We start from the raw sequence: 57,671 nt of genomic DNA, 5'->3' as shown, positions 1-57,671 counted from the left end.
TGCGATTACAGCTGCCGATACCGATGCAAAAGATAATAAAGTGATCCCTATTAAAGTGGCAAACAAGCCCAGAATCAGTACATTATTTAATGAAATGCTGCCTGTTACGGTAGGCCGCTTTTTAGTACGTGCCATAACAGGATCTATATCGGCATCATACCAATTATTCATGATGCAGCCACCTGCGATTACCAATGCGCTTCCAATCATGGTAAATAAAAATATATCCCAATTAACAGCGAAAGACGCACCTGTAAAATACAAAGCAAGCCAAAATCCGGCAAATGTCGTTATCAGATTTGAATTTACAATACCCACTTTGATGAGCGATTTGATATCCGAAATTAACGACGAGCCTGAATCATTTGTTACAGTTGCACTACCTATTAAATGTGAAGAATCAGCCTCCACTTTATTCATTACATAAATCCCCCCTTCAGTGCCCGGTTTAATTGCATGAAAAAATCCAAGGCATTTATATCTTGCCTATGTCACCCAAAAATATCCACTGTAAATCAGCCTAATTGTATCACGGAATATGAATACAATCTATTCAACTACACAGTCATGTCTATTCTACAATTTATTTACCCTGCTAAATGTGACAAATTTGTGAAAAAAGCTATGTAAAATAAATGAAAGGCTTCACCAGCCTTTACCGAATTCAAACAATTTATGTAGTTTTCCCATGATAGCAGGCACAATGGCATGAAGGTCAGCAAATATTCCCTACTTTATTTCTAGCAAACAACTGTAAACAATGCAAGGGTTTTTTGCTTTTTTAATGAAAATAGTGTGAAATCGTATCTATATTTCACGAATTCCTTCCAGCATATGTTATAGTAACATTTGATTGCGGTTATATCGCTTAAAATATCTTGATTTGATTATTAATTCGACAAAAAGCGAGGAAGACATATGATTAGAATATTAAAGTGGCTTTCAGTAGTATCAACATTGGGAATGGTATTTGTACTCCTCGGGGGAGCCCTTGTCACCAAAACAGGTTCAGGAATGGGGTGTGGTGCCAGCTGGCCGCTTTGTCACGGGCAATTTTTGCCGGGAACCATTACACCGGAACTTGTCATAGAGCTTAGTCACCGACTTGTTTCAGGAATCATGGGGGTTGTAGTGCTGGCCCTTTCCATCTTATCCTGGAAATATCTTGGACATGTGCGTGAAGTGAAATTTCTGTCCTTTTTATCCTCTTTCTTTTTAATAATGCAGGCATTAATCGGCGCTGCAGCGGTTGTCTGGAATCAGTCTAATTTTGTGCTAGCTACACATTTTGGCATTTCACTCGTTTCATTTGCAGCTATTTTTCTGCTGATGTTATTGATTTTTGAGATCGACAAAAAATTTGACGCCGACGCACTGTTTATCCAGAAAAAACACCGAATGGAAATATATTGCATTATTATTTATACATTGGCAGTTGTTTATACCGGAGCTTTGGTGCGGCATGCCCACTCCAGTCTGATTTGTCCCGACTGGCCTTTCTGTTCGAACAGCGATCCGCTGGCGCTGTCAGGATTTAACCTGCAGGAGTGGATTCAAATGGGACACCGGCTGGCTGCCGGCATCCTGTTTATCTGGACAATAATACTGTTTATTAAAATGATAAGGAACTACCGGAATAACCGTGTTATGTACTGGGGATGGATTGTAACAGTTTCTTTCATTTCACTGCAGGTGTTCCTTGGAGCAATGATTATATTCACAATGCTCAACTTATGGATAGCCTTATTGCACGCGTTTATAATTTCATGTTATTTTGCGATGCTGAGCTATTTTGTACTACTTTCCAAAAGAAGCGGAAAAAACAGAACGAAATAAAATTGTATACAAAAGGACTACAAAAGGACAGGGAAATGGATCTAATCCATTTCCCTGTCTTTTTTAGCAGTTAACTATGGCCTTCTAACACTTACTATTCAAACTCAATCAGCAGGTCATTCACTGCGATGGCTTCACCATTTTTAACATGAATATCTTTGATGACCCCTGAAAACGGTGCCTGTACCGTTGTTTCCATTTTCATTGCTTCTGTAATAAGTAAATGATCACCTTTTTTAACTTTTTCTCCTTTATTGGTTATTACTTCTACAACTGTTCCAGGCATGGTTGCTCCAATATGCTTCTCATTTCCGCTATCAACTTTTGGTCGTGTTTTAATTTGCGGTTTAACACTTTCATCTTTTACGACTACTTCACGGGATTGACCATTTAACTCAAAATAAATAACCCGGGTGCCATCAGGCTGTGGTTCAGAAACAGAAACCAGCTTCACAATCAGCGTTTTACCCTGCTCAATTTCAACCTCGATTTCTTCTCCAAGACGCATACCATAAAAGAAAGTAAGCGTATCGAGTACGGAAAGATCACCATATTTTTCAGTGAAACGGTGATGATCCATAAACACCTTCGGATAGAGTGCATATGAAATCAGATCAAAGCTGGTCACCTGACGATCCAACGTTTTAAATAAAGATTCTTTCATTTGTGTAAAATCAATTGAGTCGAGTAATTCACCAGGGCGGACTTTAATTGGTTCCTTCCCTTTCAGAATGATGCGCTGCAACTCTTGCGGGAAGCCCTGATATGGCTGACCGAGATACCCTTGGGCAAACTCAATTACTGAGGCAGGGAAATCAATCGATTCACCGCGCTCATAAATGTCATCTTCCGTAAAATCATTTTGTACCATAAATAAGGTCATATCTCCAACCACTTTGGATGACGGAGTTACCTTTACAATATCACCAAACATTTCATTTACCTGTCTGTATGTCTCCTTCACTTCATTCCAGCGATGACCAAGACCAACTGCCTTCGCCTGCTGTTGAAGGTTACTGTATTGCCCGCCAGGCATCTCATGAAAATAAATCTCGGTATGTGGTGCTTTCATGCCGCTTTCAAAATCCTGATAATAATTACGGATACCTTCCCAATAATGAGCAAGTTTTTCATAGGATCCCACATTTATTTTCGGCTGACGGCTTGTCCCTTCCAGCGCATGATACAGAGTTTGAGCACTTGGCTGGGAAGTCATACCTGCCATTGGACCGCATGCTACATCGACTGCATCCACGCCGGCATCAACTGCCCTGGAATACATATGAATACCATTACCGCTTGTATCATGGGAATGAAGGTGTACCGGCAAATCGACCGTGTCTTTTAATGTGCTTATCAGTTGATAAGCTGCTTCAGGTTTTAACAGGCCGGCCATGTCTTTAATGCCAAGAATGTGTGCACCCGATGCTTCAAGCTCTTTGGCAAGGTTTTTATAGTAATCAAGATCATATTTTGTTTTGCCAGTATCAAGAATATCCCCTGTATAACACATGGCAGCTTCGGCAATTTTATTATTTTCACGGACGAAATTAATTGCAGGTTTCATACCTTCCAGCCAATTGAGGCTGTCAAAAATACGAAATACATCAATGCCTGCTGTTGCGCTTTTTTCAACAAATTCCTTAATCAGATTATCAGGATAATTTTTATACCCGACAGCATTGCTGGAACGAAGCAACATCTGGAATAGCACATTCGGCATTTTTTCCCTGAGTTTTAGCAGACGCTGCCACGGATCCTCTTTCAGGAACCGGTATGAGGTATCAAAGGTAGCGCCACCCCACATTTCAACCGAAAAAAGCTGTGGTACAAGGCGTGCAGTCGGTTCAGCTATCTGCAGCAGATCCTTCGTACGTACTCTTGTTGCAAGTAATGACTGGTGTGCATCACGGAACGTTGTGTCTGTCAGCATAACTTCATTCTGTTCCTTCAGCCAATCTGCCAAATATTCCGGTCCATGCTCATCCAGAATTTGCTTCGTACCGGATGGAAAATCTTCCAGCTGATCAATTTTTGGTACCGGGGGTTTCTGCAAGGACGGTTTTTTCTTATTTTCAATTCCTTCAAATCCGTTTACTGTTGTATTACCAATATATGTGAGCATTTTGGTTCCACGGTCTTTACGTTTTGGAAAGACAAACAGTTCAGGTGTCTGATCAATGAATGTTGTACTGAACTGACCTGATAAAAAGTTACTGTGCTGAATGACATTTTCCAAAAATGGAATGTTGGTCTTGATTCCACGAATCCGAAATTCTTTTAAGTTTCTGACCATTTTTTGTGCAGCTTGATCAAAAGTCAATGCCCATGTAGAAACCTTCACCAGCAATGAATCATAATGCGGTGATATTACTGATCCTTGGAAACCGTTCCCTGCATCCAGCCGCACACCAAAACCACCGCCGGTTCGGTACGCCATGATTTTTCCTGAATCCGGCATAAAGTTATTCAATGGATCTTCTGTTGTAACACGGGACTGGATGGCAAAACCATTAGTACTGATATCACTTTGCTCAGGAATTCCAATGGACGATTCATGGATATTCATTCCTTGCGCAATTTTCAGCTGTGTCTGAACAATATCAACACCAGTAATCATTTCCGTAATTGTATGCTCGACCTGTACCCGCGGATTAACTTCGATAAAATAAAATTCATCATCAGTAACCAGAAATTCCACAGTACCTGCATTCAAGTAGTCAACATTTTTTGCCAGCTTTACCGCAGCTTCACAAATTTCCTTCCGTAATGACTCAGGAAGTGAAACGCTTGGGGCGATTTCGACAACCTTTTGGTGACGTCGTTGGACGGAACAATCCCGTTCAAATAGATGAACGATGTTTCCATGACTGTCTCCAATCACCTGAACTTCTATGTGTTTTGGATTTTCGATTAATTTTTCAACGTATACTTCATCACTGCCGAACGCAGCACGAGCCTCAGATCTTGCACGATCATATGCTTCGGACAACCCGCTTTTATTGCGGACAATCCGCATGCCTCGGCCACCACCGCCAAGAGATGCCTTAATAATGATTGGATAACCGTGCTGGTCGCCAAATGCTTCTATTTCATTTAATGATGCTACAGGACCATCGCTCCCCGGAATCACCGGAATGTCAGCCTTAATGGCCTGCTCTCTTGCTTTTACTTTATCTCCAAACATATTTAAATGATTGCTCGTTGGTCCGATAAAGATGATTCCTTCTTCTTCACAGCGGCGGGCAAAATCAATGTTTTCGGATAAAAAACCGTATCCCGGATGGATTGCATCTACACCTACGTTTTTGGCTGTTTCAATCACGCCTTCAATATCCAGGTAGGCATCAATTGGTTTTTTGCCTTCTCCTATTAAGTATGCTTCATCAGCCTTATAACGATGATATGACCCACTGTCTTCCTTGGAATAAACGGCAACTGTCCGTATGTTCAGTTCCGTGCAAGCCCGAAAAACACGTATAGCTATTTCACCTCGGTTTGCCACCAGTACTTTTTTTATCTCTTTTACTTCACCCATGTTTTTCCTCCTCTATTTTTAAATACATTGCTCTCATTAGTTATTTGTCTGTTTTCCGGTTCCGTTTCTTGTTCCTTCTTTTTAACCGATTTAGCAATATTGTTCAGTATCCCCATGGAAATCATCATGACAAGCAATGATGAACCTCCATAACTGACAAATGGCAGCGGCACCCCTGTTATCGGGAGCAGCCCGGTAATTGCACCAAGATTAATAAAGGCTTGAACTCCAACCATTGATGAAATACCAATCGCTAACAATGCACCAAAGCTTTCTCTGCTTTTTCTTGAGATGAAAAACCCGCGTAATACAATAATACTTAACATTCCCAAAACTACTGCAACACCTATGAAACCAAGTTCTTCGGCAATCACCGCCATAATAAAATCAGTATGTGGTTCAGGCAGATAACCTAATTTCTGTACACTATGGCCAAGCCCTTCTCCATCAAGTCCGCCCACGCCAATGGCAAGATATGACTGGATCAGGTGATAACCATCCGTATCGGGGGTTTCAAAAGGCTGATATGCACCTGTGAATCTGGAAATCCTTTCGTCTGTCACCATGCTCGGAATTGCCAGAGCCACCAGCGACAATCCAATTAACACAAGGATTGAGAGGTGTTTGAAACGAATTCCCGAGCTAAAAATCACGGAACAGGCTATTAAAAATATGATGGCAGCTGTTCCAACATCCGGCTGCATTAAAATAAGACCAAGCATCAAAGCTGTTAATACTAACGGCGGCAGTACACCTTTGTTAAATTCCTGAATATACTCCTGTTTTTTGGAATAAACAGAAGCTAAATACATAATTAAACCCAGCTTGGCAAATTCAGAAGGCTGCATGCTGACCGGACCCAAATCAAACCAGGATTTTGCTCCATTTACAACTGATCCAAAAATAAGTACGCCGATAAGAAGAATCACAATCGACAAAACGATTACCTTCATCAACTTCTGGTAATACTTGTAAGGGAAAAAGCTGGTAAAAGCAAAAGCTCCCATCGAAATAATAAACCACTGAATTTGCTTCACCAAAAAATGTGTGCTTTCAAAGCCTTGTACCACTGCAAATACCATGCTGGCACTGTAGATCATGACGATACCGAATCCTGTAAGAAGAACAGGTGTAATCATAAGTGTAAAATCGTAGTTCCCTAATTTCTTTATCATCTTTGTTCTCCCCGATATATGTATTTCATAATAACAGATGAAATAGAAATTTCAAATAGTATAACACATTTTATCGAATATTGTAACATACTTCTATTTCATCCGTTTTAAAACAAAAAAACCTTGCCACTATGAAATTCGGCAAAGTTTTTGGTAAAGTTGTAACATGACATTACACGGACTTCTGTGCGGTTTCATGTAAAATATTGAGCTGCCTTTCCAAATTCTCCAGAAGTGCTTTACCTTCATTTTCGCTGATTAAATTTAAACGAACAGCAAAATCAATTTCCCTGGAAAGCCCAAACATCTGCGTATCAAGAACTTCCTCATAGAGAGGACATTGCGGCATCGTTAAATTTTCTATTTGTACTTCTATTAGTCTTAGTATTTTATCAGCATCAGCCTTCAGAAGGGCATAGGCTTTTTCACGATGAGTTTCTGTCACCTCAGGAATCATTAATATCCCCTCCATTGAAAAGACTTTCTTCTTTACTATATTATCGTTAGCAAGAAAAAAATGCAAATAAAATCAGGAAAATACCACTGTTATTTTTTTAGAAACTCATATGTTGGCCGAATAGAACAAATGTCGTTAAAAGAAAAATTCAAGTCCTGTTTCCTATACCGTGAAAATTTCCCGTGTGTCTGCTATCCTAGAAAAAGATTGAATTAGAAAGGTGGTAAAATATGATTGTACCAATCCTGGGTAATGTTACATATAAGATTACGTTAGACCCTACTGTTTGGATCTTTGATGACAGGAAAGTGCTGCTTGACGAAGCATTTCAGGATAATAAAAATGAAGAGGATCAGACCAACGATGAAATAAAGCAGGCATCCGAACGATGGGACCGTGCAGTATATCAGCAAAAAATCAATCCACCAGTCAACCGCAGCATTTCCCGATTTGAACGGGAAAAGATTTTAGTTAATTCATACGTCATGCCGATACGGGATTTCCTCGAAAATGCCGGAATCAGCAATGACGCAACGGGAGTAACACTTGCTACGAAAAACGGTGACGTTGAGCTTTCAATTGACGAATTGCTTGATAGTTATTTTCTTTTCGCAATCGAGGGAAAGCCGCTGAAAACCGATGGTCCGGTCCATTTGTATTTTAAGGATGGTTCCAATAAAGACAATCCGATAACCGGTGTCGAAAAAATTATTATAAACTAATCTGATACAGCTGTTTACAACAATGTGAACGGCTGTTTTTTCATGTATATTTTAAATAATTCCATGCAAACTATGAAGACAGTAATTCCGTCACAATTTTAAAGGAGGAGCAAATATGCTGTTACGTCTAGGGATACTGTCTATTGCATCCATCATGTTAGTAACCGGTTGTCAGCAAAACCAGGAAGAACAATCATTGCCGTCAGAGGATGCAAATAACAACAATCGCATTGAACAAATAGATGATTCAGATCCGATGGAGAAACAAAATTTGAGCAACAGTGAGATAGCTGCACATCTGTCAAATGTAGCAAGTGAAGTGCCGCAGGTAAATGATGCAGCTTCAGTGGTTGCCGGTTCCTATGCTGTTGTCGGCATTGACGTAGATAAGGATCTTGACCGGTCCCGGGTAGGTTCAATCAAATATTCAGTACTCGAAGCTTTGAGAGAGGATCCATACGGTAAAACTGCAGTTGTAGTTGCCGATGGTGATGTCGTGCAGCGGTTGCGGAATATGGGGGATAAAATCAGTCAGGGATACCCTGTTCAAGGCGTAGTTGATGAACTGTCGGCAATCGTAGGAAGATATATGCCGGATTTTCAGATAAATGAAAACAGACCGGATGAACCGGATCAAAATAAGAAAATTACACCAAAGGAAAAAGAAAAACAGCTGGATAAGGCGGAAGAGAACCAGTCAAACCAGTATAATCAGGAATGATTGAAAACTAGGATGTCTTCATTCTTTCGGATTCATGCCATGCATGGAAGAAATCGTGGATATTACAGCTATTTTCGTGGATATCTCACCCCAAACCGTGGATATTGACTTCATTTTCGTGGATATCCTCACCGAAAACGTGGATATATAATTTCTCCTTGCAAAATCCATTAAAAAAGGTGCTTTCTGAAATCAGTCAGAAAGCACCTTTTTTTACTTTAAATCTTTCTTCTCTTCCTTTGCTTCATTGTAATATTGCACACCGAATTGTGACCCTTCTGACACCATTTTGGAATTTTCCTCTTGTGACGGCACGTCGGATTCCAGCTGGTCCGGTTTCCCGGCCTCATCTAATGTCGAATCCTCCTGATTGTCCATCAGCTTATCCTTTACAGCATCTACCTTACCTTTTAATTTGTTTCGGTTTTCTTCATTCTTCAGTAAATATCCTGCAACTCCAGCACCAATTGCTCCTACTGCCGATGCAATATACCTTTTTCTCATCAAATCACCTTTCCTGTATTTTGCTATCTGGTCTACCTATTCCCATCCTATTTTCTTGTAAAACCTTTTCTTTTATGCAAAGACAAGTCATGTTATAGTTAAAAAAGAAGCCTAATTTTTTGAGGTGAGTAAAAATGAAGGTGAAATGTGTTCTATGTGATACTATTCAAGATATAGATAGTCAGTCGTTAAAGGCAAAACGGTTAAGGAATCGCAGAATTCATATGTATTTGTGCCGTGAGTGTGATCAACGAATCAGTGTAAAAACAAAACAACGACATGCAACTGGTAAATTTCACTTATATGAAGAAAAAAAGAAAAGCGACAGTCTAATCTAAAAAAAGCTCCCGTATCAGGGAGCTTTTTTTAGATCTTTTCTTTTGTTTCATATTTCCTTTTCCGCTCCTTATGCAAACGAAACCGGTAAATGCCCAGAATTAGAGACATGATAATCAGACTCTCGGTAATCGGATATCCCACCACACTGAAAAAAGTAATAATAATTGATCCAAACGCAAGCAATATGTATACCAGAACAGATTTTAATAATGGCAATTGACGGGCAAACCCCAGTTTATAGGCAATTGCTGCAAAAATTAAATTTGCAAAATAAAATATAGCTAACTCATGACCATGAAAATGTTCAACAACAAAGTCAAAAAGCGGACTGAAATTTGTATTCATTTAGATCCTCCATTACCTGCTTTCATTAAAACTCCTCTACTATCATACTAAATCTTGCTCTTGCATGCTAGTTAAAAAAAAGTCGATTTTGTGATATTCTTAAGTGAATAGAATATTACTGCTTACGATTGAAGAGGTGTCATCATTGAAAAATATCAACATACCGATGCTGTTATTGGCAACTTTAGTAATTCTTATGTTTGTTTTAGTCGGAATTGCGATTGCCTTTCGCAACATCTGGTTCGTACTTTTATTTATCTTATTAGGCTTCGGTTTTATGGGATTTGGACTATCACTCAAACGCAAAAGAAAGTGACCCGATACATCGGTGTCACTTTCTCCCTTTTTGCAAATAATCATCAATAATCCGTCGCTGGATCGCGGGATTACATGCAACGATTGTATTTTTGCCGAGAAAATTAATATCTTCACCCCATGCATTTGTCGAAATGCCCCCCACTTCATTGACAATTACGCACCCGGCAGCAATGTCCCAAGGGGCCAGACTCATGGAGATATACCCGTCAATAATTCCTTCCGCTACATAAGCGAACTCCAATGCGGCAGATCCATAAAGACGTGTGCCTCGAATCGTCCTGACGAAATGCTCCATTACTTTTTCATCAACCAGCCTGTTTTCACATAACCAATAATGGTTCATTCCGATGATAGATTCAGTTATTTTCCTGTCAGCAGGAAGCATTGGCAAATTAAAGTCATTTTTATACGCCCCCTCCCCTCGCTTGGCACTGTACAAAATATCATCCATCACATTATAAACAAGGCCAATTTCACCAATTCCATCATGATAAATACCTACGGAGATAGCAAAATTTCTTTTCTGGTGGACGAAATTCATCGTTCCATCTATCGGATCAATAATCCAAACCGTTCCTTTTAAATTCTTTAAATCATCACCGTATCCTTCCTCACTGATAATCAGATGATCCGGAAAGGCACGTTTTATACGGCTGACAAAAAAATATTCTGTATTCTTATCCATCGTTGTTACAAGGTCGTTCGGGTTTGATTTCGTGTTAATTTCAAGAGGAGCACCAATTTGATCTCTTATAATCGATCCAGCTTCCATAACCCATTCTTTAGCTTGATTGTATAATGTATTGCGTGTTTCCAATTCCATATATTATCCCCCATTGTGTTGCCTGTCTATTTTAAATCATACCAGATTAGAGGGTATAATTCACGAAATCGTGCCGCAATTAAATGACCCCAGCCTGTTCATTAACACATGAACATATGTAACATGGGGTCATTGAACCATTTATTCAGTTTCCGCTTCCAAAAGCTGTTGGTGCAATTTTTTCAAACGCTCTTTAGATTTTATAATTTCAACCTGATCATGTGCCTGCAGTGCATCATGCAATGTTACCAGTTCATAATCTATTTCCATTCGAATAACGGGCAATTTTTCCTGCGCTTCTTTTTTACGCAATGCTTCCATTACATATTTCAATACACCCACACCCTTTCAGATGGCTTTTATTATATATATGATACTTCAATGTAAAAGGTTCACCCATTATCAATTGCTTATATTACAATCCCCTTTTTTGCAATATTTTAAACATCAAAAACGGTAACACTTGACTGTTAGTGCCACTTAGCTAATAATAATAATTATAATTTGTAATAAGACAGCATGGAAAGGATGTAACAAAATGGGTTTCAGAGGATTTTCAAAAAACGACTTTAACGCGTTTCAGATTAATGGCTTAGATAGCCGAATGGAAGCAATTCAGGAACGCATTCAGCCAAAATTCAAAGCAATCGGTGAAAAACTGTCGGACAATCTTGAAGACATGACAGGTCATGATATGTACGTTCATATAGCCCAGCATGCCAGAAGAACGGTGAACCCGCCAAATGACACCTGGATGGCATTCTGTCATAATAAGCGCGGCTACAAAAAACATCCGCATTTTCAAATTGGGTTATTTGATGACCACTTGTTTATGTGGCTTGCCTACATTTATGAACTGCCGGACAAGCAGCATTTTGCAGAGACATTCCTGGAACATATAGATGATATAAAAGAAACCATCCCAGGTGATTTTGTTATTTCGCAGGATCATATGAAAAAAGATGCAACGGCTTTATCTGATATTGATTTGGAGAAAGCACTCACCCGTTTTAAAAATGTAAAAAAAGCTGAATTCCTGATTGGAAAACATATCACTCCAACTGACCCTGTATTGAAATCCGGAAAAGCATTTATTAACGAGGCAGAAGAAACATTCCAAAAACTTGCGCCACTCTATAGAATTTCTATGGAGTAAAGGAAATTAATCAATAAGATGACAAAGAGGCTGGGACAAAACAAGTATGTGTATAAGAAAAGACGAACGATACTCTATTTTAGCGGAGGAAATATACGTAGACTCCTGCGGGAGGACAGGCCTAGGTGAGACTCTGAAGTGCGTAGCACGAAGAGGCTCAACAGCCGCCCGCGGAAAGCGAAGTATATTTCCGGAGCGGTTGAGTCCACCTTTTAATTCGTTTTTTCTTTGTGATAAATCACCTTTTGTCCCAGCCTCTTTCTTACTTCATCTTTATAAACTTTCCCTCAGTATTTCGAGCTTGTTTCACAACTGGATAGCATTTATAGCCGGACGCCTTTTCAAACGTTGCGAAGTATGTTTTTTCTTCACTCTTTGCAGGGACAATCGACTTAAACCTGTTATATGCAGCCAATACATCGTCCCGTCTCACCTGCTTTTCATAGGCATTTTCAATCAAGTTGAAAAACTGAACCACATCAATAATTTCCTGTTTACTCCAAGACTCGTCAAACGGATAATGATAACTCACTTTTTCACCACCTCACTCTGACCATCGTCTGGCGACCGATTCAGCTTCTTCAACCATCGAAGTTATTAATTCATTGACTGTCGGGACATTATTAATTCTCGCTGTACTCTGTCCTGCCCAGCCGAATCCTTCATCAGCATCCCCATCGTAAATATACCGCTTATTGGCTTGACCGCTTATGTATGCTTTTAATGAATCATAATCCCCATGTGATTCCTCAATATCTAATATCTTGTCCGTCCAGGCATTTTTTAATGCTCGTGCAGGTGTACCGAGAGAGCGCTTAATGACTACGGTCGCATTTTCGTCTGCATCCAATATTGCCTGTTTATATGACTGGTGTGCATGAACACATTCCTTTGTTGCAATAAACCTTGTTCCCATTTCAATTCCTTCCGCTCCAAGTGTTAGTGCAGCAAGCATCCCCCTTCCATCAGCTATTCCGCCTGACACAATTACCGGAATGGATACTGAATCCACCACTTGCGGTGTCAGTACAAACGTTCCAATATCACCTCGTCCAAGATGACCACCGCCTTCCTGTCCAACTACCATAACAGCATCGGCACCCAGTTCTTCCGCTTTTTCCGCCTGTCTTCGTGCAGCAGTCAGCACCAATTTTTTGATGGGATGGCCTTTCACCATATCAAGAACACCTTTTGGATTTCCACCAGTAACGGAAATGGCAGAAACTTTTTCTTCGATAGCAACTTCAACCATGTGTTCATAGGCTCTGCCATGCTGACCAATTGCAAAGTTTACACCAAATGGCTTGCCGGTCATTGTCCGTACTTTTCTGATTTCTTCCCGTAATTCATCCGGTGTGGAAAGACTCATTGCTGTTATTTGCCCCAGCCCGCCCGCATTGGACACTGCAGCAGCCAAATCCGCATAAGCCAGATAAGCAAGCCCCCCTTGGATGATCGGATAATCAATATTGAATAATTCCGTAACCTTTGTATTCCAGTTCATATAAGCATCTCCTTTTTTCTCATCTTACCATGCAGTCTACTTAAAAAACTACCTTTAGAATTTAACTAAAATCGCGCACAAAAAAACTGCATGGACGCCATGCAGTTTCTCTATTTCGCGTTAATTTTCATCGCAAGTCGGACATGTTCCATAAAGAGTAGTAACTTTTTCATCATCAAAATGCTCAATTACCTGCTGACAATCCTGACAAACAATCGTACCCATATGGCACACCTCCTTTTTCAAAAAATTCATTATAACATTGTAAGATGATTATAATATGACACAATAAAAGAATCAACCCTTAATTAGTATAACATATTAAAGTTATTATGTTTTTGTTCATTGAAGAACAGAAAACTTAAATTCTTTCTATGAAAAAGGGGCTGAGACAAAACAAATATATGTATAAGAAAAAACGAACAATACTCTATTTTAGCGGAGAAATATGCGTAGACTCCTGCGGGAGGAAAGGCCTAGATGAGACTCTGAGTGCGTAGCACGAAGAGGCTCAACAGCCGCCCGCGGAAAGCGAAGTATATTTCCGGAGCGGCTAAATTCCTCAATTAAGTTAATTCGTATTTTCTTTTGATAAAATACTTTTGTCCCAGCCTCCACAATTACTGTATGGTTTTAATCTGTTCAGGCTCGACCATTTCATATCCTTTATCCCTGAGCCCTTTAACAATGGCTGGCAGCGCCTTGGCCGTCCATTTTCGATCGTGCATCAACAAATTGGCACCCGGTTTCAGCAAACTGTATGGAACATCAACTGCCGGCCCCTTACCGGTAACCATCGCCTTAGTTAATTTTTCGGCATCCATGTACGGCTTAAAATAGTCGTAGCCATATGTCCAATTCATCACGATCATTCCTTCATCAGCTGCTACTTTCCTGGAATAATTCGTGTTTTCACCATGCGGTGCTCGGAAAAACTTCGGCTTCTCACCGATAATTTTTTCTATAAGATTGTTTAAGCGAATGATTTCTTCCTTTTGTTCTGCTTTGGACAAATCCGGAAGAAAAGCATGACTATATGTATGATTTCCAATTGCAAATCCCATGGAATGGATTTTGCGAAGGACTTTCTTTTCCTTATCAGTGTTCAAAAAATGACCATTTACGAAAAAGATAGCTCCCGCGTTCATTTCCTTAAGTGTCTTGGCCATTTTTAGTGCGTATCTATCCGGCGCATCGTCAATGGTGAGTAAAACCACTTTTTCATCGACATTTTTTTGTAATGGTATGACAGACGATGTATCTTCATCTATTTTATATGTTGGTTTTGGCACCTCGTCACTTGTCTGCTTAGCTTGATTCATCTCTTTTTCTTGCTTATTATTTTTGTCCTTTTCAAAATCATTGTTTTTTTCTTCTTCTTGCTCATTTGACAGCTCTTGCTCGACTGGTTGATCAGCATCATTTTCTTCATCAGCTGTCCCTGTGTTACTGCAAGCTGTTGTCAAAAACAATAACACCATTAAAAACCATACAGTTTTCTTCATCGGAAATTCCCTCCTTGCTATTTTCAATTGTTTTCACCATTATATCGTATTGAGGATAAGCCAGGCTATAGATCAAAAATAAATTGTTTATTATATCCAGGAATAGGTTATATATTAAAGAATCTGCAGGAATGGAATCACCGTAATCGGTAAAGATAAGGACAGCATATTTTTGTTGAAGAATTTAGCCTCATATGTTTAAATACAACAATGTGTTCTTTTAGACAACCCTACAATAAACTACATAGAAAGGAATGGAATAATGCAGAAAGTTACAAGAGTATTTTGGATTTCGGCTATCGTAGCAATACTTTTCGTCATTTGGGGTATAATCCCAAAAAGCGTGCTGCCGAATGCCAATTTGAATAATGTTACATCGATTATTCAAGCATTTATCGTAAACAAATTTGGTTGGTTTTATTTACTCAGTGCCACTACCTTTGTCGTGTTCTCTATCTATCTTATCTTTTCCAAGTACGGTAAAATTAGGCTTGGTAAACCTGGAGAAAGACCAGAGTATTCCTATATAACATGGTTCGCGATGCTGTTTAGTGCCGGTATGGGGATTGGACTTGTGTTTTGGGGTGCTGCAGAACCTCTCAGCCATTATTACACACCTCCATATGGTGACCCAGGTACAGGAGAAGCTGCTAAAACAGCAATGCAGTTCAGTTTTTTCCACTGGGGATTACATCCATGGGCAGTCTATGCAACACTTGCTTTGGCTTTGGCCTATTTCAAATTCAGGAGACAGTCACAAGGACTTGTCAGTTCCATACTTGAACCGCTATTTGGCGATCGGATAAAAGGTGCCTGGGGAACAGTGGTCGACTTTATTGTTGTATTTGCAACTATTTTCGGTGTTGCAACATCACTCGGATTCGGTGCCATTCAAATCAGCGGGGGGTTCTCTTTTGCGCTTGGAGTGCCTAACACATTCACTGTGCAGTTAATCATTATTGCAATCGTTACAGTTCTCTATATGATTTCAGCTATGACCGGTTTAAATAGAGGTATTAAATATTTAAGTAATGCAAATATTATCCTGGCAATATCATTAATGTTGTTTCTGCTGATTGCCGGACCGACTAATTTCATTATGAATTTATTTACAACAACGTTTGGAAGTTATATTCAAAACCTTCCAAGTATGAGTTTTCGTATGACGCCATTTAATCCGGAGAATACATGGATTAAAGATTGGACCATTTTCTATTGGGCTTGGTGGATTGCATGGGCCCCATTTGTTGGTACATTTATTGCCCGTGTTTCACGGGGACGTACAATTCGGGAATTCGTTTCCGGAGTTCTGCTTGTACCTACCATATTCGGTGCAATCTGGTTCTCTGTATTTGGCGGATCTGCCATAAACCTGGAGCATTTCCAAGATGTCAATATTATGCAGTATGTAAATGAAATCGGAACAGAAGCAGCATTGTTCGCAGTATTGGAGCAATTTCCACTTGGAACTGCTATGTCTCTGATTGCTATCCTACTCATCAGTACATTCTTCATCACTTCTGCAGACTCGGCAACGTTCGTACTGGGAATGCAAACAACCGGTGGAAGTCTTTATCCGCCAAACCAGGTGAAATTTGTCTGGGGTATTATACAATCTGCTGCTGCCACTGTACTATTATGGCAGGGCGGTCTTCAGGCATTACAAACTGCTTCCATCATTGCAGCTCTTCCGTTCGCGGTTATAATGCTGCTGATTGTAGTCTCACTGATGAAAGCATTTAGGCAAGAAGCTAAAGAAATGGAAATGAAACGCAAAAAGAATTAAAAAAACGGGTCCGGTAATTTTATCCGGATCCGTTTTTTTAGCAGCGTTTAAGAGAAACTTTTTTATGTGAGATAGAAGACTCACACAGTCTACCAGGAATAGCGGTAAATATGCTTTCCTTAAGCGAAAGTTCCACCTATACGTCCCAGTTGCATAAAAGCTTAACAAGCCATATCAAACGTACTACTTACTTAAAAGTAAAAAAGAACTGTCCCAATTTGAGAGACAGTTCTTTTTTTACTTTATTTACATTGTATGAATCGGCATGCCCAATGCAACATCAGCAGCTTCCATTACGGTCTCACCCAAGCTTGGATGTGCATGAATGGTAAGTGCGATATCTTCTGCTGTCATACCTGCTTCAATTGCAAGGCCGACTTCAGCGATTACGTCACTGGCATTAGGACCGGCAACTTGAGCACCAATTACAAGACCGTCTTCTTTTCTTGTAATCAGCTTCATGAAGCCATCCGTGTCATTAAGTGACAATGCACGGCCATTAGCTGCAAATGGGAACTTGGATGCTTTCACTTCATAACCAGCATCTTTTGCGCCTTTTTCAGTATACCCGACAGTTGCAAGCTCCGGATCAGAGAATACAACGGCAGGAATACCCAGATAATCAATTTGTGATTTTTCCCCGCCGATTACCTCTGCTGCAATTTTACCTTCATATGATGCTTTATGTGCGAGTGGAGGGCCTTCCACAATATCACCAATCGCATAAATGTTATCTACATTTGTGCGGCATTGCTTATCAATTTTAATAAGTCCTTTATCATCCACTTCGATTCCAACTTGTTCAAGACCAAGTTCTTCGGTGTTAGGACGACGTCCGACAGTTACAAGTACATAGTCAGCCTCAACAGTTTCTTCTTTTCCATTGGCTTCGTATTTTACTTTGACACCATCTTTTGATTCTTCAACTCCTTGTGCCATTGCTTCCGTAATAACATTAACACCTTTTTTCTTGAGACGCTTCTTAACAACCTGCTTCATCGATTTTTCGAATCCGCCAAGAATTTCTTTTGTACCTTCCAAAACAGTTACTTCCGTTCCGAAGTTCGCATATGCTGTTCCCAGCTCGGTTCCAATATAACCGCCGCCGATGACGACCATTTTTTCCGGAATTTCGTCAAGATTCAATGCACCGGTTGAGTCAAGTACACGATCAGAAAATTTAAAGCTAGGAATTTCAATCGGGGTCGAACCGGTTGCAATAATACAGTTGTTGAATGTATACGTCTGCGATTGTTTCTCATCCATCACTTTAACTGTGTTCTTATCAACAAAATATACTTCCCCTTTTACAATGTCGACTTTATTGCCTTTTAGCAAACTTTCAACACCGGAAGTTAATTTATTGACTACTTTGCCTTTCCATTCCTGCACTTTGGAAAAATCAACAGATACATTCTCCGTTTTAATTCCCAGTTCTTCATTACCGTGGGCATGATCAGTCAGGTGACCTGCCTGAATCAGGGCTTTGGATGGGATACAGCCAACATTCAGGCAAACCCCGCCAAGATTCCCTTTATCAACTATTGTCACCTTTTGGCCGGTTTGGGCAGCGCGGATGGCAGCTACATAGCCGCCTGGTCCGGCACCCACAACCAGTGTGTCAAGTTCAATTGGAAAATCTCCTACTACCATAATCTACGCCTCCATCATAATAAGTTGTGGATCGTTCAATAACCGCTTGATCTGATTCAGTGCCAATTGTGCTGTTGCACCATCAACAATGCGATGATCAAAGCTAAGTGAAACTGCAAGTACTGGTGCAATTACGATTTCACCGTCACGGACGATTGGTTTTTCAGCAATTCGACCGATTCCCAGAATAACAGCTTCCGGATAATTCAATACCGGTGTAAACCATTGACCGCCGGCCGAACCAATATTGGTAATTGTGTTGGATGCACCTTTCATCTCTTCAGATGTAAGTTTACCACTACGGGCTTTTTCTGCCAACTCATTAATTTCCCCGGAAATCGCAAAAATCGACTTTCGGTCAGCATCTTTTACGACCGGTACAAGCAAACCTTTGTCTGTATCTGCCGCAATTCCGATATTGTAATAATGCTTGTAAATAATCTCATCTGAATCATCATCCACAGCGGCATTCAAAATCGGGTATTTTTTCGACGCAGACACAAGCGCTTTGGCAACATACGGTAGATATGTCAGCTTAATTTCCTGTTCAGCTGCAACCTGCTTAAACTTCTTGCGATGTGCTACGAGTTCAGTAACATCGACCTCGTCCATCAGGGTAACATGTGGAGCTTTAGTTTTGGAATTTACCATCGCTTTGGCAATTGTCTTGCGTATTCCAGTCATTTTCTCGCGTGTTTCAGGATACTCTCCTTTTGGCGCAGCAGCCTCTCCAGCTGGTTTGGATTCCGCTTCTTCGGCTTTTTCTTCCGTTTCAGCCGGTTGGTCACCGCTTAAGTAGCTGTCAACATCTTCTTTTAAAATCCGTCCGTTTTTACCTGAGCCCTGCACGTTCTTGATATCCACTTCATTCTCACGCGCGTATTTGCGGACTGACGGCATTGCTATTACCCGTTTATCATCAGAGGAATCGTTTTTATCTTTGTCAGCTGATTCTTTTTGATCTACTTTCTCATCAGTTTTATCGGAATCTTTGTCATCAGCTTTTGATCCCTGCTTTTTATCTTCTTCTTTGTCTTCCTGCTTGTCTTCTTCCGCTTCCGCAGAATCCGCTTCTTCGTCATCATCTGACTCATAGCCTTCTGCATCAAACGTGATAATCGTGTCACCAACAACAGCGACTGTTCCTTCATCAACATGAACTTTTTCTACTGTACCATCAACCGGCGATGGAATTTCCACAACGGCTTTATCGTTTTGCACTTCACAAAGGACGTCATCTTCCTTGACTTCATCGCCTTGCTTTACAAACCATTTAACGATTTCACCTTCATGGATACCTTCACCGATATCAGGTAGCTTAAAATTATAAGCCATTCATACTGCCTCCCATCTTTTAATTAAAAGTTAATTGACTCTTTCACTCGTTCGATAATGTCTTCATGATTCGGCAGCCAAATTTCTTCAGCCTGAGAAAATGCGTATACTGTATCAGGCGCTGACACCCTTAAAATTGGTGCTTCCAGATGCAGAATTGCACGTTCCTGAATCTCTGAGATAACATGAGAACCTACACCAGCCTGACGCTGTGCTTCCTGTACCATAACCATGCGATTTGTCTTTTTAACAGACTCGACAATTGTATCGACATCGATTGGTGACACGGTACGCAAATCGATTACTTCCACACTGATATCATCTTTTTCCAATTCATCAGCTGCCTTTAATGCAGCATGGACCATCGCACCATACGCAACAATCGTTATATCGTCACCTTCCCGCTTTACATCAGCCTTATCCAAATCCACTGTATATTCGTCATCAGGCACTTCGCCACGGAATGAGCGATACAACTTCATATGTTCCAAAAACAATACAGGATCATTGTTGCGTATCGAAGAAATCAACAATCCCTTAGCATCATATGGCGTTGTAGGGATCACTACCCGAATGCCAGGCTGTTGTGCAATCAATCCTTCTAGTGAATCAGCGTGAAGTTCTGGTGTGTGAACACCGCCGCCAAATGGCGAACGGATTGTGATTGGCATCGGATATGTTCCGCCGCTGCGGTAACGCATACGCGCCATTTGTCCGTTAACTGCATCCATTGTTTCATAAATAAAGCCGAAAAACTGAATTTCAGGCACCGGACGGAATCCTTGCGCTGCCAAACCGATGGACATCCCGCCAATTCCAGATTCAGCAAGGGGTGTGTCAAACACACGTTCTTCGCCAAATTCTTTTTGCAACCCTTCCGTTGCACGGAAAACACCACCATTTTGGCCAACATCTTCCCCGAATACAAGCACATTTTCATCATTTTTCAGTTCATTGTGCATTGCATCAGTGATTGCTTGAATCATTGTTTTTTGTGCCATGATTTAGTTCGACTCCTTCTCTTTATATTCTTCCATTTGTTCTTTCAAATTACGCGGAAGTTCTTCATGCATATTTTCAATCAGATCCGTTACTTTTTGTTTTGGATATTCATCAGCTTTTTTAATAGCTTTCTTAATTTCATCTTTTGCTTCATCAATTACTTTATTTTCTTCCTCTTCCGACCATAAATCTTTTCCTTCCAGATACTTTCGGAAACGTACCAATGGATCCTTCTTCTCCCACTCATTATCCAAATCATCTGTACGGTAACGGGTCGGATCATCACCGGCCATAGTATGAGGTCCATAGCGGTATGTTACTGTTTCGATTAGAGTTGGACCTTCCCCTTTAACCGCGCGTTCTCTGGCATCTTTTGTAGCCACATAAACGGCCAGCGGATCCATACCATCAACTTGGATTCCTTCAATACCTGCAGCAACTGATTTCTGGACAAGCGTTTTCGCAGCAGTCTGTTGCTCAACTGGAACAGAGATTGCAAATTGGTTGTTTTGAACAAAGAAAATTGCTGGCGCTCCATACGCACCTGCAAAGTTAATCCCTTCATAGAAATCACCTTGGGAAGTACCACCGTCACCTGTGTATGTTACTGCTACCGATTTTTTACCACGCTTTTTCATTCCAAGCGCAATGCCTGCAGTCTGCGTATATTGTGCACCGATAATAATTTGCGGACTAAATCCGTTTACGCCTTCCGGAGATTGATTACCATGAAAGTGTCCTCTGGAAAAAAGGAACGCTTGATACAATGGAAGTCCATGCCAAATAAGTTGTGGCACGTCGCGATAAGCCGGCAGCAGAAAATCTTCTTTCTCCAATGCGTAATGACTGGCTAACTGTGAAGCTTCCTGTCCGGCAGTTGGTGCATAAAAACCTAAACGCCCTTGACGATTCAAGGCAATGGAACGCTGATCAAGCACTCTGGTATAAACCATCCTCCGCATGAGCTCTTTCAAATCATCATCTGAAAGATCCGGCACCGCATCTTTATTAACTATTTTTCCATTTTCATCAAGAACCTGGAACATTTCGAACTGACTCTCAACACTTTCCAAAACGTGTTTCAAAATAGTTCACCTCTTCCTTTCTGAATACCTGTTTTGATTTTCATTTCTAGCCTTCCCAAAATATGAAATAATCTGTACCATATGCTCTTAATCTTTTCCCGGTTTTGTTTATTACTAATCTCTTCAAAACTGTTTCATTTTTAAGTTGCTTTTCACTGGTACAATTTATAATTCATTTAAAGTTTAGCTTAAATGATCCATTCCGGTCAATCACTTTGTTTATTTTTATCCATTTTTACACAATAGAGTAATCGCTTTCACTCATTTCTCCGCACACCAAAGCACTTTCTGTTATAATGATTTCCCGAAACTGTATTAATCAAAATATTCAATACGGATCAAGCAAAATAATAAAAATGCATCAAAAAACCGGACTCTACACATAAGTCCGGTTTGCCAGCTCAACTACTAACGGTTCTATTTATTGTTTTTATCTTTGGAAGAGGCATTGTCCTCATATTCCACCTTGATATCAGCCTGCTTATAAAATTTCTCTTTTAACTCATTATACTCAGCTGTCCGACTGTTGAATGTTTTATTTGCATCAATTACTTTTTCATAACTGTTGTTCAATTTTTTGATATGGTTCGAAAGCGTTTCCTGTTTCAGGTCTTTCTTCTGCAGCATTTTATAGAGTTTTGTTTCCCGCTCCAATGATTTTGAATACGCCTGATATAACTTGTCGTATGCATTGTAGCGTTCCATCATAACGGAAAACATTTTCTCTGCGGTATCTTTCGCTTGCTTATTTTCCAGCTGATCGATTAAATCTTTTATTTTAATAAATTCCTCTTTCGATGCATGAATGCTTTCTTTTTCCATTTCTATTTTTTCTGCCCTCTTTTCGATACTTTTCAGGGCTTTATCAGACAATTTTTTAATTTTATCAAAGTCATCCATGCTTAAGTCGATAATTTTGGAGTAAATGTTCTGTTCCTTTTTTTCCAGCTTAACTATTTTATCCTGTTGTTTTTCAAATTCTTCTTCCAATTCCACTGCCTTTTCCAGATGATTATATATCTTTTCGGATGCCGACGTATTACTGCAGGCAGAAAGTACAGCAACAATAATCAGGATGAATAATAATGATAAATGCTTTTTAAATTTCAAATCGACAAGTTCCTCCTTTTTTCGCAGTTACAAAATTTAATTTCTAGTATAACATAACCATAGACATATCCGTATTATTTTACGGCAGATAAGGTTCTCGAATCAATAGCTTGTCTGTTCTAAATTATGATGTAAATTTTCATAATATGTTAAAATGTTGTCATAAAGAACTGTAAGGAGTGTGTCAAGCATAAATGATAACGATGAAAGATATCGTAAGAGAAGGTCATCCTTCCTTACGTGAAAAAGCTGAGGAAATAACAGTTCCACCAAGCGAAGACGATAAAAAGCTTTTGCAGGAAATGCTTGAATTTGTAAAAAACAGCCAGGATGATGAGTTGGCCGAAAAATATGACTTACGACCGGGTGTCGGTCTTGCTGCACCACAACTCGGGGTCAACAAACGAATGATTGCAATCCATTTTGAGGATGCCAAAGGAAAGCTTTACAGTTACGGTCTGTTCAATCCAAAAATTATAAGTCATTCCGTACAACAGGCATACTTGGCAGCAGGAGAGGGCTGTCTCTCCGTTGACCGCAATGTCGAAGGGTACGTACACCGCAATGCCCGGATCACCGTTACCGCAACGGATCTTGAGGGAAATCAATTAAAACTAAGATTGCGGGACTATCCGGCCATTGTATTCCAGCATGAAATTGACCATTTAAATGGTGTCATGTTCTATGACCATATCAATAAAGATAATCCTTTTCTTACAAATGAAAATGCAAAAGCAATCGAATAATCCAAACAGGGACTTTTTAAGGAGTTCCTGTTTTTTTTGTATAATTTTCCTTTTTGCGCGGGAAAATAGATAGCAGTAATTAACGGATTCCTGCCAGAATTAGCAGATGGTCAAATGAAGTTTTTTTTAACAAATAACGGATTTTCATTTCAATATTTGCTAATCAGTATTATACTGTATATAAGAGGGATTGGATCGGTAGAATGTTTTTTGCTTTTCTTAAACTTTGAAAGGAGATGCAAATCTCATGTTAAAACGCCTAAAAGAAAAGCTGAAGAAACGCTGGAAGGATTTTTTAGGCAGAGGACGTGTACCTACTACTTATAAGAAAGACTACCATTGATTGAACCAATCACGTTATCAATACCATGGTGAATTTACGCAGATGCAAATTTATCAGATGACGTATTATAAAACGGACGGTAAATAGATTTAACAGAATAGTTCTATAGCTGTTCGTTGTGTTCAGCTTATTAAGTAATGGACAATTATAATGCGTATAGCGGAAAATATGAAAAAAATTGAATGATGATGTTAGGAGAGATGAAATGATTTTTAAAGTTTTTTATCAGGACTCTGCAACTGAGATACCTGTACGTGAAAATACAAAAAGCCTTTATGTAGAGGCTGATCATGAAAAGGATGTTCGCAATAAACTGGTCGATCGCGAATACAATATAGAGTATATCCAACCGCTTGATGAGGCACATTTAAATTACGAAAAACAATCCGATCACTACTCAGTGGAGAACGCATAAACAGATGAAGTTTGTGAAAAACGACCAGACAGCTGTATTTGCATTGGGAGGATTAGGTGAGATTGGGAAGAACACGTATGGTGTGCAATTTCAGGACGAGATTATTTTAATCGATGCCGGAATCAAATTTCCGGAAGATGAATTACTTGGAATCGATTATGTAATACCCGACTATACCTACCTCATCCAAAACCAGGATAAAATAAAAGGATTGTTTATAACACATGGTCACGAAGATCATATCGGAGGGATTCCTTACCTTCTGCGTGAAATAAATGTTCCGATCTATGCAGGAAAACTCGCGATTGGATTAATCAGAAATAAATTGGATGAACATGGTTTATTAAGAAATGCTAAATTAAATACAATTCAGGAAGAAGATATTATTAAATTCCGCAAAACATCTGTATCTTTTTTCCGTACTACTCATAGTATCCCTGATTCATATGGTATTGTTGTAAAAACACCTCCGGGTAACATTGTTCATACGGGTGACTTTAAATTTGACTTTACACCGGTAGGCGAACCCGCCAATATTTCCAAGATGGCTGAAATCGGCAAAGAAGGCGTACTTTGCCTGCTATCAGACAGTACGAACAGTGAAGTTCCCGGCTTTACCATGTCGGAAAAGGTTGTAGGCGGCAATATTAACGATATTTTTGGCAGAGTTGACGGCAGACTGATTTTTGCTACATTTGCATCAAACATTTACAGGCTTCAGCAAGTAGTTGAAGCTGCCGTGAAACATGACCGCAAAATTGCCGTGTTTGGTCGCAGTATGGAGTCATCCATACGGATCGGACAGGAGTTGGGCTATATTCAGGCCCCAAAAGATACGTTTATCGATGCCAATCAAATCAATCGTCTTCCAGCAAATGAAGTAACGATTCTTTGTACGGGGTCTCAAGGTGAACCGATGGCTGCACTGTCACGGATTGCCAATGGTACCCACCGTCAAATTCAGATTATTCCCGGTGACACCGTAGTATTTTCGTCTTCTCCAATCCCTGGAAATACGGTAAGTGTCAGCCGGACAATCAATAAATTGTATCGGGCAGGTGCCGATGTCGTCCATGGTCCGTTAAGCAATATCCATACCTCGGGACATGGAAGTCAGGAAGAGCAGAAATTAATGCTTCGGTTAATTCAGCCTAAATATTTCATGCCGATCCACGGGGAATACCGTATGCTGAAAGAACACATGAAATTGGCTGATGCTTGTAACGTTAATCCGGACAACATGTTTGTCATGGATAATGGAGATGTACTTGCACTGGGGAAAGATAATGCAACAGTTGCCGGTAAAATCCCATCTGGTTCCATCTATGTCGACGGCAGTGGAATTGGTGATATTGGCAATATTGTACTGCGTGACCGAAGAATTCTATCCGAAGAAGGTCTCGTAATGGTCGTTGTCAGTATCAACATGAAGGAATTTAGAATCGCCTCAGGACCCGACATCATTTCACGAGGTTTTGTTTATATGCGGGAATCCGAGGATCTGATTAATGAGGCTCAAAAACTTGTTTCCAAACACCTGGACAAAGTGATGGAACGACGTACAACGCAATGGTCCGAAATTAAAAATGAAATAACAGACACCATTGCACCGTTCCTGTATGAGAAAACAAAACGCAGACCTATGATTCTGCCGATAATTATGGAAGTTTAAACTATAAAAAGGATGCCTTGGCGTTGAAGTGCCAGGGCATCCTTTTTTGGTTAAATTTTCTATAAAGTCTTATCGTAAATTCTGCTGGTCTTTTTCTGCTCAGTAATTTTGTTCTTCCCGCAGGAAAAGAAAAGCTGCACATCGCACAAAGAAAAAGAACTTTTCTTCACACATTCCAACGGCTGGCAAGTGGTATCGACTTCATACCTTTGCCCTGTTCAGCTTGATTTAATTTTTAGTACAGCGGTTTTTCCATAATGTACAGCGGCTATTTGCTTTTATACAGCGGGTTTGCACCAAAGTACGGCGCGATTTCAGTTTTGTACGGCGGATTTCCGGCAAAGTACGGCGGCAGAAAATACACCCCTCAATAGATTAAAATCGTTTCAATGATTTCTTGATATCCGGAAATTCCACTTTTTTATTTGCAAAAAACTCTTTGATTAGATACTCGCTGTATTTTACCGCCTGATCAAAATGAATTTTTCCCGGTAATGGTGCCATATCTTCAATGGCAATATCGATAACCGCGGGCTTATCAGATTGGAATGCACGTCTGATTTCATTTGCCAGGTCCTCTGATTTTTCAACACGGTAGCCTTCCCCGCCGCACGATTCAGCAAATTTGGCAAAATCCATTTCACCCAGACCTGTTTCGTAATTCAGCTTTCCCATTTCCTGCTGTTCGTATTTGATCATTGCGAGATTACTGTTGTTTAATACAATCACTTTTATCGGCAGGTCATTTTTTACAGCAGTCACAAAATCATGCATTACCATTGAAAAGCCGCCGTCGCCGCAAATGGCAATCACCTGCTTATCCGGGTTGGCAACTTGTCCGGCAATTGCTCCGGGCAACCCGATACCCATGGATGCAAGCCTTCCTGAAATAACAAATTGCTGATTGGTAAACGGAAAGAAACGAGTAGTCCAAACCGTTACATTACCTACATCACAGGAAATTACCGCATCATGGTCCACTTCCTGCTCCAGCGCATACATTACTTGCGGAGCCTGCATGGGACTCTCTTCCTCTTTTTTCTCCTTAATCATATTAATGTGCCATTTCTTCATTTTCCCCTGGTATTTTTGCAGATACGTATTGTCTTCATTTTCTTTCACTTTTGAGGTCAATGAAGGCAACACCCGTTTAATGTCACCGCACAGTCCGGCGGTAATCGGATAGAGACTGCCGATTTTTTCTGATTTTAAATCAATCTGAATCGAATGTGTATGATCCGGTAAATATTCCCGGTACGGAAATGATGTTCCAAACAGCAACAATAAATCCGTTTCCATGATGGCTTCGTATGCTGGTTTCGTTCCAATCTGACCGTGTTGACCAAGGTTCAGCTCATGATAATCCGGGATTGTTCCCTTACCAAGAAGACTTAAAACAATGGGTGCCTTGATTTTTTCAGCAAAATCGATTAATTCTTTTCTTGAATTTCTGGCACCCCTCCCCGCAAGAATTACTGGTTTTTTGGCCTCATTGATCAAATTTACTGCTTGCTGTACGGATTCCTGGTCCGGTTCGAATTTCGGCTGTTCATACCCTGGTGCAGTTAAAAATTCATCCTTTTTATGTTTAACCGCAAATAAGTCATCCGGAACAATCAGAACGGATACACCTTTTTCCGTATACGCCATTCTGATCGCTTTATTAAGCAAGTCAGGAAGTTGGTCAGCTGATTCAGCACGCCGGTTGAATACAGCAACATCATCGAATAATCGTTCCAGATTTACTTCCTGAAATGCATCCGTTCCCACCATGCTGCTCGACACCTGGCCTACGATGGCAACGACCGGAGCACCGTCTTGCTTCGCGTCATACAGGCCGTTCAGCATGTGAATGGCCCCTGGACCTGTAATGGATAAACACGCGCCGATTTTCCCCGTTAATTTGGCATATGCACTTGCTGAAAGCGATCCAACTTCTTCATGCCTGACCTGTATAAATTGAATTTTTTCTTCCTGTTTACGCAAATCATCAATGAATTCATTTATGGAGTCTCCTGGGAGCCCGTAAATGTGGTCAATTCCCCACTCGATTAATTGTTCCGTCATTATTTCACCGGTTCGTTTCTCCTTCATAAAACCACCTCTTTCTAAATATGCGATATATAACTATAACCCACATCCAGAAAGAAAAAACCCATACATCGAAATGTATGGATTATTCATCGATAACAAGATGTTTCTCAAAACGTGAAATATCGTTATCTGCACCAATTACAATAAGAATGTCTTCCGAGTCCAGCAAATCATCAGCACTTGGTGATACGTTAATACTTTTATCACGCTTGATTGCGACGACGTTACAACCGTAATTTGCCCGAATGTCCAGATCCACCAATGATTTCCCCTGCATCTTTTCTCCTGCCTTTACCTCTACAATACTGTGGTCATCTGACAGTTCAAGGTAATCGAGAATATTGCTTGAAATAATATTGTGAGCGATTCGTTTTCCCATATCACGTTCCGGATGGACAACCTGATCAGCACCAATTTTATTCAGGATTTTTTCATGATATTCATTCTGCGCTTTTACAGTAATTTTTTTAATGCCAAGATCCGTTAATACTACCGTGGTTAGGATACTTGCCTGGATATTGTCACCAATCGCGACAATGACATGATCGATATTCTTGATGCCAAGCTCTTTCAATGTCACTTCATCCGTAGAATCTGCTATTACAGCATGTGATGCAATGTTTTTATATTCATTTACCTTATCCTCGTCATTATCAATGGCAAGCACCTGCATTCCTTCCATGCTTAATTCACGGCAGATGCTTCCGCCAAACCGTCCCAGTCCGATGACAGCAAACTCTCTTTTCATGCGACTACCTCCAACATACTGCACTTTTTAACTAAGTCTACCACATATTGCCCCCTTGTAAAATCTGTTTGTTGGAAAGTTGTACGAGATTAGCTATTCACGATTTTCAGTAATCAATCAAAACGGGCCAACCACATGATGAAATGGTTTGACCCGTTATGTTCAGATAGCATCAAGCATTTGAAATTGTGATTTAACCAGGTCGAAGTATTCGCCTTTTTGTTCCATTAATTCATCGTGGCTGCCATTTTCGAGAATTTTTCCGTTCTCCAGCACGAAAATATTATCTGACTCCCTGATCGTTGATAAACGGTGCGCAATGATTATAGCGGTTCTTCCATCAAGCAGCCGACGAAGCGCTGCCTGAATTTTCATTTCAGTTTCCGTATCAATGCTTGCTGTTGCCTCATCAAGAATTAAAATTTTAGGATCAGCAAGCAATGCCCTGGCGAATGACAGCAGCTGCCGCTCACCTGCTGACAGTATATTTCCCCGCTCCTCCACTTCGGTTTCATATCCATTTGCAAGCCGCCCTATAAATTCATCAGCGCCAACAACTTTTGCGGCTTCGATTACCTCATTGTCTGACGCATCTGGCCGGCCAAATCGAATGTTTTCCATAATAGTTCCCGAGAAAATAAATGTATCCTGCAAAACAACACTGATTTGCTGGCGAAGATGATCAAGCTTCACATCTCGTAATTCATTTCCATCAACCTTTACCTGACCTTTCGTAGGATCATAGAATCTACTGATCAGATTGGCAATGGTTGATTTACCACTTCCGGTATGACCAACAAGTGCAATCGTCTGACCGGCATTTATATTCAAAGATATTTCATGCAGTGCAATTCGATTGTCATCATAGGAAAATTGAACTTTATCAAATTCAATTTGTCCCTTCATATCAGGCAGCGGGATACTATCCTCTTTTTCTTTTACATTCGGCTTCTCATCAAGAAATTCAAAAATCCTCTCTGATGCCGCCATGGCCATTAACAGCTGATTATACATCTGTCCAAGCCGGGAAATTGGCTCCCAGAACATTCCCAAATAGAAAGCAAATGTAACAAAAACACCAATGTCGATTCCGCCGTTTAAAATAAGAAACGAACCAAATGAAATCAAAATTATCGTACCAATCGCATTGCTCATTTCCACGAACGGGCGGAACATGGCACTTTTTTTCGTTGCAATACGCAGACTTTCGTACGTATCAAAGTTAAGGCCATCAAAAAACGCTGCATTCTCTTTTTCCTGCGAGAAGGACTGCGTAATACGGATACCTTGAATACTTTCATTTAAATGTGAATTAAGCCGGGATTGCTGAATGCGGACATCCTGCCAGGAACGGCGGATATTCCGGCGCAATTTCGTTGAAATATAAAACATAATCGGCAAAATAACCAGCACAGCAAGAGCCAGTTGCGGACTGAATGCAAACAGAATAACTATCATCGCGGAAAGTGTGACAACATCCATCAATAGATTGATAATTCCATTGGTAAATAATTCCTGCAATGAATTGATATCATTCAAAATCCGGACCAAAATTGACCCCGCCGACCGTTTGTCAAAAAATCGGTGTGACAAGCGTTGTACATGCGAAAATAACGACTGCCGCAGATCATAAATAACATTCTGCCCAAGAATATTAACCCATTTTATCCGGAAAACGTTGCCGACATAATTAAGCAGATACAACACACCAACAACTATAATAAGTGTAATAAGCAATTCGGAATCCTTATTGGCAATTGCCTGGTCGATTGCCACCTTACCGATTAAAATTGGTACAAGCAATCGAACTGCCGTTGACACGAGCATGGCAATTACTGCGCCAGGCAAATATGTTTTGGAGTATGGCTTTAAGTATCCAAGCAGCCGCCACATTTGCTGCCAATTAAACGGCTTCTCCACAGCTTGATCAACTGTATAATAAAACCGCTTTAAATGACGATTATCTTTTGAAGTTTCATTTCTTTTAGACAACTTCCATCCTCCCCCTTTCTAATTTGCTGATTGCATAATTGCTTCACGGTCCTGGTACTGTATGTCATAAATACGCTGATAGGCCCCATTGTTGTTCAATAATTGATTATGGGTACCCCTTTCGGCGATTTCACCATCCTCCAATACGAGAATCTCATCCGCGTGTTTCAGTGACGAGATACGGTGGGCGATGATAAATGTTGTCCGTCCATTCATTACTTCCTTTAGTGCCTGCTGAATTTTAAATTCAGTCTCCATGTCAACCGCCGACGTGGCATCGTCCAACACTAAAATACTCGGATTGATGGCAATTGCCCTTGCAATGGAAATCCGCTGCTTCTGGCCGCCGGATAATCCCATCCCCCGTTCACCAAGCATCGTATCGTATCCATCAGGCATTTCCATTATAAAATCATGTGCCTGGGCACGCTTGGCAGCATCAATGATCTGTTCATCAGCGATTGTCGGATCTCCATAAGCGATATTGTCACGAATTGATGTCGAAAACAGAAAAGGCTCCTGCAGGACGAATCCGATATGACGGCGCAACGTTTTCAGTCTATAGTCACCAACATCACGGCCATCAATCAGTACCTTGCCATTTTCAGGTTCATAAAAGCGGGTAATTAATTGGGTCATACTGGTTTTTCCTGAACCTGTTGAACCGATCAGGCCGATTATTTTGCCTGGTGGTGCATCAAAACTAACATGTTTAAGTGCAGCATCATCGTCTTTTATATAGGTCAATGTCACGTCATCAAACGTCACATGACCACGGATTGGTACATCGACAGCGCTTTCTTTTTCTACGATATCTTCTTTTTCCTCCAGCACTTCCAGTAACCGTTCACCTGAGGCCTTAGCCTGGGAAAATTGGTTGATCACAAATCCCAGATTCATTAACGGACCGAGAATATACCAGACCAGACTGAAGAAAGCTATCAGTTCCCCAATCATGAGCTGATTACTGATCACAAGATAACCACCGAATGCCAGCAAAGCTACAGCACAAACATTTCCGATAAATTCCATCAACGGCATATATTTTGCCCATATGTCGGAAGTATACAAATATTTTTGCCTGTAATCATTATTACTGCTGGAGAATCTGCCAATTTCAAAATCTTCCCGTGACAAAGACTTAACGGTATTCATGCCGCTTATGTTCTCCTGTACACGAGTATTCAGCATACCAAGTGATTTCCGGATACCCTGGAAAGCCGGATGAACCAATTTATCAAATCGAAAAACGACAACTGCTAAAAACGGCATCGCCGCCATTGTTACGAGTGCAAGCGGCACTGAATAATAAAACATAACTGCCAAACTGAATAAAATCAGCAGTGTTATCCGGGTCAACTCGGAAAAACCAAACGAAAGGAAGAACCGAAATCCTCTCACATCTTCCACCAACCGTGACATCAGATCCCCTGTTTTTGCATTATCATAATACTTGAATGAAAGCACCTGCAGCTTTTCATATAATGCTCCCCTAATCATGTACACAAATTTAATTCCGAATAATTCACCTAAGTACTGATGGAAATAGGTGGAAAAACCTTTGATAAGCATAATCGCGAAAAATATGATGGAAATATACGGTATCAGTTCATATCTGTTTTCCTTCACAACTTTATCAATCGTCTGCTGAAGTATAATTGGATAAACAACAGTAGCGGCCGTTACGAAGAATAGAAAGAACAATGATCCGAAAAAAAGCTTCCGATTCGGCCAAAAATACTGTTTCAATTTTTGAAACGTATTCAATGCATTTCCTCCCCCTTATCTTTTTACGTACTATCTAATATAACGGGTTCCGAAATAAATTTCATTACTTTTGCTCAATTTTTTTAAAGTTTCCAATAGGACAACAACATAAGCTCCCCGGAAGTACTGAAATAAGTACATATACCTTTTAAAAATAAAACTTTTTACCTATCTTTGTGCATTAAAAAAACCTGCCGAAATGGCAGGTAAATAATGTATATTCAAGCTTAGTTTTTTGTATGCCCCAATAACCGGTTAACCCTTTTATGGAGCAATCGCATGCCTCCATCACCAGAATGATAATGCCTTAGCCTTCCTTCAGTATCAAATAAGTAATAAGCCGGAACAATTTTGATATGAAAAGCATCCGACAATGTTTGGTCATTATCAACAAAAACCGGCTGTGTTATATCGTGTTCAGTTGCAGTTGTTTGTATCAGTTCAATATCCAAATCCTCTTTCATCCTGGGCATATGAACGGCTATGATATTCAATTGTTCATTATATTCATCACGAAAACGGTTAACTTTTGGCATAGCCCTTTTACATGTGTCGCAACTGACCGACCAAAAATGAATGAAGGAAGGCTTTTTGCCAATAAGATCACGCTTCTTAATTGGATTACTGTTCAACCATTTTGTAGCGCCGGCAAGTTCAGGCATTTGTTCTCTTAATCTCATATATCGCTACCTCCTAAATGACAAGCAACTATTCTTCTTTTTCAACCCATTATTGTATATGATGAATCCATTGCAATGTTTCCTGTGGCCGAATCCAAATTTGCGCACACTTGTAGCCAGACGCTACTTCCATGGCTATAATCCATATAAAAATCTTATCTGTAAATTTAAGGTTTAATTTGTTATATAATGTGGAAAATTGAAATCGTTCGGTTCCTTGTATATGATAAAGAAGAATAAAACAGAAAGGAGACTTACATATGGAGATATTTGGATTCACTATTGATCTGAAAAATTTACTTAGTGCCATCTTACCTGTACTAGGAAAAATGCTTTTACTGATCGTAGCCTATTTAATTATTGTACCGATAGGCAAGAAGGTTATTGAAAAAACGTTAAAGAATGCCTCGAAAGGGCAAAAATCTTCTCCCGGCAGAATGAAAACACTGGAAAAACTCCTCACCAACGTTTTTTCCTACGTTATGATTTTCGTTCTCATTGTAATGCTGTTCTCAGCACTTGGTGTTGACATTGGTCCATTGCTTGCCGGTGCAGGTGTTGTTGGTTTGGCCATTGCATTTGGTGCACAGGGGCTTGTCAGTGACATTGTTACAGGGTTCTTTGTCATTCTGGAACGCCAGCTTGAAATTGATGACTATGTTACAACAGCCGGTTATGATGGAATCGTAGAGGAAATTGGATTGCGAACAACACAAATCCGCAGTTTTGATGGCACATTAAACTTTGTACCGAATCGCTATATTGAAGGTGTTGCAAATCATTCCCGCGGAAATATGCAGGCACTGGTCGATATCGGAATCAGCCATTATGACAATATGGATGATGCAATAGCAATTCTGAAAGATGTTTGTGAAGAATTTCAGAAAGATGAACGATTTAAGGAAGGTCCGGATGCAGTTGGTGTTCAAAGCATTGATACGTCTCAAATTGTCCTGCGTGTTATTGGACAAACCGAAAACGGGCTTCAATGGGCATGTGAACGTGATATGCGGAAACGTATCAAAGAAGAATTCAATAAAAAAGGTATCGACATGCCGCTTTCTCAGCACGTTGTCATACAAAAAGAAGCTGAATAAAAAGCATTGTCCTTACGCTATAATAGAAATCAAAACCACCAGTGTGAACTGGTGGTTTGCTCTGCGGCTGAAAGCCTCTATTACCGGCCTCGGCCTAAAAGGCCCACTGAATGGTTTTCCCTTTTGCACCACACTCACTCGCTGATTCTAAAAGAATCCCTTATTTCTTTTTATTTTTCTTCCCCGTGAAAGGGTCGTATTCTTCAAATAAAGTTAACTGGTCGCTCATATAGTCTTCTCTGAGCTGATTCCGTATATATTCTTGAATTTGATTTCTATTCCTTCCCACCGTATCTACAAAGAAGCCTCGACACCAGAATTTGCGGTTGCCATATCTATATTTTAAATTGGCGTGACGGTCAAAAATCATTAAACTACTTTTCCCTTTTAAATATCCCATAAATTGGGACACACCCAACTTTGGTGGTATACTGACTAACATATGAATGTGATCTTTGCATGCATTTGCTTCATGGATTTCAACATTTTTTCTTTCGCAAAGCTCCCTTATTATTTCTCCTATACTTTTTTTATATTTTCCATATATAATTTGCCTTCTATATTTTGGTGCAAAAACAAGATGATACTTACATCTCCACTGGGTATGTGCTAAACTATTCTTGTCCTTCATTGGACATGCCTCCTTATATGGCGAGATTTGGTGGTCGGGAAACCAACCTTATCTTACCATGAAGAGAGGCATTTTTTTGATCCCACGCTGGAAGCTCTCTGGAACCCCCGGCATAGCCAGGGGTTTTCAAAGACATCAAGAACAAAAAGAATCCCCAGCACCGGGGATTCTTTTTTACTGTTCATGATGCAATTTATCATTGACCATCTGGCAGACTGATTCGGTACTCATTCCTTCCGCATTAATTACCGCACCGGCAATGCTTGCGTCGGACATTCCCATCACGTTTTTATCCAAGCCTGTAATAACACAGCAGTCACAATATTCGGTGTCATCTTCCGAGTGCAAATCCACTACATCATGACCCATTTCCATCAAGGCTTCCTTTACATCCGTTAAGCTGTCTTCAACACCAATTCGTGCCACCTGAATACCTCCTTCTGATTCGAAAAGATTCCTGAATAGTTTTTCCCGAATCCGTGAAGGTATACAGTCTGGAATTTATTGTTGGGTTAGCGTATTTATTGTTGAAACAACAGCTTTCACACCGCTAATTAGTGCACGTTCATCCGGATGCAGCTTAGAGCTGTGCAATCCATACGGTGAGTTTACACCAAGCCAGAACATGAAGCCGGGAATTTCTTTCAGCATATAGCCGAAATCCTCACCCGTCATGGCCGGGCCTGCCTCCTGAAAGTGCAAATCTGTTTCGTTGATTGCTTTCTGAAAAAGATCCGTATATTCTTTCTCATTATAAACCTGATAATAGTTCGAACCATAATCAATGTCTATTTTACATTCATGTGAGATTTCAAATCCTTTTACGAGACGTTCCAGCTTTTGCCGTACGACATCAATTGCTCCCGGCTGCAGTGTGCGGATTGTTCCTTCAAGTCTTGCCGTTTCCGCAATAGCATTCTGAACAAATCCGCTTTCCATTTTGCCAATCGTTACAACAGCACTTTCAAGTGGATCAAGAGCTCTTGATACAATTTGCTGCAACTCCACCACAAAACTGCTGGCAGCCACGGTCATATCTCTTGTCAGATGTGGATAAGCTGCATGACCGCCCTTTCCTTTAAAATCAAGAAACAGCTCACTTGTATTGGCAAACAGCAGCCCCGCACGGCTGGACACGGTTCCGACCGGCAATTCGGGGGCAATATGCAGCGCAAAAATAACGTCCGGTTTCCAATCACAGAATGCTTCGGATTGCATCATTGGAAGTGCACCACCCGGGCCTTCCTCAGCAGGCTGAAAAAGAAAAACAACGTCATCTTCGACTGGTTTATCCACAATGGATTTCAGCGAACCCAGTGCAATCGTCATGTGAAAATCATGTCCACAGGCATGCATCCGTCCATCATGTGTAGATTTAAATTCATAGCAGGTTTCCTCAGTGATTGGTAACCCATCGATATCACAGCGGAATCCAATTGTCTTAGATGGATTATTTCCCTTCACTTTTACCAGTATTCCAGTCTTCCAGGTTTTGATTTCCATTTTGTCGGCATCAAGCTCTTCAAGTCTGTCCAATAAATAGCGGTGTGTTTTTTCTTCCTGAAACCCCAACTCGGGAATTTGATGCAACTCTCTTCTGATTGTTTGTAAATTCATACATATCCCTGCTTTAGTTATCCAATTTACGTAATTCCTGTTTGATTTCCGTTTTTGATTTTGTACTGTCATCAATTTCTTTCAGTACCTTTGCAGGCGTGCCGGCAACCAGTGTATTCGGTGCAACATCTTTCGTAACAATCGAACCAGCCGCAACGATTGAACCTTTACCAACTGTCACACCTTCAAGAATAACAGCGTTTGCACCTATAACAACTCCATCCTCAATTACTACCGGCTGAGCAGAAGGCGGCTCGATAACGCCAGCAAGCACCGTTCCAGCTCCAATGTGGCAATTTTTCCCCACAGTGGCCCTGCCTCCAAGCACAACATTCATGTCAATCATTGTTCCAGCACCGACAACGGATCCAATATTAATCATCGATCCCATCATTATAACGGCACCATCACCAATTTCCACCTGGTCACGAATCACGGCACCAGGCTCAATCCGTGCATTTACATCCTTCAAGTCCAGTAACGGTATCGCTGAATTTCTGCGGTCGTTTTCCAGTACATAGTCTGTAATGGAATCTTTATTTTCATTCAATACCGATTGAATTTCTTTCCACTCACCGAACAATACACCACTGTTCTGTTCAACAAAAGATTGAACTTTTCCCCCGTACTGCAAGGAATTTAACGCATTTCCTTTAATATAAACCTTAACAGGTGTACTTTTTTCACTGTTTGAAATAAAGCTGATAATTTCATTTGCATCCATCATTTTCACGATTCTGTTCCTCCAATTTTATGTATTTATTTTACTTTAGCAGACGAAACTATTGTACGCAACAAACACCTATTCCTGCTTCTTTTTCGGTAAAAATAATACAAGAAGCAAGCTGATTACCGCGAGTACCAAAAGCCCGGTATATACCGCATGCAACCCGGTCGTAAGCCCCGCCTGCAATACGCTTTGAATATCATCGGGCAATGACATATTCTGACCGGGATCCAATAAATTGTTTGCTGTGTCAACTGAAACACGGTCACCATACCCATTAGTCACGATATAGTGCTGAATTTGACTATTTAACAAGCCGCCCAACAATGCAGCACCGAGCGCACTGCCAACCGTGCGCATAAACATATTGGCAGCAGTAGCTATTCCGCGTGTTTCCCAGCCGACAGCATTTTGTATTCCAACGATAAACGATGTATTGGTTAACCCCATCCCGATTCCGATGAAAAAAGATCCTGTTGCCGCCCATACCGGGCCATTTTCAGGTGAAAGCATAAAAAACACGATACCACCGATAATCAGGGAGCTGCAGCCGAGTATGGACGTTGACCTGTACCCGATTACCAACAGCAACCTTCCACCAGCAACAGCTGCCAGCGGCCATCCGATCGACATGGTCGTTAACGTAAAACCTGCAACAGTTGGCGAATAACCCATCACACCTTGTACAAATGCAGGAAGATAACTGGAAACACCAATTAAAATCATTCCCGCTGTCAAAGATGCCAAATTTGCAAAACCGATGATACGGTATTTCCAAATTTCAAAAGGCATCATCGGATCCTTTGCCCGTCGCTCCTGGAAATAAAAAAGAAGAAATCCTCCTGCAGCAAAACCAACAAGGCAATACATTGGAGCCGAGTTCCAGGCAATTCCAACCCCACCCTCAACCAGGATAAACATCAGGGACGTGATGGCGATCATTATCCAAATAGAGCCAAGGAAATCAATCGATCGTTCCTTTTTGTCGATGTTTTCATGCAAAAAGAACACAATCCCGATCATGGCAAGTACGCCAAGCGGGATATTCATCCAAAAAACGTAACGCCAACTGAGCGCCTCGACAAATAGGCCGCCTAATAGTGGACCGGTTACGGCGGATATTCCCCACACACTCGACAGATATCCTTGAATTTTCGCTCGCTCTTCTTTACTGTATATATCACCGATAATCGTCGTTGCGATTGGCATCAGCGCACCTGCACCAACACCTTGTACAAACCTGCATACAATCAGCATTTCCATCGATGAACTGAACCCGGATAACGTCGAGCCGGTTAAAAAAATAAAAATACCTGTAACAAATATTGGCTTTCTTCCAAAAATATCGGACAATTTACCAAAAATAAGCACGGTCGCAGCGTTTGTCAGCAAATAAGCGGAAAATACCCAACTGTACAGTGAGAAACCGCCAAGATCAGCTGCAATACTTGGCATGGCCGTCGCTACAATGGTTGCTTCAATTGCCGCCAGAAACATCCCCAGCATAACCGAGGCAAGAACAAGCGGGCGGTTGGTTTTCATTTTCTTTGTCATATGTTTTCCCATAAAAGACCCCTGTTTCATAACCATTAATGTGGCAATCTTTAATTAGAAGAAACATTTATCCGTTCCTGTAAAAAATAGCAAAACATACAATAACCCCCAGCGCACTTAAGCTCCGCCGGGGGTAGTTAGCATATTTTAATACATGGCTTTGTTTCCGGATGTATAAATATAACGCTGCATTTGCTTCAGAATGGCACGCCTGGTCAGAATTCCATCAAAATAGCCATTCTGATCGGAAACACAAACAAAAGGGAAATTAATAACCTCTTTCAATCCCATCAAAATAGAATCTTCTTTAGTAAGTGAAGGTATTTGTGTATTCATCACTTCATGTACCCGCATTTCAGAAAGCTTTTCAATTTCAAATCGTTCCAGACCCAAAGTTTCATTTAAAATTAACGTTTTTCCAATTGTTCCAACCAGCTTATAGGATTCATCCAGCACCGGAACAGCAGAATATCCTGATTTTACCAGTACAAGTAACGCATGTTCCAAAGGATTGTTCAACTGGACATGGGCTACCTTTTCAGATGAGATCATTACATCTTCAACTACCAAGTCAGTTACTGGTTTATCCTTTAATGTACTCATGGTCTTCGCTCCTTTTTGAAAACTGACGTTTAAAAATCATTCATTTATTTCTCGGAAAAAGGAGTTATTTATTTGTATCCCCACGACTAAGTTTACCATAGTTCATTGATAAGATATATTGTTACACCCAAAAAATTTATCAAGTACCTTCCTGGAAAATACTTAGTCTGTCAGTATTAATCTATGAACCATTCCGTGAATTTGCCAATGTGAAAATGATTCCAGCTTCTGAAAGAATGGAAGTATGAACATTGGGTATGGTTTTAACCATCCCGGTGTTAGTGTTCTATTTTTTCCTTTCTTGCTAAAATGGAAATTTATTCAGCCATTGACCGCCATCCATTGTGATGACCTCGCCATTTATGTAAGCTGCCTGCTCTGAAAACAGAAAGGAAGCCAGCCCGGCAATTTCCTCAGGAGTACCCAATCGTTTCAGTGGTACGGATTCCAGTGTTCGTTTTGCTGCTTTTTCAGATTCAAACAACTTATCGGCGCCACCGGTCCGTTCAATCGGTCCCGGAGCTATGGCATTTACGCGGATTCCATATTTAGATCCCCATTCAACAGCTAATGTGCGGGTCAAGTTTAACACACCTGCCTTTGCAGCTGATGAATGAATAACTCCCGCACCGGCATTCCATGCATATGTAGCTACCATATTAATAATAGAACCTTTCATTCCATTATCAATCCAGTATTTTCCGATCTCCCGGCTGCAATAAAACGTTCCATTCAATACAATATCAATAACTGAATTCCAGCCATTAACGGAAAGTTCCTCGGCCGGGACAATAAAGTTTCCAGCTGCATTATTGACCAGGAAATCGATACTTCCAAAATGATCAATTGTCTGCTTCACCATCCGTTCAACATCCTCCGGTTTCCGAACATCCATGGAAACTGTATACAGACTGCCTTGAGACATTTGCTCCAAATTTTCTTTCGCTGCTGCCAGCTTTTCCTCACTCCGTCCGGTCAAAACCACATTCGCGCCTTCAGCAGCAAATTTTTCTGCCATATATTTACCCATTCCACTTGTACTTCCCGTAACGATTACCGTTTTGTTTTTCATATAATTCCCCTCCATCATGTATAATCATATTGCAAAAACAATCTTAAAGTCAAAAAATTTCGACATAGATACAGCATATAGTTTTGAATTTTATCATACAAAGAAATACGATATGATATAGTGAAACTTCAATCAGTGGGTGTTCTTCCCACTGATTGTTAGTTGAACTTATCGGACATTTACCGACAGTTGTTTCACACTATCTCCTTTTATCTTTCATGTTCACTCAAGAGGAAACTTACTGCCGGTTAACGGGGGATATAGTGAAACTTCAATCAGTGGATGTTCTTCCCACTGATTGTTAAGGGATATTGGTATTTTTATTGAAAGGTTTGACCTATATGAACAGACGCACGTTTTTGAAGAAATCAGTCGGAAGTCTGCTCGCACTTGTTGGATTGAGCGGGGGGACATATTTTTATGCTCGGGAAATAGAGACCGGGATGCTTGAATTAAAAAGGGATGTTATATCCTCCAAAAAAATTCCGGATTCATTCAACCAATTTAAAATTATACAGTTTTCCGATACACATATTGGCTTTCATTATTCGTTGGAACAGTTAGATGAGCTCGTTAATACGATTAATAATGAAAAGCCTGATTTGATTGTCTTTACAGGTGACCTTGTTGATCAGGCGAATACGTATAACTGGAGCGAAAATTTGGTCATAGCATTAAAAAAGCTCCAGGCAAATCATGGGAAATACTGGATATACGGCAACCATGATCATGGTGGTTATGGAACAGATGTCGTTAAAAATGCAATGGATAAAGCTGATTTTCAACTGTTGAAAAACAGTCATGCAACCATCCGGATCGCTGATCGGGAAATTATTCTCGCTGGAATTGATGATGTCATGCTCGGGAACCCAGACCTTCGTAAAACGCTCGTTGCCGCCAACCCCGACTTATTCACAATTCTGCTGGCACATGAGCCGGATTATGCCGATCGCGTAACCCAGTACCCAGTGGATGTACAGCTGTCAGGTCACAGTCATGGAGGACAGGTACGACTACCATTTATCGGAGATTTGTACACTCCGTTATACGCAGAAAAATACGTTCAAGGCAGACATTCGCTCAACGATGGAAAGTTAATACTATACGTCAGTAAAGGAATCGGTACAACAAGGGTTCCCTACCGTTTTCTGTGCAAACCGGAAATTAATATCTTCACCCTTGAAACGTAGACCGGTTTCAGTAGAATCGTAACAGTTTATCCATAGTTTTTAAGCAGGAAACATGCTAAACTAGTTATCGATTTCAATTAGGAGGATTATCAAAATGTCAGGAATTAAACTGGTTTTGCCGATACTTATAATTGTCATCTTGCTATCTGCCTGCGGTAGCAAGTACGAGGGGGACTTCTCATTTGAAATTCAGGACTTCACGTTTGCCGATCACAATGGGGAAAAACTGTCCCTCAATGATCTGAAGGGTGAATTTTGGGTGGCAGATTTTATTTTTACAAATTGTACCACAGTTTGCCCGCCGATGACTGCCAATATGTCAAAATTGCAGGATCAGTTAAAAGAAGCAGGACTTGACAATGTTCAGCTTGTATCATTCAGTGTCGATCCCAAGCACGATACACACAAAATCATGAAAGAGTACGTTAAATCACGCGGTGGCACACTGGACAACTGGCATTTACTAACCGATTATAAATTTGAAGAGATTAAAGAGTTTTCCGTAAAGTCCTTTAAATCGCCAGTTGAAAAAGTTGCTGATTCCAATCAGGTTCTACATTCAACCAGTTTTTTCGTTGTCACACCGGAAGGAAATGCGATTAAAAAGTTTGATGGAAGAAAAGCTGCCAATATGGAAAAGATAGTCGAATATATACAATCCATTCAGTAATAAATTCGAAGCGGGATGATCATATACCCGCTTTTTTCATTTGGATAATTACATTGCCTAATTAGCCATACGCTGCTATACAGGTACTTACGCTATTGCTAATAATATTGCAAAGGGAAGATCTTTGCGGTACGATATAGACAAGCAGTAAATTTAAAGATAAGGAGGATTATACGTGAACACTAAGGATACAATTCCAGTACATGAACTGGCACAAGCATTATATTCGATAAACCGGCACGCAAAAACGGCACCGGAACCCGGGCATCTCTACCATATTAAGAAAGAGACAATAAACCGGCTGCTGAAGGAAAAACGCGCCGAAAAAGTTGGACTGCACTTTTCGGATCATCCAAAATTCAGTAACCAGCATTCAACATTGCTTGTAAAAGTGGATAATTACTATTTTCATATCCCCCCAATTAAAGATGACTTCAAAGAACTCAGCCATCTTGGTAAGCTTGATCAGAGCTACCGCAATCCCCAGTCAAAAATGTCACTGTCACAGGCCAAAAAAATAGTGTACAGCTACATCGACTGGCAGCCTCCCAAAAAGAAGCCAAAAACCGTTTCACGAAAGAAATATGCCTCTTCCTATTTTACACCGTCTTCTCTTGGGAAAATGGAATGGCCCCCAACAAAAACATATCGAAGCCGCTAAAAGCTGCACTGCTCTTATCAGTGCAGCTTTCTGTTCAGGATCTTAATTTTAGAAAAAAGTATTGCAATACGTGCAGTACTAACAGACAGCAGCCAAAAGCTGCAAGACATCGCAATGTTATTTGCAGAAGATCCACATCAAGTGTAACTGTCATAATTACACCGGTTAATAATAGTACTAAAAACACTAAACTGCTTATCAAAAATGACAGTAATTTAATGGACTGACGTGAAATCACCCATTTCACTATCACCTTAACAAACAAATAACAGATAAAGACCGCGGCAAAAATAATCACATAAACCACATCAAACCAGCCGGGAACCATTTCCTGCCATACACTCCAATCCATCAGCGCTCTCCCACCTTTTCTGCATATCGTCAGAAATTATACGTAAATAAACTTCATCACTCGCTATAAAACAAGGCCAGTCCTGAGTTTTTCTAATTATTATTCAATATGAACGAAACATTTCAGTAATATACTTTCTTCGTATCTGATATAATCAACAACTAATGATAGATACATAAAGGAGAAACACTAAATTGCAAAAAGCATTTATTTATATCATCATAGGTGCCGCTTTATGGGGGACCATCGGCTGGTACGTCAAACATCTGTATGCACATGGATTTACACCGATGGAGGTTGTAACACTGAGGGTATGGATGGCTGCAGCTATTCTCGTTATCTATTTATTGATTAAATCACCAAAAAAACTGCGGCTTGATTCATTAACCGACATTAAATATTTTATCGGGACAGGGATTTTCAGCATTATTTTCTTCAATTATTGCATGTTTACTGCCATCAATCTGTCTACAATTCCGGTTGCAACTGCATTGCTTTATACTGGTCCCGCCTTTGTGACCATTTTATCGTTTTTTCTTTTTAAAGAATCCCTTACACGAATAAAAATTTTCGCGCTTCTACTAACTTTGTTTGGAACAGCTCTTGTTGTCGGGCTTATTCCGTTGAATCCGGAAGTACTTCACCTGGCAAGTCTGCTGTTCGGGATTGGTTCCGGATTTGGTTATGCGTTGTACAGTATTTTCAGCAAATTCGCTCTTGCCAAGTACAACAGTTTAACGATTACTACATTTACTTTTATGGTAGCGGCAATCGCACTCATACCCTTTTTCCCGTACCAGGAAAAATTTCATCTGCTGCTGAAACCAGATATTATGTTTTATGCTTTTGGACTGGGATTTCTCCCCACAGCAATCGCCTACATCGTTTATACTTTGGGCCTGCAGCGGACTGAAGCGTCGAAAGCATCCATTTTGACCACGATTGAACCGGTTGTCGCCGCTTTAATCGGAATATTTATTTTCCATGAGCCGTTCTCGTTTATTCAAATGACGGGAATGATCTGCATTATTGGGGCAGTTATTATGATTCAGGCTTTTTCCAGACAGAAAAAAATAACTGCCAGGTAAGTGATTTGAATCACCGCCCATAGCAGCTGTTAGGAGCAGCCGGATAGCTGCTCTTTTTATTTGTCGAAATGGTTTATCATAAGCATCGTATGTTATGATAGTTATCATGAAGTAAAGTGTTTCTTCTCTTTGGAGTTTTTCTCCCGCTTTTTCTCAAGCCGAAGTTCGATTTGTTTTAATTGCTTTTCATCTTCCAAAAGCTCTTGTTTGTTTTGTTTTACAAGTTCTTCAAAACGTTGATATTTTGGGCGCATCACTTCACACTCCTTTAACAGCTCATTATTAGTATACCCAATTTCTTATATAACAAATCGAAATTATTTGAACATTTTATTAACATTTTTAGAAGGGGAATTTATTTATGCAGCCAACACTTAATACATCCGTACAAAACATTGAAATTTCAGGAATCAGAAAGTTTTTTAATATGGTTGCTGATGAACAGAATGTAACATCATTAACAATTGGCCAGCCGGATTTTCATACGCCGAACCATGTGAAGGAAGCCGGAAAAACCGCACTTGACCAAAATAAAACAATGTATACCCACAATGCAGGCATCCTTGATTTGCGCAAGGCAATTGCCAGCTTTTACGAAAACAACTATGGATTAAGCTATAATCCGGAATCGGAAATTATTGTTTCAACCGGAGCTTCACAGGCAATTGACATTACTTTCCGGACAATCCTGAATACCGGTGATGAAGTGATACTCCCAGCACCTATTTATCCGGGGTACGAACCGCTTGTCAAACTGGCGGGGGCAAAAGTTGTTTATGCAGATACAACAGGTGATGACTTTAAACTGACAAAAGAAACATTGCGTAAATATATAACCAATAAAACGAAATGTGTTGTCCTCCCCTACCCGTCTAATCCAACAGGTGCCTCTTTTACGGAGGCTGAATTGAAGGAACTTGTTTCGGAGTTGCAAAAGCATGACATTTTTGTTTTGGCTGATGAAATTTACAGTGAACTGGTATACGACCGGAAACACATATCGATTGGGGCTTTTAAAGGAATGCGGGATAGAACGATTATCATTAATGGTCTGTCCAAATCTCATGCAATGACTGGATTTCGAATCGGTTACGCGCTGTCACCTTCCTGGCTTGCAAAAGAAATGCTGAAGGTTCACCAATACAATGTATCCTGTGCATCGTCCATCAGCCAATTTGCAGCACTTGAAGCATTAACAAATGGACTGAATGACCCATCTGAAATGCGTGATGCGTACAAAACAAGACGCGACTTTGTTTATCAGCGATTGCAAGGAATGGGGTTACAAGTAAATCTCCCTGACGGAGCATTTTACTTCTTCCCTCAATTTAAACATACAAATGTATCTTCATTTGAGCTGGGACTGGATCTGGTTCGGCGAGGTAAAGTAGCACTTGTTCCGGGAGATGCCTTTTCACCGCTCGGCGAGGGATATATGCGTTTATCGTATGCATATGACATGGAAACTATTAAGGAAGGTTTGAATCGATTGGAAGCTTTTTTGCAGCATCAGCTGTAATTGAAATTATTTAACTTGATTACGACCGACAGGCTGTACTATATCATTATATTGATTTAACATTTTGTCCAATTCCTGACTGATTTCAACGGATTCTTTGCTTGAGAGACCCTCTTGCATCGCAATGTCTGTCATTTGTTTTCTCAGAGATTCAATATGGTTAAGAAGCTTGTCTGCGGCACACATTTTTGTAAGTTGAATCCTCCTTTAGTAAACTTATTTAACTGTAGCACAATTGATTAATTAAAGACAAGTATAGAGATATTGTGCATTCTAAAGTTAAGATGCATTTATTCATGGTATCATTTTTTCTGAGGTGTTTTACGGATATGTTATGATATGAAATAGAGATGTTTTAGTTTTTGGAAAGGATGACAATTTTGGCTGAAGAGACTGCAAAGCGGAAGAACCAATGGATAGAATGGCTAAAAGCAATATTAATTGCCATCATCCTCGCTTTTCTCCTTCGATCATTTGTATTTGCAACATCCATTGTCGAGGGTGAAAGCATGGAACCTACCTTGGAAAGCGGAGAAACTATCCTGTTTAATAAATTTGTATATTTGACCGGCGAACCTGAACGTGGGGATATCGTCATTATTGACAGGCCGATTAAAAATTATGTGAAGCGGGTCATTGCGCTGCCAGGGGAAACAATAAAATTTAGAAATCATGAATTATACATTAACGGTGAAAAATACAAGCAGAATTTTATTTCTGAAGAGGCTCAGAACCATACTGGGAATTTCGGTCCGATTAAAGTACCGGAGAACAGTTATTTTGTGATGGGCGATAATCGTGAAGTGAGTCTAGACAGCAGAAATGGATTAGACTTTATCAAAGAAGAAAATATTATTGGCAGAACAGAATTTATTGTCTTCCCTGTAGACGAATGGGCGACAATAAAATAAGGTATCAGGTCAGACAGATTTATATGTCTGACCCTTTTTATCTCACCTTATTCATTATCAAATACGCAATATCCAATATTAAGAGCCAATAATCCAAAGCAAACAATGCCTAACAATACTTCCATGGGTAAACCCCCTTCACATTGACAATTATGTAAGTATGATCGTATCATTTCCATTCTCTATCTTATCATACCAATTTCGCCATCCTAAATAAAGTAAAAATATGATAAAATTAAACAAAGACACAATATCCGGTTAACGATGTATAATTCGTAGACTTATCAAGAATTATCTCCGGTCTTTACTATTGAAAATTATATGCTTAGTAAAGGTTGATAGTTCGGTACACTGCCGGTTTACATTCTGTAATACAATCCATTTTTGTACAAATGCACGCAATATACTTGAAAGTAGGTTTTACCATGCATCATTGTCCTTACTGTGGCATGAGGGTGAAAGAAGATGAATCATATTGTATAAAATGCGGACGACAGCTGCCAGAAGACATGTTAATGCGTCTCGAAAACAAGAAGGAATTTAATAAATTCTGGTACATTCCCATTGCTATTGTTGTTTTAGTTGTATTATCAACAGGAAGTTATTACGTGTTTATGCAAAACCAGATTGCTGACGCAAAAAACCTTTATAAAAAAGCTGAAGAAGTTGCCATGGAAGGCCACTTTAACAAAGCAAAGCAGCTGCTTAATGAATCCCTGAAGAACAGTAAAAACTTTGCTCAGGCTGATTTAGCCTTAAGTTATGTTCAAAAAGGAATTGATATCAAATCGAATCTGGCGGAAGCGGAAAATCTGATGAAGCAACAGGAATTTCAACAGGCCCTGTCCATCATTAATGATGCGGAAGACTCCATTATGAACTATGAAGGTGCTGCGGTTACCGAATTAATTAATACACTCACAGCCAAACGAAACGCTATAAAAATCGAACAACTGAAATATAAACTTGGTCATGACCCGTCCATCAGTGAACTAAAAACACTTGTTTGGGAAGCCGAGTCCATCAAGACAGAAGAAGCCGACAAAATTACGAATAAAATCCGCAACCAGATTATTGACTATACATATTCAAAAGCGAGTAAACAATTAAATGCGAAACAATTTTCGGATGCATCTATTATCGTTGAAGAAGGATTAAAGTATGCACCGGAATCTGAAAAACTGCAAAGTCTTAAAACAACCATCGATAAAGAAAAGATAGCTTTTGAAACTACCCAGCGTCAACGTATTGAACAGGCAATCAGCACTGCGGAAAAGGAACGTAAATTCAATCAGAATAAAGCCGTTGAACTCGTTTCAGTATCTCTTGATAACAATCAGCAAGGAAACCTGATTGTAAAAGGAAAGGTAAAGAGCAATGCTACTGTTCCAATCAATACGATCCTTGTAGAGTACTCGCTTTTGACTAAAGACGAAAATGCATTTTCATCAAATGAAGTATATGTTTATCCAGACACGCTTTATCCGGATGAAACGGGTAAATTTGAATTTACACATTACGACATCGACCAAAAGGACAGAGAAATAAAAGTCCAAGTTGATCAAATTAATTGGTACACTGATTAATACCGAAAGTTTCAACGGGGTGAACACATGAACAGAAAACTGAAATTACCTGTCGCTGTATCCGTTCTGCTTGTTGTAATTGGAATCGTGATTCTCTACTCCATCAGCCAGCAATGGAATGGAAATACTATAGCGGTAAACAATCCGGTGATAAACAAGGTCGAATCGGACAGAAAAAGCCTGGATTTGAAATCCATCATACATGAAACAGAAAAAAGTGTAGTTCAAATCGAAGGGCAAAATGAAAAATCAACTATTACAGGATCCGGTTTCCTATACAATAATAAAGGTGATATTATCACAAATGCACACGTCGTCAATGATGCGGACGCAGTATACGTCAAAACTGCCAACGCCCACACCTATCCAGCCGCAGTTATTGGTGTTGGAAAGGAACTCGATGTCGCCGTAGTACGTGTACCGCAGCTGGCCGGACAAAATCCTCTGTCAATTGCGGAAAATTCCAATGTCGATATTGGGGATGAGGTAATTGCTTTAGGGAGTCCTCACGGTTTTCAGAATACAGTAACACTGGGTATCATTTCCGGGATGGCCAGAAATTTTGCAGTAGACGGTTTTGCTTATAATAATGTGTATCAAATTTCTGCCCAAATCACCCACGGAAATAGTGGTGGTCCGTTAATTAATCGTGAAACTGGAAAAGTCATAGGTATTAACTCCGTCGGTACCGAAGATGGGACAATAGGGTTTAGTATCCCAATAAACCAGGTGATGGATAAAGTAACAAAGTGGTCGCAAAAAGCCATTAATAGTAATCTTGACTTTGCAAACGCAGATGATATTATTTCCAATTCAGCACCATCAGATTTAAAGAAAAATGCTGAGTATCTAGCTGATTATTTCTTTGAAAGCATCACTATACGTGACTATGTTACTGCATACAGCCTGCTAGGAAGTAAAATGCTGTCCTCGTCATCATATTCGGATTTTCGGAATAAATACATTCATATTGTCGACTTGAAATATTCCGATCTTTCCAGCAAAGTTATCGAAGAAAACAAGGTGAAAATAACTGCTGATGTAACGGTAAAAACAATGCCTGCTGATAAGAACAAAGCTAAAGAAAAACAATACAAATACGTTCTGACAGTTGGCAGTGAAAATAACCAACTGAAACTGCTGAACATATCCAAGTCTTCTGATTAGAAATTGCCTGATCTTAAAGTTAAGTGCCAGATTTTTCTAAAGTATGCACTTATTGTTTTTTACCTCGTAATTGAAGTAAACTGCGACATACTGAAAAAAGAGTGCTATGACACCGCTCCGGAAATACACTACGCTTTCCGGGGGGCGGCTGCTGAGCCTCTTCGTGCTAACGCACTACGAGTCTCACCTAGGCCTCAGCTCCCGTAAAAAGGAAGGCCGACTAGAACCGGCCTTTGCGGCCAACGTCGGCATACCCCTTGTGAAGGGGCATGTATTTCCTCCGCTAGTTCTGATTATGTTATCCACCGCCGTGCTTAATTTTGAAACCACTTACTAAGCAGCTGGAATATGCGAGACTCCTGCGGGAAGTACAAGTTAGGTGAGACCCCGCAGGCGAGGTACGAACTGAGGAGGGCTCAGCACTTGCCCGCGGAAAGCGAGTATATTCCAGCTGCGTTGGTCAGGAAGCTTTACTAAATAATTCTATGTCGCAGTTTATCGGTTTTGTGTCGGTACTGAAATCTAAACATGAACAGCAAAAAACTTGTGCAACTCGCACAAGCTTTTTGCCGTATTTTCCAACTATCCAATAATAATTTTTTCCTTAGGGTAATGATACTTACCGCTGTTTTTATTCGTGTTGAAAATAAGCAGAAACGTTATGATGCCAACCCTGCCGATAAACATAAGAACCATCAGGATTATTTTTGACAGTGATGAAAGATCACCTGTTATTCCAGTCGACAAACCAACTGTTCCAAACGCTGAAGTCGCTTCGAACATAATTTCGATAAGCGAATTTGGCTCTATCACCAACATCAGCAGTACTGCACAAATCAGAATAATTCCAGCCATAAAAGCAACGGTCACTGCCTTTAATAAATCTTCATTATGTACTTCCCGTCCAAAAATACGAATAGCCCGTCCGCCCCTTGCAAATGTAATAATAAAAATAATAACCAATGCAAAAGTCGTGGTCCTGATACCCCCGCCGGCACTGCTCGGTGATGCCCCGATAAACATAAGCAAAGACATGAAAAACTGGTTGGATACGGAAAGTTCACCAACATCCATCGTGGCCAATCCTCCACTTCTTGTTGTAACAGATTGAAACAACGAATAAAACAAAATTTCATGCCAAGATTTATCCGCAAAAAACTTATTAATATCCATTAGCATAATCAAGACGGTTCCAATAGCAATCAATAGAAAAAACGTTAATGTGGTTACTTTAGTAAACAGTGTAAACCGAAAATGTTTCCGTTCTTCCTGTTTGGCAAACAGGAATCCTTTCACTTCAATCAGCACGGGATAGCCAATTGCCCCGAAAATAATAAGCAGCATATGGATAAACTGAACAAAATAATCATGCTTATATGGAATAAGTGATTGTCCGGTAATATCAAATCCACCATTTGTTGTTGCACTGATAGCGGCAAAAAAACCGTGGAAATACGCTTCCTTTGCCGTTGGATAATACTGAAGAAAATGTGTTCCAAGTATGAGAAAACCAATAAATTCTATCGTCAGAATTACCAGCAAAATTTGCTTGATCAGACGAACCATTCCCTCAAACGATGTCTGATTCTGATCAGTCTGAATCAAACGCCGTTCACGAAGTCCGATTTTCTTGCCGATCAGCAGCCAAATCGACGTACCTATTGCCATTACCCCAACCCCACCCAGTTGGAGAATAACTGCCAAAAATACAATACCAGTTGTGCTAAATGTGTCCGCAATTGAAATGGAACTGAGTCCCGTAACACTGATGGCACTAACCGCAGTAAACAGCACATCAATCAGTGGAATATCCACACCGTCCTGATGTGCAAAAGGTAACGCCAATAATAAACTGGATATGATCACTGCAATAAAATAAAACAGAAAAATCAACTGGACCGGTGATAATTTATGGACCCAGTGAAAAATTGACTTGGAAAAATACATAGCAATACCCCTCAGCAACCTTACTAAAAACGTATTATCATTATAGCAGTCAGATTGAAGAAATGCCTTATTTTTTGGCAGATTCACGTCAATTTAGCACGGAAATACGTCTTTGTCAACATGAGAAAGCCATTGAAAACATGGATTCTCAATGGCTTTAGTACCATTTATTCATTTTTCAGCAGCTCTTTAAACTTATCCAGCAAGTCTTCTCCCTGATACCCCTGTTCGATCAACGATTTAAGCATAGCCCATACTTTATCTTTTTGCTGATCAACCATTGTGCCTTTAAAAAGAATATTGATATTCGGACCAATCTCATTGACACCAATAATGGAGGTGATAAATGTTGCTGGCTGATTCGTCGGCTTCGTGATCTTTACCTGCAGCATGACTTCCTCCCGATCCTGCTGCAGTTTTTTAAAAAAGTCCAGATAATCATGCTTGACATATGCCTCAATCACCCATTGGTTAAGATCATCCTCGCGATTGATGATCAGTCCATCCTTCAGTTCGATACCATATTGGGAAATGTCTTTATCTTCACTTTGCAGTATATCCAACGAATAGAGCTTGAAGGTTTTCATCCGACTGCCTCCTTCTAGCCGCCTATATAAGACATTTCAATCTTTCGGCGATTTTTGTTTTTTTCTTCAGAACGTTCATCTGAATATCGGTCCGTTCGTCCGCCCCATAATTTGGCCAGCATATCTGTGAGTTGTTCATCGTTAAGTGGGTTGCGCATTTTCCCGCGAATATCAAATCCGTCTGAAGCAAATAGACATGTATAAAGCTTACCATCCGCTGATAGACGAATACGGGTGCATGTTCCGCAGAAAGAGTCAGTTACCGAGGAAATCACTCCTATCTCTCCCCCGCCATCTTTGTACCGGAAACGGGAAGCAACTTCTCCATAGTAATTTTCCTCAGCAGGTTCAATTGGCATTTCTGCGTTTATCCTGTCAACAATTTGCTGTTTGGAAATCACATTGTTCAAATCCCATCCATTGTGATTACCGACATCCATGAATTCAATGTATCGTAAAATAACATCGGTTCCTTTAAAATGCCGGGCCATTGGCAGGATCTGGCTTTCGTTCATTCCTTTTTTGACAACCATATTGATTTTTACCTGCAATCCAGCATCCTGCGCAGCTTGAATACCTTTTAATACCGGAAGGGTGACAACACCTTTACCATTTATTTGTTTAAACACGTCATCCTCAATCGCGTCCAGACTGATGTTTACACGTTTCAACCCTGCATCCTTCAGCCTCTTTGCCTTTTTTGGCAAAAGAATACCGTTCGTTGTCAGTGCAATATCCTTGATGCCGGGAATCTTTACAAGCTCACCAATAAGTTTATCCAGATCCCTGCGCATCAATGGTTCCCCCCCGGTGATCCGGATTTTTTCCACACCGAGTGCCGCAAATGATCGGGCCAGTCGTGTAATTTCTTCGAAGCGCAGCAATTCATCTTCCGGCAGAAACACATAGTCTTCTCCAAATATTTCTTTCGGCATACAATACGTGCACCGTAAATTGCATTTATCAATCACAGATATACGAAGATCCTTCAACACCCTGCCGAACTGATCCTTAACTGGACTATTTTGTTGCACTTTAATCTCTCCTTTGTACGTGCTGAAATTCCCGTTGTCCGTCATGGTCTTCAAGCAGTAATACTTCCACTTCATCACCTTTTGTAAAACCGCGTGTCCCTCCTGGCAGGAGCATCAGACAAGTTGAATGCGCCAATGAAGTGACAACATTCGATTTATCCATTCCTGCAGGCTGTGCTTGAATTTGTGCATTATTATATGTAAGGTAGCAGCGCACAAATCTTGTAAAGGGATTGGGTTTCGGAAAATCCATACCAAGTACAGCGTCAATCCTTTTCAGAAAAGGCCGCCAATTAAACAAATACTGTTGAATAACCGGCCGTGTAAACAATTCAAACCCAACATAACATGCGGAAGGATTACCGGATAACCCGAACATCATTTTGCCATCACAGTTTGCAACAGTCGTTACACTTCCCGGACGCATTGCCACTTTATTAAACAACACGTCTGCCCCCAGTTTTTCATAAATAGCCGGCATTAAATCAAAGTCCCCAACCGATACCCCGCCGGTTGTAATAAGCATGTCCACTTCCTTCAGAGCATTCCGGATCAGTTCGTAACTAGGTTCAAGTTCGTCCGCTAATTTCCCGTAATACTTGCATTCCGCTCCGGCACGGATAATTTGGGACTCAATCATATAAGCATTCGAATTTCGGATTTTTCCTGGCTGCAATTCTTCATTGACATCAAGCAATTCAGTTCCTGTTGCAATCACGCCAACAACCGGACGCTTTGCAACACAAACCTCACTGTGACCGAATGTTGCAAGTAACGCCTTTACACCAGGATTAACCAGCTTGCCTTTGTCTACAAGCTTCGTTCCCCTGGCTACCTCTGAACCTTTTTCAATTATATTTTGGGCTGCTTTCATTTGACGCTTAATTGTCATAAAACGTTGATTGTTTTCTTCATATGCCTGGCATATTTCAAACATCGCCACACAATCTGCACCTTCCGGAATTTTAGCCCCGGTCATTATCCGGGTTGCCTGTCCTTTTTCCAGTTTAACAACCGGAACTTGTCCGGCCCCGATATGCTCGACAACTTCAAACTGAACCGGATTGTTACGCCCGGCACCGATCGTATCTGCAGAGTTGAAGGCAAACCCATCATATGGTGATTTATCAAATGAAGGTACAGGTTCTTCAGCTATGATATCCTCGCCAAGTCTTCTGTTATCACAATCATTTATAGGAATGTATTCAATTGCTCCTTGATGCTGGAACCTTAGAACACGTTCGATTGCTTCACTTACCTGAATTGGCTTTCTCATCTCCACCAAACTGATCCAACCTTCCCCTTGAATGTTAACGTATGAACGTTTCTACCTAAATTGTAACAAAAAAGACTGAAAATAGATAATCCTGTCTCTGAATAATTTGTGAATGTTTCACCGCTAACCAGAAAGGATATATAATACTAAAATTACTGGAGGAGAGATCCATATGACATGGATTTATGCTGTTATTATAATTGCCATCATTATTGCCGTGTTGTTTTTTCTAAAATCACGCGGACAAAATCCGAACAAGAACGCATCTGTTTCAACAGAGGAGAAAGAAGAATTAAATGAGGATTACTTGTCACACGGCGAAACAGAAGATCACAACAGTCATCGGAACCTGTGAAATTAAACGTCACCCTCTATTCCTATCAGCAAAACAATATTCTTAAGACAAAGTATATAGTTTTAACGTCTAATTGGGGGTGGCGTTTGTTTTATAAGAAGGGTTACTTTGTGCTCCATTTTTAGTATAATGAATATAATCAGAAAAAATGGAGAATTGCATATGATAAAAAAACTATTATGTATTGCCATACTCCTCCTGCTGACCGCCTGCAGTGAAGAGTCAGTCATTGTCAAAAAAGAATCCACATCTGAAGATGCTGCCACAGACCCTGAAATTGTGGAACAGCAAAATAGTAATAAAAAAGAAACAGACAAATTTATTGAATTTGCTCTTCCTGATGAACAGGTTATGATTAATTTGGAAATGGTACCCATTCTGAATGTGTTTTTACAAACCGCAGCCAACAAAGACAAAGCAATTGCGAAGATGGATTTAACTCGAATCAATGTCGACAGCAAAAGCGTGTATCTGCTGGAATTTTCTTGTCACAATAAACTGTGCTCTTATCTTTTGTTGGATCAGTCACAAAAAAACCAGGCATTTCTCGTTGCAGATATGGCACAATCTGAGCAAGTACAATTATCACCGGATAACAGTAAAATAATGTTGCATTTCAACCGCAAGCTATCGTTTCCTGTACCACTTTCCGATATTGTAGTTATTGATCTGGACAATTGGAAACCGCTTAAGCTTAAAAATGTCGCCGCCGAAGAAAAGCTGCTTGATTTCAGATGGCCGTTAATTTCATCCTTTTGGGTCGACAATAATACCATTGAAGTATTTAAACCGGACTTACCAAAAGTGACAACTTCTAATATTGCGAATTGGCAAAAAAGCAACATGCCAATTAATAAAATTCAGTTTGATACACTGAAAAAATAAGAACAGCACATCGCCATAAACGTGTGCTGTTCTTAATTAAATGTAAGTTCTTCCTGATGCATTATTTTTCTTTCCTTACCACCAACCGAAAACTTTGCTTTACAATATAACGTATATTCCCCCATTTTCGGTGATTCAAAGTGCTTAGGCCCCTGGGGATGATAATTGCTGTCTTCTCCAAGCAGCTTTGATACTGTACTCCCTGTATAATCATGATTTTTATGCCGGAACGAAACAGAAATTAATGGTGTCTGATGTACTACATTTACTTCCCCTTCCCCAACATACTGGAGCGAACGATATACCCGGAATCCATCTTCTTCATTTTCTACTCGAACATGCAGTACAAAATCATCTGCACTAACGGAAGCGGTTGTGTTGTCTGCCGTCAATTCAGCATTAGCATATGTATAATAGAAATAATATGAACCTGCCAGAATAATAAGAATGGCAACAATTGCAAAACCCAACTTTTTCAAATTCTCCCTCCTTCCTCATACTGTATGACGATTTTTTCAGGCCAAAAGTTTCAAAAAAACGTTTAAAAATTCCGTATTCATGTTAAATCTCTACCCTTTTACCCATGTCAATAAAACAAAAAGAAAATCGCACGTATAATTACGCATTTTTTACTGATTATAAATAATGAGGTTCAAACAAAGGAGGAAATCTTGTGACAGTATCAAGTCAGGTAAAACAGACGCTTGCAGGTTTAAAAAGTGCACAGGCAAGTTTTGAGCAATTCGCCTTGCAAACAGAAAATAAAGCAGCAAAGCAAATGTATGAAAACGCTGCACAACAAACGCAGAGCGTTCTGCAAAGTGTTGAACCGCGTATTAAACAAATGGAATCAGAGGAACCACAGTATAAAGGCTTTTAACTTGCGGATAAAAAAGGAAAAAGTTTATTTACTACATTAGTAAATGCTTAAGCTTAGAACACATGGTTGTCACCAAGCCTTTAGGTGACAGCCATAGTTGCACTTATGCAGTTAGAAAGTATTTTATTTTTTCTTAACTGCCAGGAAAAGCTGATTCAATTACAGATTTTCTGATAATCATGAGGTTGGCAATGAACGCCAGCCTCCTTCAAATCAGGGGGAAAAGCATGAGTGGCTATCGACTTATAACAATTATTGGATTAATCCTATTTCTAACAAGCTGTTCAACAGTGGATAATTCAGCGACTCAGGAAGACGGAATAAACCTTTCTTACATTACCAGCAACCATAATATTGATCAGCATGCCTCCAATCAGGCAAAAGAGATGCTTCGCAAACATGATACAATCACCTCCATACATGCAGTAAACACCGATAAAAAAATGTTAATTGCAATAGAGGTACATCATCGGCATCGTCTCAGACTATCGAATATCCGGAAATATCTGCAGAAAGAAATGGAAAAAGCATTCCCGGACAGAAAGGTTGAAGTGTCAACAGACAAAAAAGCGGTTATTGAGCTGAACCGCCTTGAAAAAGCGATTGATTCCAATAAAATAAGCAAAAAGAAACTAAAAAAGGAAATTAACCATCTTACAAACTTAATGCATGAACAAACATAACAGAAAGAGTGATCGGGATATGGCAGATAAGAAAAAGAAAAATTTACCGCCTGCCGCGCAAAAATATCAGTCATTTCAAAATGACCGGGAAACGAAACGCCCACTTTTGAAAAATTGTGTCAAAGCTTTTTTTGTCGGCGGGTTCATTTGTTTTATCGGCCAGATTATTTCAACCCTTTACATCTATTATTTTAATTTTACAGAGCAG

The 57,671-nt window shown here is 40.1% G+C and carries 61 protein-coding genes (2 of these 61 running past the window's edge); 24 read left to right on the top strand and 37 right to left on the bottom strand.

Annotated elements, in window-relative coordinates; all coding sequences use genetic code 11:
• Positions 1-420, bottom strand: the 5' portion of a protein-coding gene (cyoE, locus tag HUX68_RS02265; RefSeq protein WP_174613129.1) for a heme o synthase. It extends 519 nt beyond the left edge of the window; the window shows 420 of its 939 coding nt (coding positions 1-420); it begins with the start codon at positions 418-420; the stop codon falls past the left edge of the window.
• A gap of 498 nt (positions 421-918) precedes the next feature.
• Between cyoE and HUX68_RS02260 the strand changes: the two genes are divergently transcribed.
• Complete coding sequence (locus HUX68_RS02260) at positions 919-1,836, top strand: COX15/CtaA family protein (protein WP_174613128.1); 918 nt, start codon at positions 919-921, stop codon at positions 1,834-1,836.
• 94 nt (positions 1,837-1,930) lie between these two features.
• On the opposite strand, the gene pyc is transcribed toward HUX68_RS02260, so the two are convergent.
• The 3 genes from pyc to HUX68_RS02245 all read right to left on the bottom strand — a co-directional run bounded on the left by pyc (position 1,931) and on the right by HUX68_RS02245 (position 7,006).
• Entirely contained in the window at positions 1,931-5,374 is a 3,444-nt protein-coding gene (gene pyc / locus HUX68_RS02255; RefSeq protein ID WP_174613127.1) for a pyruvate carboxylase, read from the bottom strand.
• On the bottom strand, positions 5,362-6,549 hold the full coding sequence (ftsW, locus tag HUX68_RS02250; protein ID WP_174613126.1) for a putative lipid II flippase FtsW: 1,188 nt from the start codon (positions 6,547-6,549) through the stop codon (positions 5,362-5,364). Before ftsW ends, pyc begins: the two co-directional genes overlap by 13 nt.
• 172 nt (positions 6,550-6,721) lie before the next feature.
• Positions 6,722-7,006 carry an Fpa/YlaN family protein gene (locus HUX68_RS02245; protein ID WP_390350833.1) on the bottom strand — a complete coding sequence of 95 codons (285 nt, stop codon included), beginning with the start codon at positions 7,004-7,006 and terminating at the stop codon, positions 6,722-6,724.
• Positions 7,007-7,236: 230 nt separating this feature from the next.
• On the opposite strand from HUX68_RS02245, the gene HUX68_RS02240 reads away from it, so the two are divergent.
• Both HUX68_RS02240 and HUX68_RS02235 read left to right on the top strand, forming a co-directional pair.
• On the top strand, positions 7,237-7,728 hold the full coding sequence (locus tag HUX68_RS02240; RefSeq protein ID WP_174613125.1) for a hypothetical protein: 492 nt from the start codon (positions 7,237-7,239) through the stop codon (positions 7,726-7,728).
• A gap of 115 nt (positions 7,729-7,843) precedes the next feature.
• Positions 7,844-8,449, top strand: a complete 606-nt coding sequence (locus HUX68_RS02235; RefSeq protein WP_174613124.1) for a YhcN/YlaJ family sporulation lipoprotein — start codon at positions 7,844-7,846, stop codon at positions 8,447-8,449.
• Between the two features lie 213 nt (positions 8,450-8,662).
• Here HUX68_RS02235 and HUX68_RS02230 read toward each other — a convergent pair whose 3' ends face one another.
• The gene (locus HUX68_RS02230) at positions 8,663-8,953 is read right to left on the bottom strand and encodes a hypothetical protein (protein WP_174613123.1); all 291 of its coding nucleotides are present in this window, start codon (positions 8,951-8,953) and stop codon (positions 8,663-8,665) included.
• A gap of 134 nt (positions 8,954-9,087) precedes the next feature.
• On the opposite strand from HUX68_RS02230, the gene HUX68_RS02225 reads away from it, so the two are divergent.
• The gene (locus HUX68_RS02225; RefSeq protein WP_174613122.1) at positions 9,088-9,291 is read left to right on the top strand and encodes a YlaI family protein; all 204 of its coding nucleotides are present in this window, start codon (positions 9,088-9,090) and stop codon (positions 9,289-9,291) included.
• A 28-nt stretch (positions 9,292-9,319) separates the two neighbouring features.
• Here HUX68_RS02225 and HUX68_RS02220 read toward each other — a convergent pair whose 3' ends face one another.
• On the bottom strand, positions 9,320-9,637 hold the full coding sequence (locus HUX68_RS02220; protein WP_174613121.1) for a YlaH-like family protein: 318 nt from the start codon (positions 9,635-9,637) through the stop codon (positions 9,320-9,322).
• 103 nt (positions 9,638-9,740) lie between these two features.
• On the opposite strand from HUX68_RS02220, the gene HUX68_RS02215 reads away from it, so the two are divergent.
• Entirely contained in the window at positions 9,741-9,953 is a 213-nt protein-coding gene (locus HUX68_RS02215) for a DUF5325 family protein (protein WP_281355671.1), read from the top strand.
• A 15-nt stretch (positions 9,954-9,968) separates the two neighbouring features.
• On the opposite strand, the gene HUX68_RS02210 is transcribed toward HUX68_RS02215, so the two are convergent.
• Together HUX68_RS02210 and HUX68_RS02205 are read right to left on the bottom strand one after the other, a co-directional pair.
• On the bottom strand, positions 9,969-10,778 hold the full coding sequence (locus tag HUX68_RS02210; RefSeq protein WP_174613120.1) for an inositol monophosphatase family protein: 810 nt from the start codon (positions 10,776-10,778) through the stop codon (positions 9,969-9,971).
• 141 nt (positions 10,779-10,919) lie between these two features.
• Positions 10,920-11,111, bottom strand: coding sequence for a hypothetical protein (locus HUX68_RS02205; RefSeq protein ID WP_174613119.1), 192 nt, complete (start codon positions 11,109-11,111; stop codon positions 10,920-10,922).
• A gap of 205 nt (positions 11,112-11,316) precedes the next feature.
• On the opposite strand from HUX68_RS02205, the gene HUX68_RS02200 reads away from it, so the two are divergent.
• Positions 11,317-11,934 (top strand): YktB family protein, encoded by a 618-nt coding sequence (locus tag HUX68_RS02200; protein WP_174613118.1) that lies wholly within the window; start codon positions 11,317-11,319, stop codon positions 11,932-11,934.
• A 262-nt stretch (positions 11,935-12,196) separates the two neighbouring features.
• Here HUX68_RS02200 and HUX68_RS02195 read toward each other — a convergent pair whose 3' ends face one another.
• The 4 genes from HUX68_RS02195 to HUX68_RS02180 form a co-directional block, all read right to left on the bottom strand.
• A complete protein-coding gene (locus HUX68_RS02195; RefSeq protein ID WP_174613117.1) occupies positions 12,197-12,466 on the bottom strand; it encodes a UPF0223 family protein in 270 nt (89 codons plus the stop codon).
• 12 nt (positions 12,467-12,478) lie between these two features.
• Positions 12,479-13,438 (bottom strand): NAD(P)H-dependent flavin oxidoreductase, encoded by a 960-nt coding sequence (locus HUX68_RS02190; protein WP_174613116.1) that lies wholly within the window; start codon positions 13,436-13,438, stop codon positions 12,479-12,481.
• Between the two features lie 120 nt (positions 13,439-13,558).
• Complete coding sequence (locus tag HUX68_RS02185) at positions 13,559-13,663, bottom strand: GapA-binding peptide SR1P (protein ID WP_174613115.1); 105 nt, start codon at positions 13,661-13,663, stop codon at positions 13,559-13,561.
• Positions 13,664-14,058: 395 nt separating this feature from the next.
• Positions 14,059-14,943 carry a polysaccharide deacetylase family protein gene (locus HUX68_RS02180; RefSeq protein WP_174613114.1) on the bottom strand — a complete coding sequence of 295 codons (885 nt, stop codon included), beginning with the start codon at positions 14,941-14,943 and terminating at the stop codon, positions 14,059-14,061.
• Between the two features lie 262 nt (positions 14,944-15,205).
• On the opposite strand from HUX68_RS02180, the gene HUX68_RS02175 reads away from it, so the two are divergent.
• The gene (locus tag HUX68_RS02175) at positions 15,206-16,729 is read left to right on the top strand and encodes a glycine betaine uptake BCCT transporter (protein WP_174613113.1); all 1,524 of its coding nucleotides are present in this window, start codon (positions 15,206-15,208) and stop codon (positions 16,727-16,729) included.
• 246 nt (positions 16,730-16,975) lie between these two features.
• Here HUX68_RS02175 and lpdA read toward each other — a convergent pair whose 3' ends face one another.
• The 5 genes from lpdA to HUX68_RS02150 form a co-directional block, all read right to left on the bottom strand.
• The gene (gene lpdA, locus HUX68_RS02170) at positions 16,976-18,382 is read right to left on the bottom strand and encodes a dihydrolipoyl dehydrogenase (protein ID WP_174613112.1); all 1,407 of its coding nucleotides are present in this window, start codon (positions 18,380-18,382) and stop codon (positions 16,976-16,978) included.
• Positions 18,383-18,385: 3 nt separating this feature from the next.
• On the bottom strand, positions 18,386-19,717 hold the full coding sequence (locus tag HUX68_RS02165) for a dihydrolipoamide acetyltransferase family protein (RefSeq protein WP_174613111.1): 1,332 nt from the start codon (positions 19,715-19,717) through the stop codon (positions 18,386-18,388).
• A 23-nt stretch (positions 19,718-19,740) separates the two neighbouring features.
• Complete coding sequence (locus tag HUX68_RS02160; protein ID WP_174613110.1) at positions 19,741-20,718, bottom strand: alpha-ketoacid dehydrogenase subunit beta; 978 nt, start codon at positions 20,716-20,718, stop codon at positions 19,741-19,743.
• 3 nt (positions 20,719-20,721) lie between these two features.
• Positions 20,722-21,804, bottom strand: coding sequence for a pyruvate dehydrogenase (acetyl-transferring) E1 component subunit alpha (gene pdhA / locus HUX68_RS02155; RefSeq protein WP_281355670.1), 1,083 nt, complete (start codon positions 21,802-21,804; stop codon positions 20,722-20,724).
• 417 nt (positions 21,805-22,221) lie between these two features.
• Positions 22,222-22,914 (bottom strand): YkyA family protein, encoded by a 693-nt coding sequence (locus tag HUX68_RS02150; RefSeq protein WP_174613109.1) that lies wholly within the window; start codon positions 22,912-22,914, stop codon positions 22,222-22,224.
• Positions 22,915-23,108: 194 nt separating this feature from the next.
• Here HUX68_RS02150 and def point away from each other — a divergent pair, with 194 nt between their 5' ends.
• The 3 genes from def to rnjA all read left to right on the top strand — a co-directional run bounded on the left by def (position 23,109) and on the right by rnjA (position 26,090).
• Positions 23,109-23,660 carry a peptide deformylase gene (gene def, locus HUX68_RS02145; protein WP_174613108.1) on the top strand — a complete coding sequence of 184 codons (552 nt, stop codon included), beginning with the start codon at positions 23,109-23,111 and terminating at the stop codon, positions 23,658-23,660.
• A gap of 548 nt (positions 23,661-24,208) precedes the next feature.
• Positions 24,209-24,418, top strand: a complete 210-nt coding sequence (locus HUX68_RS02140) for a DNA-dependent RNA polymerase subunit epsilon (RefSeq protein ID WP_174613107.1) — start codon at positions 24,209-24,211, stop codon at positions 24,416-24,418.
• A gap of 4 nt (positions 24,419-24,422) precedes the next feature.
• Complete coding sequence (rnjA, locus tag HUX68_RS02135; protein ID WP_174613106.1) at positions 24,423-26,090, top strand: ribonuclease J1; 1,668 nt, start codon at positions 24,423-24,425, stop codon at positions 26,088-26,090.
• A 375-nt stretch (positions 26,091-26,465) separates the two neighbouring features.
• Here the strand turns inward: rnjA and HUX68_RS02130 are convergent, their stop codons facing one another.
• The 5 genes from HUX68_RS02130 to HUX68_RS02110 all read right to left on the bottom strand — a co-directional run bounded on the left by HUX68_RS02130 (position 26,466) and on the right by HUX68_RS02110 (position 33,371).
• Positions 26,466-28,184, bottom strand: coding sequence for a pyruvate oxidase (locus HUX68_RS02130; RefSeq protein ID WP_174613105.1), 1,719 nt, complete (start codon positions 28,182-28,184; stop codon positions 26,466-26,468).
• Between the two features lie 82 nt (positions 28,185-28,266).
• Entirely contained in the window at positions 28,267-28,932 is a 666-nt protein-coding gene (locus HUX68_RS02125; protein WP_174613104.1) for a potassium channel family protein, read from the bottom strand.
• A 162-nt stretch (positions 28,933-29,094) separates the two neighbouring features.
• On the bottom strand, positions 29,095-30,825 hold the full coding sequence (locus HUX68_RS02120; protein WP_425509532.1) for an ABC transporter ATP-binding protein: 1,731 nt from the start codon (positions 30,823-30,825) through the stop codon (positions 29,095-29,097).
• Positions 30,826-30,942: 117 nt separating this feature from the next.
• Positions 30,943-32,691 carry an ABC transporter ATP-binding protein gene (locus tag HUX68_RS02115; protein ID WP_174613102.1) on the bottom strand — a complete coding sequence of 583 codons (1,749 nt, stop codon included), beginning with the start codon at positions 32,689-32,691 and terminating at the stop codon, positions 30,943-30,945.
• A 227-nt stretch (positions 32,692-32,918) separates the two neighbouring features.
• A complete protein-coding gene (locus HUX68_RS02110) occupies positions 32,919-33,371 on the bottom strand; it encodes a TlpA family protein disulfide reductase (protein WP_174613101.1) in 453 nt (150 codons plus the stop codon).
• Between the two features lie 260 nt (positions 33,372-33,631).
• Here HUX68_RS02110 and HUX68_RS02105 point away from each other — a divergent pair, with 260 nt between their 5' ends.
• Entirely contained in the window at positions 33,632-34,468 is an 837-nt protein-coding gene (locus HUX68_RS02105; protein WP_174613100.1) for a mechanosensitive ion channel family protein, read from the top strand.
• Between the two features lie 160 nt (positions 34,469-34,628).
• Here HUX68_RS02105 and tnpA read toward each other — a convergent pair whose 3' ends face one another.
• From tnpA to fadH, 7 genes are all read right to left on the bottom strand, one after another.
• Complete coding sequence (gene tnpA / locus HUX68_RS02100) at positions 34,629-35,099, bottom strand: IS200/IS605 family transposase (RefSeq protein ID WP_174613099.1); 471 nt, start codon at positions 35,097-35,099, stop codon at positions 34,629-34,631.
• Positions 35,100-35,273: 174 nt separating this feature from the next.
• Positions 35,274-35,525: a YkuS family protein gene (locus HUX68_RS02095; RefSeq protein ID WP_174613098.1), complete on the bottom strand. Its 252-nt coding sequence runs from the start codon at positions 35,523-35,525 to the stop codon at positions 35,274-35,276.
• Positions 35,526-35,600: 75 nt separating this feature from the next.
• A complete protein-coding gene (locus HUX68_RS02090) occupies positions 35,601-36,716 on the bottom strand; it encodes an N-acetyldiaminopimelate deacetylase (protein WP_174613097.1) in 1,116 nt (371 codons plus the stop codon).
• A gap of 13 nt (positions 36,717-36,729) precedes the next feature.
• On the bottom strand, positions 36,730-37,449 hold the full coding sequence (dapD, locus tag HUX68_RS02085) for a 2,3,4,5-tetrahydropyridine-2,6-dicarboxylate N-acetyltransferase (protein WP_174613096.1): 720 nt from the start codon (positions 37,447-37,449) through the stop codon (positions 36,730-36,732).
• A gap of 69 nt (positions 37,450-37,518) precedes the next feature.
• Positions 37,519-39,009 carry an MDR family MFS transporter gene (locus HUX68_RS02080; protein WP_246206597.1) on the bottom strand — a complete coding sequence of 497 codons (1,491 nt, stop codon included), beginning with the start codon at positions 39,007-39,009 and terminating at the stop codon, positions 37,519-37,521.
• Positions 39,010-39,144: 135 nt separating this feature from the next.
• Positions 39,145-39,600 (bottom strand): cyclic-di-AMP-binding protein CbpB, encoded by a 456-nt coding sequence (gene cbpB, locus HUX68_RS02075; RefSeq protein WP_174613095.1) that lies wholly within the window; start codon positions 39,598-39,600, stop codon positions 39,145-39,147.
• Between the two features lie 304 nt (positions 39,601-39,904).
• The gene (gene fadH, locus HUX68_RS02070) at positions 39,905-40,672 is read right to left on the bottom strand and encodes a 2,4-dienoyl-CoA reductase (RefSeq protein ID WP_174613094.1); all 768 of its coding nucleotides are present in this window, start codon (positions 40,670-40,672) and stop codon (positions 39,905-39,907) included.
• A 341-nt stretch (positions 40,673-41,013) separates the two neighbouring features.
• On the opposite strand from fadH, the gene HUX68_RS02065 reads away from it, so the two are divergent.
• From HUX68_RS02065 to HUX68_RS02055, 3 genes are all read left to right on the top strand, one after another.
• The gene (locus HUX68_RS02065) at positions 41,014-41,862 is read left to right on the top strand and encodes a metallophosphoesterase (RefSeq protein WP_174613093.1); all 849 of its coding nucleotides are present in this window, start codon (positions 41,014-41,016) and stop codon (positions 41,860-41,862) included.
• A gap of 94 nt (positions 41,863-41,956) precedes the next feature.
• Positions 41,957-42,532, top strand: coding sequence for an SCO family protein (locus tag HUX68_RS02060; protein WP_174613092.1), 576 nt, complete (start codon positions 41,957-41,959; stop codon positions 42,530-42,532).
• A gap of 175 nt (positions 42,533-42,707) precedes the next feature.
• The gene (locus tag HUX68_RS02055; protein ID WP_174613091.1) at positions 42,708-43,193 is read left to right on the top strand and encodes a YkyB family protein; all 486 of its coding nucleotides are present in this window, start codon (positions 42,708-42,710) and stop codon (positions 43,191-43,193) included.
• Between the two features lie 34 nt (positions 43,194-43,227).
• Here HUX68_RS02055 and HUX68_RS02050 read toward each other — a convergent pair whose 3' ends face one another.
• Positions 43,228-43,545: a hypothetical protein gene (locus HUX68_RS02050; RefSeq protein WP_174613090.1), complete on the bottom strand. Its 318-nt coding sequence runs from the start codon at positions 43,543-43,545 to the stop codon at positions 43,228-43,230.
• A 194-nt stretch (positions 43,546-43,739) separates the two neighbouring features.
• Here HUX68_RS02050 and HUX68_RS02045 point away from each other — a divergent pair, with 194 nt between their 5' ends.
• Positions 43,740-44,633: a DMT family transporter gene (locus HUX68_RS02045; protein WP_174613089.1), complete on the top strand. Its 894-nt coding sequence runs from the start codon at positions 43,740-43,742 to the stop codon at positions 44,631-44,633.
• 104 nt (positions 44,634-44,737) lie between these two features.
• Here HUX68_RS02045 and HUX68_RS02040 read toward each other — a convergent pair whose 3' ends face one another.
• A complete protein-coding gene (locus HUX68_RS02040; protein ID WP_174613088.1) occupies positions 44,738-44,887 on the bottom strand; it encodes an FbpB family small basic protein in 150 nt (49 codons plus the stop codon).
• Positions 44,888-44,994: 107 nt separating this feature from the next.
• On the opposite strand from HUX68_RS02040, the gene HUX68_RS02035 reads away from it, so the two are divergent.
• Complete coding sequence (locus HUX68_RS02035; RefSeq protein ID WP_174613087.1) at positions 44,995-46,152, top strand: aminotransferase A; 1,158 nt, start codon at positions 44,995-44,997, stop codon at positions 46,150-46,152.
• Between the two features lie 6 nt (positions 46,153-46,158).
• Here the strand turns inward: HUX68_RS02035 and HUX68_RS02030 are convergent, their stop codons facing one another.
• The gene (locus tag HUX68_RS02030) at positions 46,159-46,338 is read right to left on the bottom strand and encodes an aspartyl-phosphate phosphatase Spo0E family protein (RefSeq protein WP_174613086.1); all 180 of its coding nucleotides are present in this window, start codon (positions 46,336-46,338) and stop codon (positions 46,159-46,161) included.
• A 194-nt stretch (positions 46,339-46,532) separates the two neighbouring features.
• Here HUX68_RS02030 and lepB point away from each other — a divergent pair, with 194 nt between their 5' ends.
• The 3 genes from lepB to HUX68_RS02015 all read left to right on the top strand — a co-directional run bounded on the left by lepB (position 46,533) and on the right by HUX68_RS02015 (position 49,816).
• A complete protein-coding gene (gene lepB, locus HUX68_RS02025) occupies positions 46,533-47,063 on the top strand; it encodes a signal peptidase I (protein WP_246206596.1) in 531 nt (176 codons plus the stop codon).
• Between the two features lie 515 nt (positions 47,064-47,578).
• Positions 47,579-48,649, top strand: a complete 1,071-nt coding sequence (locus HUX68_RS02020; RefSeq protein WP_246206595.1) for a zinc ribbon domain-containing protein — start codon at positions 47,579-47,581, stop codon at positions 48,647-48,649.
• Between the two features lie 27 nt (positions 48,650-48,676).
• A complete protein-coding gene (locus HUX68_RS02015) occupies positions 48,677-49,816 on the top strand; it encodes a S1C family serine protease (protein ID WP_174613084.1) in 1,140 nt (379 codons plus the stop codon).
• A gap of 582 nt (positions 49,817-50,398) precedes the next feature.
• On the opposite strand, the gene HUX68_RS02010 is transcribed toward HUX68_RS02015, so the two are convergent.
• From HUX68_RS02010 to HUX68_RS01995, 4 genes are all read right to left on the bottom strand, one after another.
• A complete protein-coding gene (locus HUX68_RS02010) occupies positions 50,399-51,763 on the bottom strand; it encodes a TrkH family potassium uptake protein (protein WP_174613083.1) in 1,365 nt (454 codons plus the stop codon).
• A 167-nt stretch (positions 51,764-51,930) separates the two neighbouring features.
• A complete protein-coding gene (locus tag HUX68_RS02005) occupies positions 51,931-52,350 on the bottom strand; it encodes a YwpF-like family protein (RefSeq protein WP_174613082.1) in 420 nt (139 codons plus the stop codon).
• Positions 52,351-52,364: 14 nt separating this feature from the next.
• Positions 52,365-53,384 carry a GTP 3',8-cyclase MoaA gene (gene moaA, locus HUX68_RS02000; protein ID WP_246206594.1) on the bottom strand — a complete coding sequence of 340 codons (1,020 nt, stop codon included), beginning with the start codon at positions 53,382-53,384 and terminating at the stop codon, positions 52,365-52,367.
• Between the two features lies 1 nt (position 53,385).
• Positions 53,386-54,669, bottom strand: coding sequence for a molybdopterin molybdotransferase MoeA (locus tag HUX68_RS01995; protein ID WP_174613081.1), 1,284 nt, complete (start codon positions 54,667-54,669; stop codon positions 53,386-53,388).
• Between the two features lie 163 nt (positions 54,670-54,832).
• Between HUX68_RS01995 and HUX68_RS01990 the strand changes: the two genes are divergently transcribed.
• Both HUX68_RS01990 and HUX68_RS01985 read left to right on the top strand, forming a co-directional pair.
• Positions 54,833-55,015: a hypothetical protein gene (locus HUX68_RS01990; protein WP_174613080.1), complete on the top strand. Its 183-nt coding sequence runs from the start codon at positions 54,833-54,835 to the stop codon at positions 55,013-55,015.
• Positions 55,016-55,177: 162 nt separating this feature from the next.
• Positions 55,178-55,900, top strand: a complete 723-nt coding sequence (locus HUX68_RS01985; RefSeq protein ID WP_174613079.1) for a hypothetical protein — start codon at positions 55,178-55,180, stop codon at positions 55,898-55,900.
• A gap of 32 nt (positions 55,901-55,932) precedes the next feature.
• On the opposite strand, the gene HUX68_RS01980 is transcribed toward HUX68_RS01985, so the two are convergent.
• Positions 55,933-56,379 carry a hypothetical protein gene (locus HUX68_RS01980; protein WP_174613078.1) on the bottom strand — a complete coding sequence of 149 codons (447 nt, stop codon included), beginning with the start codon at positions 56,377-56,379 and terminating at the stop codon, positions 55,933-55,935.
• A 194-nt stretch (positions 56,380-56,573) separates the two neighbouring features.
• On the opposite strand from HUX68_RS01980, the gene HUX68_RS01975 reads away from it, so the two are divergent.
• From HUX68_RS01975 to spoVAC, 3 genes are all read left to right on the top strand, one after another.
• The gene (locus HUX68_RS01975; protein ID WP_174613077.1) at positions 56,574-56,780 is read left to right on the top strand and encodes a DUF1657 domain-containing protein; all 207 of its coding nucleotides are present in this window, start codon (positions 56,574-56,576) and stop codon (positions 56,778-56,780) included.
• 227 nt (positions 56,781-57,007) lie between these two features.
• Positions 57,008-57,463, top strand: a complete 456-nt coding sequence (locus HUX68_RS01970; protein ID WP_174613076.1) for a hypothetical protein — start codon at positions 57,008-57,010, stop codon at positions 57,461-57,463.
• 19 nt (positions 57,464-57,482) lie between these two features.
• Positions 57,483-57,671 carry the beginning of a stage V sporulation protein AC gene (gene spoVAC / locus HUX68_RS01965; protein ID WP_174613075.1) on the top strand. 291 nt of this gene lie beyond the right edge of the window, so only the first 189 of its 480 coding nucleotides appear in the window; the start codon lies at positions 57,483-57,485; its stop codon lies beyond the right edge, outside the window.

The sequence above is a fragment of the Virgibacillus ihumii genome, assembly GCF_902726655.1.
In the GTDB taxonomy this organism is placed as follows: domain Bacteria; phylum Bacillota; class Bacilli; order Bacillales; family Amphibacillaceae; genus Lentibacillus; species Lentibacillus ihumii.
Note: the sequence above shows the minus strand (reverse complement) of the source record. Positions and strands in the feature narration are given on the sequence as shown.

Bases quoted from the DNA above. Each gene is read 5' to 3' on its own strand.
- HUX68_RS02260 (WP_174613128.1), top strand. From the start codon at position 919: ATGATTAGAATATTAAAGTGGCTTTCAGTAGTATCAACATTGGGAATG.
- pyc (WP_174613127.1), bottom strand. From the start codon at position 5,374: ATGGGTGAAGTAAAAGAGATAAAAAAAGTACTGGTGGCAAACCGAGGT.
- ftsW (WP_174613126.1), bottom strand. From the start codon at position 6,549: ATGATAAAGAAATTAGGGAACTACGATTTTACACTTATGATTACACCT.
- HUX68_RS02245 (WP_390350833.1), bottom strand. From the start codon at position 7,006: ATGATTCCTGAGGTGACAGAAACTCATCGTGAAAAAGCCTATGCCCTT.
- HUX68_RS02240 (WP_174613125.1), top strand. From the start codon at position 7,237: ATGATTGTACCAATCCTGGGTAATGTTACATATAAGATTACGTTAGAC.
- HUX68_RS02235 (WP_174613124.1), top strand. From the start codon at position 7,844: ATGCTGTTACGTCTAGGGATACTGTCTATTGCATCCATCATGTTAGTA.
- HUX68_RS02230 (WP_174613123.1), bottom strand. From the start codon at position 8,953: ATGAGAAAAAGGTATATTGCATCGGCAGTAGGAGCAATTGGTGCTGGA.
- HUX68_RS02225 (WP_174613122.1), top strand. From the start codon at position 9,088: ATGAAGGTGAAATGTGTTCTATGTGATACTATTCAAGATATAGATAGT.
- HUX68_RS02220 (WP_174613121.1), bottom strand. From the start codon at position 9,637: ATGAATACAAATTTCAGTCCGCTTTTTGACTTTGTTGTTGAACATTTT.
- HUX68_RS02210 (WP_174613120.1), bottom strand. From the start codon at position 10,778: ATGGAATTGGAAACACGCAATACATTATACAATCAAGCTAAAGAATGG.
- HUX68_RS02200 (WP_174613118.1), top strand. From the start codon at position 11,317: ATGGGTTTCAGAGGATTTTCAAAAAACGACTTTAACGCGTTTCAGATT.
- HUX68_RS02190 (WP_174613116.1), bottom strand. From the start codon at position 13,438: ATGAACTGGAATACAAAGGTTACGGAATTATTCAATATTGATTATCCG.
- HUX68_RS02185 (WP_174613115.1), bottom strand. From the start codon at position 13,663: ATGGGTACGATTGTTTGTCAGGATTGTCAGCAGGTAATTGAGCATTTT.
- HUX68_RS02180 (WP_174613114.1), bottom strand. From the start codon at position 14,943: ATGAAGAAAACTGTATGGTTTTTAATGGTGTTATTGTTTTTGACAACA.
- HUX68_RS02175 (WP_174613113.1), top strand. From the start codon at position 15,206: ATGCAGAAAGTTACAAGAGTATTTTGGATTTCGGCTATCGTAGCAATA.
- lpdA (WP_174613112.1), bottom strand. From the start codon at position 18,382: ATGGTAGTAGGAGATTTTCCAATTGAACTTGACACACTGGTTGTGGGT.
- HUX68_RS02165 (WP_174613111.1), bottom strand. From the start codon at position 19,717: ATGGCTTATAATTTTAAGCTACCTGATATCGGTGAAGGTATCCATGAA.
- HUX68_RS02160 (WP_174613110.1), bottom strand. From the start codon at position 20,718: ATGGCACAAAAAACAATGATTCAAGCAATCACTGATGCAATGCACAAT.
- def (WP_174613108.1), top strand. From the start codon at position 23,109: ATGATAACGATGAAAGATATCGTAAGAGAAGGTCATCCTTCCTTACGT.
- HUX68_RS02140 (WP_174613107.1), top strand. From the start codon at position 24,209: ATGATTTTTAAAGTTTTTTATCAGGACTCTGCAACTGAGATACCTGTA.
- rnjA (WP_174613106.1), top strand. From the start codon at position 24,423: ATGAAGTTTGTGAAAAACGACCAGACAGCTGTATTTGCATTGGGAGGA.
- HUX68_RS02130 (WP_174613105.1), bottom strand. From the start codon at position 28,184: ATGAAGGAGAAACGAACCGGTGAAATAATGACGGAACAATTAATCGAG.
- HUX68_RS02125 (WP_174613104.1), bottom strand. From the start codon at position 28,932: ATGAAAAGAGAGTTTGCTGTCATCGGACTGGGACGGTTTGGCGGAAGC.
- HUX68_RS02120 (WP_425509532.1), bottom strand. From the start codon at position 30,825: ATGTGGCGGCTGCTTGGATACTTAAAGCCATACTCCAAAACATATTTG.
- HUX68_RS02110 (WP_174613101.1), bottom strand. From the start codon at position 33,371: ATGAGATTAAGAGAACAAATGCCTGAACTTGCCGGCGCTACAAAATGG.
- HUX68_RS02105 (WP_174613100.1), top strand. From the start codon at position 33,632: ATGGAGATATTTGGATTCACTATTGATCTGAAAAATTTACTTAGTGCC.
- tnpA (WP_174613099.1), bottom strand. From the start codon at position 35,099: ATGAAGGACAAGAATAGTTTAGCACATACCCAGTGGAGATGTAAGTAT.
- HUX68_RS02090 (WP_174613097.1), bottom strand. From the start codon at position 36,716: ATGAATTTACAAACAATCAGAAGAGAGTTGCATCAAATTCCCGAGTTG.
- HUX68_RS02080 (WP_246206597.1), bottom strand. From the start codon at position 39,009: ATGGGAAAACATATGACAAAGAAAATGAAAACCAACCGCCCGCTTGTT.
- cbpB (WP_174613095.1), bottom strand. From the start codon at position 39,600: ATGAGTACATTAAAGGATAAACCAGTAACTGACTTGGTAGTTGAAGAT.
- fadH (WP_174613094.1), bottom strand. From the start codon at position 40,672: ATGAAAAACAAAACGGTAATCGTTACGGGAAGTACAAGTGGAATGGGT.
- HUX68_RS02065 (WP_174613093.1), top strand. From the start codon at position 41,014: ATGAACAGACGCACGTTTTTGAAGAAATCAGTCGGAAGTCTGCTCGCA.
- HUX68_RS02060 (WP_174613092.1), top strand. From the start codon at position 41,957: ATGTCAGGAATTAAACTGGTTTTGCCGATACTTATAATTGTCATCTTG.
- HUX68_RS02050 (WP_174613090.1), bottom strand. From the start codon at position 43,545: ATGGATTGGAGTGTATGGCAGGAAATGGTTCCCGGCTGGTTTGATGTG.
- HUX68_RS02040 (WP_174613088.1), bottom strand. From the start codon at position 44,887: ATGCGCCCAAAATATCAACGTTTTGAAGAACTTGTAAAACAAAACAAA.
- HUX68_RS02035 (WP_174613087.1), top strand. From the start codon at position 44,995: ATGCAGCCAACACTTAATACATCCGTACAAAACATTGAAATTTCAGGA.
- HUX68_RS02030 (WP_174613086.1), bottom strand. From the start codon at position 46,338: ATGTGTGCCGCAGACAAGCTTCTTAACCATATTGAATCTCTGAGAAAA.
- HUX68_RS02020 (WP_246206595.1), top strand. From the start codon at position 47,579: ATGCGTCTCGAAAACAAGAAGGAATTTAATAAATTCTGGTACATTCCC.
- HUX68_RS02015 (WP_174613084.1), top strand. From the start codon at position 48,677: ATGAACAGAAAACTGAAATTACCTGTCGCTGTATCCGTTCTGCTTGTT.
- HUX68_RS02010 (WP_174613083.1), bottom strand. From the start codon at position 51,763: ATGTATTTTTCCAAGTCAATTTTTCACTGGGTCCATAAATTATCACCG.
- HUX68_RS02005 (WP_174613082.1), bottom strand. From the start codon at position 52,350: ATGAAAACCTTCAAGCTCTATTCGTTGGATATACTGCAAAGTGAAGAT.
- HUX68_RS01990 (WP_174613080.1), top strand. From the start codon at position 54,833: ATGACATGGATTTATGCTGTTATTATAATTGCCATCATTATTGCCGTG.
- HUX68_RS01985 (WP_174613079.1), top strand. From the start codon at position 55,178: ATGATAAAAAAACTATTATGTATTGCCATACTCCTCCTGCTGACCGCC.
- HUX68_RS01970 (WP_174613076.1), top strand. From the start codon at position 57,008: ATGAGTGGCTATCGACTTATAACAATTATTGGATTAATCCTATTTCTA.